General features: G+C 41.8%; 44 protein-coding genes and 4 tRNA genes (2 of these 48 running past the window's edge). 35 read left to right on the top strand and 13 right to left on the bottom strand.

Annotation, left to right across the window (positions count from 1 at the left end; translation table 11 throughout):
- The 6 genes in view from HXT25_RS03075 to pknB are tightly spaced (at most 4 nt apart) and all read left to right on the top strand, a layout consistent with a single transcriptional unit that may run on beyond the window.
- Positions 1 to 215: the final stretch of an FHA domain-containing protein FhaB/FipA gene (locus HXT25_RS03075; RefSeq protein WP_004114013.1), read on the top strand. 310 nt of this gene lie to the left of the window's left edge; the window shows 215 of its 525 coding nt (coding positions 311-525); the start codon falls outside the window, past its left edge; the stop codon is at positions 213 to 215.
- Positions 216 to 219: 4 nt separating this feature from the next.
- Positions 220 to 1,899: a PP2C family protein-serine/threonine phosphatase gene (locus HXT25_RS03080; protein ID WP_004114012.1), complete on the top strand. Its 1,680-nt coding sequence runs from the start codon at positions 220 to 222 to the stop codon at positions 1,897 to 1,899.
- Positions 1,896 to 3,320: an FtsW/RodA/SpoVE family cell cycle protein gene (locus HXT25_RS03085; protein WP_004573602.1), complete on the top strand. Its 1,425-nt coding sequence runs from the start codon at positions 1,896 to 1,898 to the stop codon at positions 3,318 to 3,320. The genes HXT25_RS03080 and HXT25_RS03085 overlap by 4 nt, the downstream gene beginning before the upstream one ends.
- Positions 3,313 to 4,779, top strand: coding sequence for a peptidoglycan D,D-transpeptidase FtsI family protein (locus HXT25_RS03090; protein WP_004114007.1), 1,467 nt, complete (start codon positions 3,313 to 3,315; stop codon positions 4,777 to 4,779). Before HXT25_RS03085 ends, HXT25_RS03090 begins: the two co-directional genes overlap by 8 nt.
- On the top strand, positions 4,776 to 5,741 hold the full coding sequence (locus HXT25_RS03095) for a serine/threonine-protein kinase (protein WP_048730955.1): 966 nt from the start codon (positions 4,776 to 4,778) through the stop codon (positions 5,739 to 5,741). The genes HXT25_RS03090 and HXT25_RS03095 overlap by 4 nt, the downstream gene beginning before the upstream one ends.
- Positions 5,738 to 7,822: a Stk1 family PASTA domain-containing Ser/Thr kinase gene (gene pknB, locus HXT25_RS03100; RefSeq protein ID WP_064623418.1), complete on the top strand. Its 2,085-nt coding sequence runs from the start codon at positions 5,738 to 5,740 to the stop codon at positions 7,820 to 7,822. Before HXT25_RS03095 ends, pknB begins: the two co-directional genes overlap by 4 nt.
- 233 nt (positions 7,823 to 8,055) lie before the next feature.
- Here the strand turns inward: pknB and HXT25_RS03105 are convergent, their stop codons facing one another.
- Together HXT25_RS03105 and HXT25_RS03110 are read right to left on the bottom strand one after the other, a co-directional pair.
- The gene (locus HXT25_RS03105) at positions 8,056 to 9,171 is read right to left on the bottom strand and encodes a class E sortase (protein WP_004114002.1); all 1,116 of its coding nucleotides are present in this window, start codon (positions 9,169 to 9,171) and stop codon (positions 8,056 to 8,058) included.
- A 9-nt stretch (positions 9,172 to 9,180) separates the two neighbouring features.
- Complete coding sequence (locus tag HXT25_RS03110) at positions 9,181 to 9,978, bottom strand: DUF881 domain-containing protein (protein WP_004113998.1); 798 nt, start codon at positions 9,976 to 9,978, stop codon at positions 9,181 to 9,183.
- 76 nt (positions 9,979 to 10,054) lie between these two features.
- Here HXT25_RS03110 and crgA point away from each other — a divergent pair, with 76 nt between their 5' ends.
- Positions 10,055 to 10,456: a cell division protein CrgA gene (crgA, locus tag HXT25_RS03115; RefSeq protein ID WP_004113997.1), complete on the top strand. Its 402-nt coding sequence runs from the start codon at positions 10,055 to 10,057 to the stop codon at positions 10,454 to 10,456.
- A 63-nt stretch (positions 10,457 to 10,519) separates the two neighbouring features.
- On the opposite strand, the gene HXT25_RS03120 is transcribed toward crgA, so the two are convergent.
- Positions 10,520 to 11,827, bottom strand: a complete 1,308-nt coding sequence (locus HXT25_RS03120; RefSeq protein ID WP_422118652.1) for a THUMP-like domain-containing protein — start codon at positions 11,825 to 11,827, stop codon at positions 10,520 to 10,522.
- A gap of 213 nt (positions 11,828 to 12,040) precedes the next feature.
- A complete protein-coding gene (locus HXT25_RS03125) occupies positions 12,041 to 12,742 on the bottom strand; it encodes a rhomboid family intramembrane serine protease (protein WP_009993795.1) in 702 nt (233 codons plus the stop codon).
- A 170-nt stretch (positions 12,743 to 12,912) separates the two neighbouring features.
- Here HXT25_RS03125 and HXT25_RS03130 point away from each other — a divergent pair, with 170 nt between their 5' ends.
- Positions 12,913 to 13,125, top strand: coding sequence for a hypothetical protein (locus HXT25_RS03130; protein ID WP_004113993.1), 213 nt, complete (start codon positions 12,913 to 12,915; stop codon positions 13,123 to 13,125).
- A 200-nt stretch (positions 13,126 to 13,325) separates the two neighbouring features.
- On the opposite strand, the gene HXT25_RS03135 is transcribed toward HXT25_RS03130, so the two are convergent.
- On the bottom strand, positions 13,326 to 15,809 hold the full coding sequence (locus HXT25_RS03135; RefSeq protein ID WP_116437977.1) for a glycogen/starch/alpha-glucan phosphorylase: 2,484 nt from the start codon (positions 15,807 to 15,809) through the stop codon (positions 13,326 to 13,328).
- Positions 15,810 to 16,085: 276 nt separating this feature from the next.
- Between HXT25_RS03135 and HXT25_RS03140 the strand changes: the two genes are divergently transcribed.
- A complete protein-coding gene (locus HXT25_RS03140; protein WP_004137770.1) occupies positions 16,086 to 16,535 on the top strand; it encodes a sterol carrier family protein in 450 nt (149 codons plus the stop codon).
- Between the two features lie 48 nt (positions 16,536 to 16,583).
- Here the strand turns inward: HXT25_RS03140 and HXT25_RS03145 are convergent, their stop codons facing one another.
- Positions 16,584 to 16,991 (bottom strand): DUF3073 domain-containing protein, encoded by a 408-nt coding sequence (locus HXT25_RS03145; protein ID WP_004113981.1) that lies wholly within the window; start codon positions 16,989 to 16,991, stop codon positions 16,584 to 16,586.
- A gap of 156 nt (positions 16,992 to 17,147) precedes the next feature.
- On the opposite strand from HXT25_RS03145, the gene trpS reads away from it, so the two are divergent.
- Positions 17,148 to 18,239 carry a tryptophan--tRNA ligase gene (gene trpS, locus HXT25_RS03150; protein WP_004116481.1) on the top strand — a complete coding sequence of 364 codons (1,092 nt, stop codon included), beginning with the start codon at positions 17,148 to 17,150 and terminating at the stop codon, positions 18,237 to 18,239.
- 134 nt (positions 18,240 to 18,373) lie between these two features.
- Here the strand turns inward: trpS and HXT25_RS03155 are convergent, their stop codons facing one another.
- Positions 18,374 to 20,146 (bottom strand): threonine/serine ThrE exporter family protein, encoded by a 1,773-nt coding sequence (locus HXT25_RS03155; protein WP_065189339.1) that lies wholly within the window; start codon positions 20,144 to 20,146, stop codon positions 18,374 to 18,376.
- A 204-nt stretch (positions 20,147 to 20,350) separates the two neighbouring features.
- On the opposite strand from HXT25_RS03155, the gene HXT25_RS03160 reads away from it, so the two are divergent.
- The 13 genes from HXT25_RS03160 (at position 20,351) to HXT25_RS03220 (ending at position 34,279) form a co-directional block, all read left to right on the top strand.
- Positions 20,351 to 23,107 carry a phosphoenolpyruvate carboxylase gene (locus HXT25_RS03160; RefSeq protein WP_004116485.1) on the top strand — a complete coding sequence of 919 codons (2,757 nt, stop codon included), beginning with the start codon at positions 20,351 to 20,353 and terminating at the stop codon, positions 23,105 to 23,107.
- 188 nt (positions 23,108 to 23,295) lie between these two features.
- Positions 23,296 to 23,955, top strand: coding sequence for a carbonic anhydrase (locus HXT25_RS03165; protein ID WP_422118653.1), 660 nt, complete (start codon positions 23,296 to 23,298; stop codon positions 23,953 to 23,955).
- Positions 23,949 to 25,043 (top strand): permease, encoded by a 1,095-nt coding sequence (locus HXT25_RS03170; RefSeq protein ID WP_422118654.1) that lies wholly within the window; start codon positions 23,949 to 23,951, stop codon positions 25,041 to 25,043. The genes HXT25_RS03165 and HXT25_RS03170 overlap by 7 nt, the downstream gene beginning before the upstream one ends.
- Positions 25,040 to 25,870 (top strand): TIGR03943 family putative permease subunit, encoded by an 831-nt coding sequence (locus HXT25_RS03175; protein WP_422118655.1) that lies wholly within the window; start codon positions 25,040 to 25,042, stop codon positions 25,868 to 25,870. Before HXT25_RS03170 ends, HXT25_RS03175 begins: the two co-directional genes overlap by 4 nt.
- A gap of 69 nt (positions 25,871 to 25,939) precedes the next feature.
- Positions 25,940 to 27,241, top strand: a complete 1,302-nt coding sequence (locus HXT25_RS03180) for a hemolysin family protein (RefSeq protein ID WP_004573593.1) — start codon at positions 25,940 to 25,942, stop codon at positions 27,239 to 27,241.
- Positions 27,242 to 27,291: 50 nt separating this feature from the next.
- A complete protein-coding gene (locus HXT25_RS03185) occupies positions 27,292 to 27,771 on the top strand; it encodes a Dps family protein (protein WP_004573592.1) in 480 nt (159 codons plus the stop codon).
- Between the two features lie 97 nt (positions 27,772 to 27,868).
- A tRNA-Ile gene (locus HXT25_RS03190) sits at positions 27,869 to 27,942 on the top strand.
- Positions 27,943 to 27,974: 32 nt separating this feature from the next.
- Positions 27,975 to 28,047: transfer RNA gene (locus HXT25_RS03195), tRNA-Ala, on the top strand.
- 273 nt (positions 28,048 to 28,320) lie between these two features.
- A complete protein-coding gene (locus HXT25_RS03200; protein WP_422118656.1) occupies positions 28,321 to 30,693 on the top strand; it encodes a heavy metal translocating P-type ATPase in 2,373 nt (790 codons plus the stop codon).
- 211 nt (positions 30,694 to 30,904) lie between these two features.
- The gene (locus HXT25_RS03205) at positions 30,905 to 32,386 is read left to right on the top strand and encodes an FAD-dependent oxidoreductase (protein ID WP_009993508.1); all 1,482 of its coding nucleotides are present in this window, start codon (positions 30,905 to 30,907) and stop codon (positions 32,384 to 32,386) included.
- A 176-nt stretch (positions 32,387 to 32,562) separates the two neighbouring features.
- Positions 32,563 to 33,636, top strand: coding sequence for a M48 family metalloprotease (locus tag HXT25_RS03210; RefSeq protein ID WP_174190729.1), 1,074 nt, complete (start codon positions 32,563 to 32,565; stop codon positions 33,634 to 33,636).
- A gap of 74 nt (positions 33,637 to 33,710) precedes the next feature.
- Positions 33,711 to 33,784, top strand: a tRNA-Gly gene (locus HXT25_RS03215).
- Positions 33,785 to 33,967: 183 nt separating this feature from the next.
- Complete coding sequence (locus HXT25_RS03220; RefSeq protein ID WP_004113951.1) at positions 33,968 to 34,279, top strand: peptidase A8; 312 nt, start codon at positions 33,968 to 33,970, stop codon at positions 34,277 to 34,279.
- A gap of 392 nt (positions 34,280 to 34,671) precedes the next feature.
- Here HXT25_RS03220 and HXT25_RS03225 read toward each other — a convergent pair whose 3' ends face one another.
- A complete protein-coding gene (locus HXT25_RS03225; RefSeq protein ID WP_422118657.1) occupies positions 34,672 to 35,562 on the bottom strand; it encodes a Fic family protein in 891 nt (296 codons plus the stop codon).
- Between the two features lie 397 nt (positions 35,563 to 35,959).
- Between HXT25_RS03225 and HXT25_RS03230 the strand changes: the two genes are divergently transcribed.
- A complete protein-coding gene (locus tag HXT25_RS03230; protein ID WP_004113947.1) occupies positions 35,960 to 37,216 on the top strand; it encodes an ATP-binding protein in 1,257 nt (418 codons plus the stop codon).
- A 438-nt stretch (positions 37,217 to 37,654) separates the two neighbouring features.
- Positions 37,655 to 38,311 (top strand): hypothetical protein, encoded by a 657-nt coding sequence (locus HXT25_RS03235; RefSeq protein ID WP_004113945.1) that lies wholly within the window; start codon positions 37,655 to 37,657, stop codon positions 38,309 to 38,311.
- A gap of 701 nt (positions 38,312 to 39,012) precedes the next feature.
- Here the strand turns inward: HXT25_RS03235 and HXT25_RS03240 are convergent.
- Positions 39,013 to 40,203, bottom strand: a complete 1,191-nt coding sequence (locus tag HXT25_RS03240) for a lipase family protein (RefSeq protein WP_048653110.1) — start codon at positions 40,201 to 40,203, stop codon at positions 39,013 to 39,015.
- Positions 40,204 to 40,785: 582 nt separating this feature from the next.
- On the opposite strand from HXT25_RS03240, the gene HXT25_RS03245 reads away from it, so the two are divergent.
- From HXT25_RS03245 to nagA, 10 genes are all read left to right on the top strand, one after another.
- Positions 40,786 to 41,718 carry a DUF4862 family protein gene (locus tag HXT25_RS03245; RefSeq protein ID WP_004113941.1) on the top strand — a complete coding sequence of 311 codons (933 nt, stop codon included), beginning with the start codon at positions 40,786 to 40,788 and terminating at the stop codon, positions 41,716 to 41,718.
- 43 nt (positions 41,719 to 41,761) lie between these two features.
- A complete protein-coding gene (locus HXT25_RS03250) occupies positions 41,762 to 42,763 on the top strand; it encodes an ROK family protein (protein ID WP_174142985.1) in 1,002 nt (333 codons plus the stop codon).
- A 24-nt stretch (positions 42,764 to 42,787) separates the two neighbouring features.
- Positions 42,788 to 43,456 (top strand): N-acetylmannosamine-6-phosphate 2-epimerase, encoded by a 669-nt coding sequence (locus HXT25_RS03255; protein ID WP_004113937.1) that lies wholly within the window; start codon positions 42,788 to 42,790, stop codon positions 43,454 to 43,456.
- A gap of 290 nt (positions 43,457 to 43,746) precedes the next feature.
- Positions 43,747 to 45,312 carry an ABC transporter substrate-binding protein gene (locus HXT25_RS03260; RefSeq protein WP_410311350.1) on the top strand — a complete coding sequence of 522 codons (1,566 nt, stop codon included), beginning with the start codon at positions 43,747 to 43,749 and terminating at the stop codon, positions 45,310 to 45,312.
- A 196-nt stretch (positions 45,313 to 45,508) separates the two neighbouring features.
- Positions 45,509 to 46,414 carry an ABC transporter permease gene (locus tag HXT25_RS03265; protein WP_004113928.1) on the top strand — a complete coding sequence of 302 codons (906 nt, stop codon included), beginning with the start codon at positions 45,509 to 45,511 and terminating at the stop codon, positions 46,412 to 46,414.
- Between the two features lies 1 nt (position 46,415).
- On the top strand, positions 46,416 to 48,440 hold the full coding sequence (locus HXT25_RS03270; protein WP_060785754.1) for a dipeptide/oligopeptide/nickel ABC transporter permease/ATP-binding protein: 2,025 nt from the start codon (positions 46,416 to 46,418) through the stop codon (positions 48,438 to 48,440).
- Complete coding sequence (locus HXT25_RS03275; protein ID WP_004116524.1) at positions 48,437 to 49,297, top strand: ABC transporter ATP-binding protein; 861 nt, start codon at positions 48,437 to 48,439, stop codon at positions 49,295 to 49,297. The genes HXT25_RS03270 and HXT25_RS03275 overlap by 4 nt, the downstream gene beginning before the upstream one ends.
- 178 nt (positions 49,298 to 49,475) lie before the next feature.
- Positions 49,476 to 50,435, top strand: coding sequence for a dihydrodipicolinate synthase family protein (locus HXT25_RS03280; protein WP_004113922.1), 960 nt, complete (start codon positions 49,476 to 49,478; stop codon positions 50,433 to 50,435).
- A 171-nt stretch (positions 50,436 to 50,606) separates the two neighbouring features.
- Positions 50,607 to 51,419: a glucosamine-6-phosphate deaminase gene (gene nagB, locus HXT25_RS03285; protein ID WP_004116530.1), complete on the top strand. Its 813-nt coding sequence runs from the start codon at positions 50,607 to 50,609 to the stop codon at positions 51,417 to 51,419.
- A 75-nt stretch (positions 51,420 to 51,494) separates the two neighbouring features.
- Entirely contained in the window at positions 51,495 to 52,754 is a 1,260-nt protein-coding gene (gene nagA / locus HXT25_RS03290; RefSeq protein ID WP_422118658.1) for an N-acetylglucosamine-6-phosphate deacetylase, read from the top strand.
- Between the two features lie 108 nt (positions 52,755 to 52,862).
- Here the strand turns inward: nagA and HXT25_RS03295 are convergent, their stop codons facing one another.
- The 4 genes from HXT25_RS03295 to tgt all read right to left on the bottom strand — a co-directional run.
- Entirely contained in the window at positions 52,863 to 53,660 is a 798-nt protein-coding gene (locus tag HXT25_RS03295; RefSeq protein ID WP_004573582.1) for a FadR/GntR family transcriptional regulator, read from the bottom strand.
- Complete coding sequence (locus HXT25_RS03300; RefSeq protein ID WP_422118659.1) at positions 53,644 to 56,349, bottom strand: exo-alpha-sialidase; 2,706 nt, start codon at positions 56,347 to 56,349, stop codon at positions 53,644 to 53,646. Before HXT25_RS03300 ends, HXT25_RS03295 begins: the two co-directional genes overlap by 17 nt.
- Positions 56,350 to 56,519: 170 nt before the next feature.
- A tRNA-Leu gene (locus HXT25_RS03305) sits at positions 56,520 to 56,602 on the bottom strand.
- Positions 56,603 to 56,851: 249 nt separating this feature from the next.
- Positions 56,852 to 57,671: the 3' portion of a tRNA guanosine(34) transglycosylase Tgt gene (gene tgt / locus HXT25_RS03310; RefSeq protein ID WP_174143107.1), read on the bottom strand. 506 nt of this gene lie beyond the right edge of the window; only the last 820 of its 1,326 coding nucleotides appear in the window; its start codon lies beyond the right edge, outside the window; the stop codon is at positions 56,852 to 56,854.

A 57,671-nucleotide genomic window follows, 5' to 3' on the forward strand; every position in this document is an offset into this window, starting at 1 on the left:
GAAGATCAGCAAACAATACTGTAGTTTTAAATGACGAATTTGTATCGTCTCATCATGCTCGTGTTTATTTTAATCAATCTGTAAAATCTTGGGTACTCGAAGATTTGGGCAGTACTAATGGAACTATGATTGGTCATAATAGAGTTAATGAACCAGTCGTTTTGCAACCACGCACTTCTGTGCGAATTGGCGCAACAATGTTTGAATTGAGGTGATTATATGACACAATTAGATTCAGACATTGATAGTAGAAATTCCGATACTGTATATAATTCTTTAAATAATAAAAACACTAATCGAGATAAAGAAAATAATTTTAATAAAGCTTCATTTATTGATAAAGCGTTGTTTATGTATTCCACGGCTGTTAGTGATGTTGGTACAGTTCGTAGTAATAATCAAGACTCAGCGTTCGCAGGAGAGCGTTTAGCATCTATTTGTGACGGTATGGGTGGCCATGCTGGTGGAGATACGGCGTCCACTATTGCAATAAGATCTTTAGCTCATATTGAGCAGGATTCAAGACCAAATGATGTAAAAGCTGTTTCTTCTATGATGGAAACGTCAATTATGGCAGCTCACGACGCGATTGTTGGAAAAGCTAAGCGTGAAAGACGTCTTGCTGGCATGGGAACGACAGTAACAGCTGTTTCTTTAGTAAACGGATACTGGGTTCTTGCGCATTTAGGTGATTCTAGAGCCTACTTGTTGCGAGATAATCATCTTATAAGAATGACTTGTGACCATAGTTATGTTCAACATTTAATTGATACTGGTCATATTACTCCAGAAGAAGCAAGAAATCATCCGCAACGCAATGTTGTTATGCGAGTATTGGGTGATTTTGATATTGATCCACGCCCAGATATGGCAATTCGATTAGCTCATCCTTCAGATCGCTGGTTGCTTTGTTCAGATGGAGTATGTGGAGTATTAGAAGATTCCACTATTCAAGAAGTTATGAGCAGTGTATCTAATCAAGAAGAATGTGCTCAAAAACTTGTTTCAATGGCTCTTAAAGCTGGAAGTACTGATAATGCCACAGCTGTTATTGCAGATGCGACTTTGGCACTAGACGCAGATGCTTTTGATTTACCTCACCAAACACCATTGATTGGCGGTGCTGCAAGTAAGGATTTGGAATCGATAGCAGATATTGTTAATAAGGCAGTATCTTCCACACCAGTGTTGCGAGAAGGTAAAAATTCACCTGCTCAAAGAGCCGCTGCTCTTATACAAGATGGTGAAAAGTCGAGTGAAAAAGATGTTGAAAAAGTTGAAACAACTCGTTTAGTTCAGCCTTCTCACTTAAGAAATGAAGAAGAACTTAGGTCTACAGATACAAATGAGATTCCTATTGTAAAAAAGAAGAATGGAAGAATCTCAACTGATCCTAGAGATCCAGATGTTGCTAGAGCTGTAAAAAGAGAACAAGCTGAAGCACATAAAGCAAATAAGATTAGAAAAAGATGGATGAGAATAGGAGTTGCTTTCGCAATACTTGTAATATGCTCTATTGTTGCTTCTGGGGCATATCTTGTATATTCGTGGACTCAAAAGCAGTATTACATTGGTAAAGGTAACGATAGAGTAGTTATTTACCAAGGTGTTCCTACAAATATTTTTGGTTTAGAACTTTCTCATCAGATCGAAGAAACAGATATTAGAGTAAAAAAACTAGATAAATCTTGGCAAGATCAACTCGATGAAGGAATAAGTTTTAGCAGTCTTAAAGAAGCTAGAGGACACGCAAAATTAATAAGACGTGAAATGCGTGCTAGAGAAATTGAAAAACACAGTAATAAACAAAAAAGCGCTAAATCTAGTTTAGACGATAAAGATGGCAATAATAGTGGAGTTGTAAATTCAGACTCTGATTCAGGGGGTAAAACCTCATGAATATGTTGAGTATTAGAATTAAACAAATTTCTCTACTTCTGTTTTCCATAATTATATCTTCATTAGCATTTTTGCAGATGTTTTTGAGGATTAATGGATATATTCCAGCAGATTATATTGGAATGCTTACTTTTACAACAGCCTTATACTTGGTTCTATGGGGAGTTTTAATAGTAAAAAAACCTTATTGTAGTCAAGTTATATTGCCATGTATGCTTCTGCTTACAACTATCGGCACAGTAATGATTGCTAGGATAGATAAACAGCACAATACAGATATTGCTATGAAACAGCTTATATGGGTTTGTGTTGCTCTTGTTTTGTCAATAATTTTTGTGCTTGTTCTTGAAGATTACAGAATACTTAGACGTTTTTCGTATGTAAGCATGATAATAGGTTTTATATTGTTACTATCTCCAATGCTTCCTATAGTTGGTAAGGAAATTGGCGGAGCAAGAATATGGATTGGTTTTGGTAACCACACTCTTCAACCTGGAGAATTTGCAAAGTTATTCTTAGCATTCTTCTTTGCAGCATATTTGTTTGACCATAGAGACAGGCTTGCTGTTGGCGGAAAAAAGATTTTAGGCGTGCATCTTCCGCGATTTAAAGACATGGGTCCTATTGCACTTGTTTGGGCTGCATCAATGTGCGTTCTTGTTGTACAACATGATTTAGGAACATCTTTAATGTTCTTCGCAATGTTTGTTTCTATGTTGTATGTTGCTACAGGCAGAAAAGGTTGGCTTGCAATTGGATTTATAGCATTCATGATTGGATGCTTTGTAGCTGTTAAATTATTTGCTCACGTGCAGTATAGAGTAGATGCTTGGCTTAATCCGTATGATCCAGTTATTTACAATAGATTCCCAGGTGGTTCTGCTCAGATTGTTACAGGATTATTTGGATTGGCAGCTGGTGGTGTTACAGGAACAGGATTAGGGCAAGGTCACCCATCTTTGACACCTCTTGCTAATTCTGATTTTATTTACGCTTCAGTGGGTGAAGAATTAGGATTGACTGGGTTGTTCATAGTATTAATGCTTTACTTGATTATTATTGCTTCTGGTATGATAACGGCAATGAAAATCAAGGATGGTTTTGGAAAACTCCTTGCATCTGGTTTAGTTTTTACAATGGCTTTCCAAGTTTTTACTGTTGTTGGAGGTATTACTCTTGTAATTCCTTTAACTGGTTTAACAATGCCATATATGGCTGCTGGAGGATCATCATTAGTGGCAAATTATTTGCTTGCTGCTATTTTGATTGTTATCTCTAATGCTGCAAATAAGCCTGAAACTGCTGTTATGTCTGATACTTTCCAATACGAAGCTTTAGCTGCATTAAGAGAACGAGAACTTAGGGAGAGAGAAAATAAAGCCTCTGATCTTAAAGAAGATGGAGGTGAAAGTTATGAATAAATGTTTAAAAGAGCTTTTTACTGCAGTAATAATATTATTCGTAATACTTTGTGTTTCTAGTACTTATATAACTTCTATAAAAGCAAACGAGTTAAATTCAGATCCTAGAAATAGACGAGCACTATACCATGAATTTGGGTCTCCTAGAGGAGCAATACTTGCGTCTGATGGAACAGTATTAGCAAAATCTGATCCATCTAAAGATGCTTTTGTTTATCAGCGCTCATATTTCAATGGTGAAGTTTATGCTCCGATTACAGGATATTATTCAATAAGTCAAAGAGCTGATAGAGGAATAGAAGCGTCAAGGAATGAGCTTTTAAGTGGACAGTCAGATGCTTTATTCCTTCAAAAGTTTAAGTCATTGTTTACTGGAGCAGAAAATAGGGGTGCTTCAATAGAAACATCTATTAACACTAAGCTTCAGACTCTTGCATATAATCTACTAAAAAATAAAGAAGGTGCTTTAGTTGCTATAGAGCCAAAAACTGGACGAATACTAGCAATGGTTAGCACTCCAAGTTACAATCCTTCCCTTCTTGCTTCTCACAATATTTCTTCTGTAAATAGGTCTTACAAGGATCTTATATCTAATATTTATAATCCGATGCTTAATCGTTCCATTTCTGAACTGTATGCACCGGGATCTACTTTAAAAACACTTATTGCTGCTGCAGCGTTAGAATCTGGAAAATATGATTTAAATACTCAGATTCCAGCTGGATCAAGCTACACTCTTCCTGGAACTCGAACACATTTAACAAATGTTGTTGTTCCCGCAAATGGAGTTAACGGACAAATATCATTTGAAGATGCCTTAGCTTATTCTTCAAATACTGCTTTTGCGCAGTTAGGAATATCGTTAGGGTCTGACGCAATAATAAAGCAAGCTAAGAAATTTGGATTCTTTAGCTCATTTACTTTAGATGGATCAGATTCAACTGGTTTCCCTATGAGAGTAGTAACATCATTACTTTCTACTAAACCATCTCAAGATAAATTAGCTCTAGAATCTATAGGTCAAGGAGATGCAAAGATTACTACGCTTCAAAATGCTATGATTGCGTCGGCTATAGCTAATAATGGAACTCTTATGAAACCAACTTTGGTTGATTGCGTAAGATCTAGTGATTTGTCTGTTATATCGCAAACAAGTCCTACTGTTATGAGCCAAGCTATTAGTGCACAGACAGCTGCAAAACTTAATAGTATGATGCAAAGTGTAGTAGTTAAAGAAAATTCAAATCTTTCTCTACCAAATATCCATGTTGCAGCAAAAACTGGAACAGCGCAGATTGGTGTAAAAAATCAGTCTGCAAATGGGTGGGTAATTGGATTTGCCCCAGCAGAAGACCCTAAAATAGCTATAGCAGTAGTAGTTCATAATGCGAACACATATGGAACTTATACTGCAGGACCTATTATGAAGCAGGTGATGAAGGAGGCTCTTAAGCAATGAAACTTGTTGAAGGACAGTTAGTTCATCATCGATATAGGTTAGATAGACGTCTTGCACAAGGCGGTATGGGCGAAGTATGGAAAGGTTTTGACATACAGCTTGGCAGAATTGTAGCAATTAAAGCTCTTAGAACAGACACTAACAATGTTGAAGCTAAATTGCGTAGACTTCGCGCAGAAGCACATAATTCAGCCAATTTAGCGCATCCTAATATTGCGGCATTATTTGATTATTATGAGCATGATGGTATTGGCTTCCTGATTATGGAGTATGTGCCTAGTAAATCTTTAGCAGATTTGTATCATAAAGAAAAAACTGTGGAACCAACTCGTTTGCTTCCTATTCTTATTCAAACAGCTAGAGGTCTTTTTGTAGCTCATTCTCATGGTGTTATACACAGAGACGTTAAACCAGCAAACATTATGGTTTCTGATACTGGAAGTGTAAAAATAACAGATTTTGGTGTTTCTTATTCTAGTGATCAAGAACAAATAACTCAGGATGGAATGGTAGTAGGAACGGCTCAATATATTTCTCCAGAACAAGCTCAAGGAGAACAAGCTACTGCTCAATCTGACATATATTCTCTCGGAATTGTTGCTTACGAAGGACTTTGTGGACACAGACCATTTACTGGAGCTACGCCTGTAGATATTGCAGCAGCTCATGTTAACGATCCTGTTCCACCTCTTCCAGATAGTGTTGATATCCAATTAAGACAGTTTGTAATGTCAATGCTTTCTAAAAATCCAAAAGACAGACCTAAAGATGCTCTAGTAGTGTCAAAAGTTCTTTCGAAAATAGAAAGAAGACTTTTAGATCAACAAACAGCATTTAATAATAAAAACTCAGTACCTTCTTCCGCTGTTCAGCGTCCTGCTCGTAGCGTGAGAAGTGTTCCAAAAACTCAAGTGAATATTATTAACATTTTAAACAATAACAACCGCAAGGAGCAGCAATGAGTAACACAATGCCTACCTCATTAGCGAATGGACGGTATCAATTAGGTGAATTAATTGGTCGTGGCGGAATGGCCGAGGTGAGAATCGCAGAAGATAAACGTCTTGGTCGTACTGTTGCGGTTAAAATTATGCGTTCTGATCTGGCAAATGATGAGATTTTCTTATCTAGATTCCGCAGAGAGGCACATTCAATTGCTCAGATGAACAATCCTAACATAGTTAATATTTATGATTCTGGAGAAGAATCTGTAGAAGATGACAATGGTGTAGAAGAGCATCTGCCATATCTTGTTATGGAATATGTTAAGGGTAAAACTTTACGCGATATTCTTAAAATGAATGGTGCTTTGAGTCAAAGAGATTCTGAACAAGTTATGCTCGGAGTTCTTAATGCTCTTGAGTATTCGCACAGAATGGGTGTGATTCATAGGGATATTAAGCCTGGAAATATTATGATTTCCGAGCAGGGCATCGTCAAAGTTATGGATTTTGGAATCGCTAGGGCATTGGACGATTCTGCAACAACAATGACACAATCACAGGGTGTGGTTGGAACTGCTCAATACTTGTCTCCTGAACAGGCTCGTGGAGAACAAGTAGATATGAGATCTGACTTATATTCTGCTGGCTGTGTTTTATATGAGATGCTAACTGGTAGACCTCCTTTTACAGGTGATTCAGCTGTTGCAATTGCGTATCAGCATGTGTCTGAGGTTGCAACGCCATTAAGTACGCTTGTTCCTGGTCTTCCTGTTATGTGGGATAAGATTTGTGCCAAAGCAATGGCGAAGGACCGCCAGAATAGGTATGCAACTGCCGCAGAATTTAAAAATGACATATTGGCTTTTATGAATGGTGGTGTTCCTGTTGCTGCAGCATTTAATCCTCTGACGGATTTGGCTAATATGCGTGCTAGAAAGCAGGCTGAGCAGAATGCTGCAACACAAGCAATGAACAATGCTGATACCGCATCAACCCAAAGCTTTGGTGCTATTACAGGTCAATTTGAGCCTTATACTCAAAATACTGGTTATAACACTAGAGCAGCGCAGCTTGCAGCTAATAGAGCAAAAAGAAGCAAGAGAATTGTTATTACTTCCGTTATATCTGCTGTAGTTTGCGCAATTATTGTTGCTGGAATTTTATTTGTTTTGAATCGCAGTAAACTTGCTGGAGAAGTTGTAGTTCCTACATTTACAGAAACAACAACGCAGGATGCCGCTCGCGAAAAGTTGCGAGCTCTTGGTCTTATCCCAGATATTTTGGAAGATGATAAATCTTCTCAACCAGAAGGAACTTTTACAAAACAGCTTCCTAAAGGTGGAGCTAAAGTTTCTTCAGGATCTAGAGTAAGCGTATGGTTCTCTGTAGGTCCACAGTCTACTAAGATTCCAGATGTTACTGGTAAATCGCAAGATGTAGCACGTAAAGCTCTTGAACGTGCTGGATTTAAGATATCTAATGTTCGTGTAGAAGATAGCACGGAAGTTAAGAAGAATCATGTTACTCGTACAGATCCTTCTGCAGATTCGTTTGCAGACAAGGGGTCTGTGGTTACCTTATACATTTCTTCTGGTCTTACAAAGATCCCTGATGGTTTAGTTGGACAATCTAAGGATGTTGTAACAAGCGAATTGCAAAATCTTGGTTTTACTGTAAATGTTGTTGAGGAAGAATCTGATACTGCATCTGAAGGAACTGTGACCAAGATGAACCCATCTTCTGGTGCTGCAGTAAAGCCTCATAGCTCTGTAACAGTATATGTTTCTAAAGGAAAGCCTAAAGTTGAAGTTCCTCGTTTGGCTGTTGGCACTGTAACTTTCAAGCAGGCTAAACAAGTATTGGAAGCAAAAGGCTTTAAGGTTGTTGCATCTGATGCATCAGCTAAAGATGATGACATAGTTACTGGAATGTCTGAAAAAGAAGGAACAAAGATTGACAAAGGTTCAACAATCACTTTGACTGTGAAATCTGCTACTCCTCCATCGGACCTTACAAAGCCAGGTACGGGATTAGATTTGAATAAACCTTCTACTGAAGCCCCATCTACATCTACTACAACAACAGATACAGGTTTGTAAAAAGCAAAGCATAAAGCCAGTAAGTTTAATAAGCTTACTGGCTTTTTATATTAATTAAATGCATATGTTAATTAAGTGCATGCTTAATGTCCACGTGTTTTAGTTAGTTTTTGTACATAAACCAAAAGTAGATTATCTAATCTTATACGAAAAAATCAGGGTTAAGAAATCATCCTAACCCTGATTTTTATTATTTATTAATCTTATCTACTTACTTATTATCTACTTACCCTTTAGTAAGGCGTTGCTGTGTATGCAGACATTTCTCTTAAGAATGGTATATTTGCCGAAACAAACGGGTATACCCATTGCATAAGTATCATAATGCATATTAGGTAGATAATTAAGGAGAGAATTAATCTCACTGGAAGAATTCCAGGCTGTAGCCTCATAAGTCCGCCAAAGATGCTGAATTCAGGCTTTGGCTTTAGACCTGCTTTAATCTCGCGTCTTAACGGCCACTGCCATGCAATAGCTCCAGCAGCAAAGATAATCAAATAAACTATTAGCGCGCCGATCATAAGCGGAACAAGCGAATCGAGATGAGAGATCAAAGATTGTTGCTCGTTATTAACAAACTTAACTTTTCCGTTTTCGTCTAAAGTAGAAAGCTCTTTTGGAATACCGTCAGAAACTTTAGCCCAATAATCAAGCTCGCCAAAGCTAACAAAGCGGAACTTAGGTGTAGAGAACTTAGGTTCGCATGTAATAATGGTGATCATGCGTTTCTTTGGCTCTTTACTATGGTTTATTGGATCTGGGTCAAGAACTTCAACCTGTTCTGGTCTAACAATCTTGTGAGTAATGTATTTGTAAACGAACCAATAATCTTTAGTTCGAAGAATAATAGAATCTCCTTTTTGGAACCTATCAACATCCGCAAGAGGTTGACCATAACCATTGCGGTGACCAATAATTGTAATGTTTCCGATTTCTCCAGGCAACTCAGTTTTAGGATAATGACCTAATCCTCGACGATTAAGTATCTCCATATCTACACCTTCAATAACATTACGCTCCCATTGATCACCGAAGCGTGGAATATAGATTCGTGCTAGAAGATCTCCGTGTTTGACGCCCTGTAATTTAGGAGGATTGTCTACTTGAGGAAGAGCAATTTTTGTTTTAGGACCAGCAGCAGGGTTTGTCCAAGAAACAGATTGACGTGTTTCAACTTGTATATGTTCAGCTTGTGCACCCGTCCACCACATCTGCCAGACAATATACAGTGCACAAATAACAGCGAAAGAAATAAGAAGTTCTCCTACAACACCAACTGCTTGCCAGATAATACTGGTTTTGCCGTGTTTAGTTTCGCTACGTTCGTGCATATTGTTAGAACGCTTCATGTTACTCCTTTATTGCCTGTTGGAATGGTGTTGTGGCGAAATATTACTACTAATAAAATCGGCATCTTTTGGAACCGAAGCATATCGTAGCGGCTGTAAAAGTGCAGAAGATTCTGCGAATTTTAGATTACTCTTTTTTTCCACTTTCCATCCCAACCCAAAACCGCTGACATAGTCTTTATATGTTCGAATTGCTGGAGAGTCATCCAGCGCATCTACCATGTCTTCGATTGAGCCAATAGCAGATATTCTATACGGTGGCGAGTACTGATGACCTTGTAGCATAAGCACATTTCCGATACAAACAACAGCAGAATTGAATAGTATGCGTTGGTCTTGGATTGTTATTGCCTCTGCTCCACCTCTCCAAAGGGCATTTACCACCGCTTCTATGTCTTGTTGGTGTATTACGTAGTCATTTATGTTTGCGGAGCTTCCAGACCCGTTTACGGCTGTTTTCCACAGTGGTGAATCGTTTAGTGTAACACTAATTCCAGGTCCCTGTATTGCTGGGAGTATTGTGCTAGCACCAGTGTCGTCGGAAGAATCTGCATCATTTGTATTATTCGTTAAAGTTTTGTTTAGAAGATTTACCTGTGAATCTAGCTCTTTAACATCTTCTCTTAAGCTTTTTGCTCTTTGAGAATTTCTTTCTACCATCTGACCGGTGTCTGATGTAACAAACGCTGTACGATTAATACGCAAGTTAGTAATAAATAAATATCCTGTAAAAGAGATAGCTAATGCCACAGCAATGCTTCCCAACAGCGATTTTTTAGCGCTGTGTTTACCTGTTTGTCTAGCCATAGCATCCAGTCTTCTTATTGCGTTCGAGTGTAACTATTATTATAGCGTGTAGCCGATTGATTGGAGAGTTACTGTTATGGCTGACGAAGAATTAAACACATTGAATGCTGCTTCATCTGCCGATGCTGGCGAAGCAAAAGAATCTTCTAAAGAAGATTTGTATGGCGTGCCTATGGAGCAGGTTGAAGCTGTGCTGAATGCGACTGCGGACAAAGATTCTTTGTCTCCGCAGATACAGCGAATGATGAAGCGTCAAGAAGAAAATACTCGTAGAGTTGAAGAGTCAATTAAAGGAACAAAGGCTAATGCTGGTTGGTTTGTTCCGCTTTTCTGCACGCTTATGATTGTTGGTTTGTTCTGGGCGGTTGTTTACTACCTGAATCCTTCTCTACCAATTCCTGGAATTGGAGCATTTAATCTTTTGATTGCAGCATGCTTGGTTATGGCTGGATTCTTAATGACAATGTGCTGGAGATAAAAAGTTAATAGAACTTTTTAAATCTTGATTAATGGCTGCGTGCATGAGTGCGCAGCCATTAATTTATTTATTGTATATTATCTGTTTATCTGTTACTTGACTTGCTCTAATAATTACGTGCTGGTTTTTACTATCCGTAGTAGACAGAATTCTAGTTGTACCACCATCTTTTAATTTAAGTTTTTTCTTCAAATCATTAACACTAATTGGAAAATTGTACGTGGCTATATTCGCGTACTCTAAGTCTGAAATAATTTGCTTGATTTCTTTTTTATTCATGCTGCAGACTCCTTCTATTTTCCAAATTTTTCCAGGAAAATCAGAGTTACAATTTTCTGAAATAAAAATGTGGCTGTTGCTTGCGATTTGATAAACACCATATTTTTGTACTAAGAGATTGAAACATCCTGCTTTCATAATAGATGCGTTTGGCTCATAAACATATTTAGCTAAATTTCTCCAATTTTCCATAACATTTGTGACATTATTTGAAATCTCGTAAGATTCTTCAACCTTGTGTAAAGACGAATCATATTTTGCGCAAAAAACAGTAATATTTTCATTGTTAACGCAATGAATCTCAATAATGTTATGTAAATTTGCGTCCAATACTAAAAGTAATTCTTTGCATTCATTGTTGTGAGAAATTATGTGTACCTGACTAACGTTTCCGTTAAAATCACATATAGCTTTTCTCCAATCAAGCATTGGGGATAGTTTTATAATCACAAATTTTGAAGCATCTAGCATCTGTGACTTTAGGTTTATAACATTCGGAGTGCAATCTTCTATAGCGTATGTTCTGGATCCTTTTTGGTCGCGTCTTGCGGGATCAATGTAAATAATGGTAGCTGAATTTACGTTATTTAATACTTCAGAGCTTGTGCAATTTACGCAATGAACATTTTTTAATCCCATTACAATCATATTGTGCTGGCTAATAGCAGATAATTCTTCTTGTTTTTCTGCGCAAATAGATTCACTGAATTCTTTGCTCATTATTGCGCAATCTACGCCAAATCCGCCAGTTAAATCAATTAGTGTAGTGTTAGACTTGTTTAAGTTATTATCTTTTATAAGATTATGAACTATCTGCGCCTTATATTGCGCGGTTGCTTGCGATGAACATTGTTCCATCGAAATGTGAGCTGGATATATTACTTTTTTATTCATATACCAATTAGGCAGTTTTGTTTTTGCAATCTGTTTTCCGCTTATTTGATTAACGGCAAATAAAACATTGATTTTGGGATTATTAGATGCTTTTAAAGCAGCATCTTTAGGGTTAGCATCTTGATTTTCCTTAATAAAATCAAGTGTTTCTTGGCTTTGTGGATTTAGATGTTTTGGATGATTGAATTTAGATTGCATAATTTTATTTCTTATTAAGATTGGAGAAAATCACAATTTATAAAAAATGTGGATAACTTTTATGCACTTGTTAACAGGTTTTAAAAGACTGAGTTATCAACGTTTGTGTACAACATTGTGGATAACGTGAGCAGATATTCCCATGTTATACCCAAGTTATCCACTTTTGTGTCCACAATTGTGGAGAACTACATACGTGTAATTTAAAGTTGATTAGCATATACATAACATGCAAATAGATAGGAGCACAATAAGAATCAGTAAAGAATATATAGCAAAACGTTCATTAAAAGATGCTTTTTTAAGAATCGGATTATTAACTCCAAGCAAAGTAGCCAAAATTGTTCCAGTGATAAGACCACCAACATGAGCCTGCCAAGCAATATTTGGAATAATAATAGGCATAGCTAGAGTTAAAGCAATCCATATCAAAGTTCCTCGAGTATTTTCACCGAGTCTCCATTGAGCTACAAGAAGTGCCCCTATAAGCCCCATAATTGCACCTGATGCACCATAAGCCGACAAGAACCAGTTTCCTGTAATTTTGCAGTAAAGTAGGGTTGCAACGCATCCTCCTAGTCCTGAAATGGCATATAGGAAGAAGAACTTCCACCTGCCAAAGAATTTCTCTAATTCTATTCCGAGAGAATATAAGCAGAGCATGTTGAAAAATATGTGGCTAAATCCAGGAGAATGGACAAACATAGATGTAAACCAAGTCCAAATAGATTTTTTAATCAAAAATGGAGAAAATGCTGTATTCTCAATAAGTACTTGATACAAGTTTGGCGAAAAAGTATGAAGAATAATTTCAACAAGCCAAACAAACACACAAATATAAATGAGTGAATATGTAGCGCTTTTGCAATTAATCTTAAAACGCCTAATAATATTTTTTACATCAAAATTGTTCATAAAATAACATTATCTAATCGCATACACAAAGTTTAAATATTTGTAACCAATCTATATGATAAAAAAGATGCGAGTATTGAAAAAAATCACTATGATAGTGAGTACGCGAGTGAAACTCGATATAAATTGTTGACTTGGACGAGCAGGTCAGCTTGACGAAAGGAGCCATCATGGAGAACAGGTCCTCTGGCGGTTGGAAGTTCTTTGCACTGCTCTTTGGAGCACTGCTCGCAGGTATTGCAGCATTGTATGTATACAAGCAGCATAATCCTGATTATGATCCATGGGAGCAGCCATGGGAGAACAGCTCTTCACCAATCGATTTAGGTGCTGAAAAAACAGATAAGGAAGAATCTGAAGTAGCTAAGCCAGTTGAGGCTTAGATAGAATTAAAATTCTTATACTCAGATTTTTAGCTATATAAGGTGTGAAGTTCTGCACTTATAGTGCATAGTTTCACACCTTATTTTTTTTTATTTTGATATTTATTTTTAATTATTTTTATAAATAAAAAAGGCTGTGACCAACAAACGCTAGTCACAGCCTTTTTTATTAAAGCAATTTTTAAAATGCTTTTACATAATTATTCAGCAGTTGGAAGAGCGCCAGTGTGCCAAATGCGATCGAGGTAATCTTCGATAGAGCGATCAGAAGAGAAGTAACCAGAGTTGGCTACGTTCAAAACTGCCATGCGAGCCCACTTCATAGGATCGCGGTAAGTTTCCTCAATTTGAGCTTGAATATCCATGTAAGAGCTAAAGTCAGCCATTGCCATGAAGTAATCGTGAGTAAGCCAATCATTAACGAGTGGCTCATACGCGCTCTTGTCACCATTGGAGAATGTGCCGTCAGCAACCATGTCTACAGCAGTCTTCAATCGAGGATCAGACTCGTAGTACTTGCGGGAGTCGCCGTGATCGTAGCCTTCAGCATAGAGCTTCTCAACCTCGTCAACGGTCATGCCGAAGAGGAAGAAGTTCTCAGCGCCAACGCGTTCACGAATCTCAACGTTTGCACCGTCGAGAGTACCAACAGTCAAAGCACCGTTCAAAGCGAACTTCATGTTACCAGTACCGGAAGCTTCCTTACCGGCCTGAGAAATCTGCTCATCCAAATCAGTTGCAGGAATCAAGTTCATAGCAAGTTCAATGTTGTAGTTCTCTGGGAAGAACACTGCGAGCTTGCCCTTGCATGCTGGATCGTTGTTCACAACGCGAGCAACATTGTTGATGAGCTGAATCGTAAGCTTTGCCATAGCATAGCCTGGAGCGGACTTAGCGCCGAAGAACACGGTGCGTGGAAGCATCTTGTCTACGTCGATTGTGCCATTCTTGATTCCAGCATATGTGGAGATAACCTGGAGGATCTTCATGGACTGGCGCTTGTACTCGTGCAAACGCTTAACAATGGTGTTAAACATAGTATCTGGGTTGATTTCAAAGCCATACTTGTGCTTTGCAAAATCAACGAAGGCAAGCTTATTCTGCTTCTTAACTTCAGCAAACTTCTTAACGAATGCTGGATCATCAGCCAATGGCTTCAAACCTTCAAGAAGCTCCAAATCACCCTGCCATGCGTCGGTGCCCAAGCCCTCAGTAATAAGGGCAGACATGCGTGGGTTGCTCAAGCGCACGAAGCGACGAGGAGTTACGCCGTTAGTAACGTTCTTGAACTTATCTGGGTAAACGTTGGAGAAGTCCTTCAAAGTGACATCCTTCAACAACTCAGAGTGAAGCTCAGCAACACCGTTAACATAAGAACCACCGTAGGTAGCCAAGTAAGCCATGCGAACTACAGCACCTTCGCCATTTTCGTCGGCGTCGGTAGCGATACGCATGCGCTCAACCTGATCCTCAGCAACGCCTTTACCGCGAAGCTCATTGCGGAACTGCTCGCTAATACCTTGAATAATCTCAAGGTGGCGTGGCAAAAGTTCGCCAATAAGCTTTGCTGACCAAACTTCCAAAGCTTCTGGAAGAAGCGTGTGGCAAGTGTAGTTGAAGGTCTTGGTGGTAATGCCCCAAGCGGTGTTCCAATCGTAGCCGTACTCGTCCATAAGAACGCGCATAAGCTCTGGAATACCGATAACTGGGTGAGTATCGTTCAACTGGAAGTTGATCTTGCTTGGGAAGGTGGTGAGATCCGGCTTATCCTGACCTGGATAGAATACGCGGATAGCATCATGAATAGAAGCAGCTACGAAGAAGTACTGCTGCTCAAGACGCAAAGCCTTGCCTTCTGGAGTGGAATCTTCTGGGTAAAGAATCTTAGAAATGTTTTCTGCTGCAACCTGTGGCTTAACAGCATCCAAGTACTCAGACTTGTTGAAGGTGAGCAAATCAAATTCGTCGTAAGACTTTGCAGTCCACAAGCGAAGAGTGTTTACGCGACCAGAGTTGTAGCCTGGAACCATGTAATCAACTGGAACTGCGCGAACAGACCAAGCTGGTTTCCAAACGCGCTTACCGTTTTCTTCAACAACTTCGCCGCCGAAGTTAACGCGCTGATCTCGACCGTAATCGATATGACCCCATGGCTCTTCGTTGCTAAGCCAGTAATCAGGGGTTTCTACCTGCTTACCATCTTCGTCGAAGCGCTGCTTAAAAATTCCGTAACGATACTGGATGCCGTAGCCAAATGCTGGCACGCCGATAGAGGCGAGCGAATCGATGAAGCAGGCTGCGAGACGACCCAAACCGCCGTTACCTAAACCTGGCTCATACTCAGCATCGATAACAGCTTTTGGATCGAAACCAAGCTTAGTTACAGCCTTGTTGAACTGGTCAGTAAGACCAGCGTTAAGCAAAGCGTTCTCAAGCTGCTTGCCCATCAAGAACTCTGCGCTCAAATAGCCCACAGCCTTGGTGTTGCCGTTAATCATGTCATGCTGGGTCTGCATCCAAGAGTCCATCAAGTGGCGACGGACCGCGGTAGCAGCGGCAACATACACATCAGCCGTAGTGGCCTGTTCTGGCGTGACACCTTGAGTGTACTTCAGATGTTCTTGAAGTTCTTTGGCAAATGTCGCCGCAGTTGTCTTGGCTTTCGGCGCGACGTGTTTAGTCATATTTGACTCCTTGTGCCGTGAATAATATATTTACCTAAAATGTGCGAATAGCAACCCTTGATTATGTTGGTTGTAGCCGCGCCAAATTGCACTTAACAAGACGGTACGCGGCAATGCACACGTTTTCATTGTTGATGATATCACAACCCCAAACACTTATTAAGAATTATTCACAATATGACTTTTATTAAACTTTTATCTAGCTTTGATTTAGCTTTAATAAAACGCTACTAAAAATACAGATAATAGTCATGTAATTCATGAGATAATTCAAATATGACAGTTATAAGAGAAAAAGATATAAATCGCGCTAAAGAATCATTTAAATTATGGGAAAATAAGGCGAAGGCGTATGTGAAATCTCTGCAAGATAAGGAAAATTTCACATGTATTAACAGCAAAATTCTTGAAGTTAGTAGAGATGATGAAGCAATGGCTGTTAGGTATTCTCTTTATGTCTTGGAATCAATAGCGCCTGGATTTGCTGTAGAGGTAAGAGTAGCGCCCTGGGGAGCTGTAAAAATCCTAGAAGGTCCACAATCAGATCCACACAATCTAACGCCGCCTGATGTTATAGAACTTGATCCAGATGTTTGGTTGCGGCTTTCCTGTGGAATAACAAAATGGAATTACGAGCAGCAAATTGGCAATATAAGTGCAATTGGAGAGCGAGATAACCTAAGCAATCTGCTGCCCGAACTCACAAAATCTCTTGCACGAGAATAATTTAATTCAACAATTTAATTCAACAATTACTTGTTTATTATTTTTAAATTACTTCTTATGCATAAAATTCGGCATAGGCATAGGAATATGGTGGTGGACCGTGCCAGAATTGCCGGACGATTTATCTTTATTAGCTGCAGACGCAGCTGCTTCAGCAGCCCACTTAGCGTAATCGTCTAAATCGTCATCGTTGCAAGGAACAGAATCGCACGAGTCTTGCTCTTCATTAGCGTCTTTAGAATCGCTATCATCAGCAAAATCAGACGAATCTTCTTCCTTATCAAGATAATCTTTAGATTCATCATAATTATCAGATTCAAACGGATCGAAGGATCCCTGACCAGGCTCGTGAGTATTAAGCTCCTTAGCAAGCTCGTCATAATCCGTATCGGTCGTCAGGTATTTGAGCTTACGGGCAATTTTCTGTTGCTTTGCCTTCTGTCGTCCGCGGCCCATCTGACCCCCTCTAATTTACCGAAACAATCAATTCATCACACAAGAGCGTACCACTGTGCCGCAACCGAGTATATTGTCTGAGTGGACTTTTACGATAAAAGCCATATTTTTAGGCTTAAAAATCGCAAGAAAAATCGCGTGCGTAAGGAGTTAGAAATGTCAGAAGAAGCACAAGTTACGGCTGCTGGAAATGAAATAAGTGCAAGCTTTGTAGCAGCTCAAAAACGTTCAGACGCAACGCTTGAGAAGCTAAAAGCAAATCCTAGCTCCTTTACTATGCTTACAGGAGATAGACCGACAGGAAGACTTCATTTAGGACACTACTTCGGTTCGATTCGTGAGCGTGTCGCAATGCAAAATCTTGGCGTAAACACAAACGTGATTATTGCGGACTATCAGGTGATTACAGATAGAGACACTGTTGAACACGTAGAAGATAATGTACTAAATCTTGTTCTTGATTATATGGCTGCTGGAATTGATCCTAAGAAAACAATGATTTTTACACACTCCGCTGTTCCTGCAGAAAATCAGCTTATGCTGCCATTTTTGTCTCTAGTTACAGAAGCAGAATTGCATAGAAATCCTACTGTTAAAGCAGAAATGGAGGCTTCGGGTCATGCTTTAACAGGACTTTTGCTTACGTACCCAGTGCATCAAGCTTGCGATATTTTGTTCTGCAAAGCAAATGTTGTGCCAATTGGAAAAGATAATTTGCCACACATTGAGATTACGCGCACGATTGCTCGCAGATTTAACGAGCGTTATGCAAAGAAGAATCCTGTTTTCCCAGAGCCAGCTGCGATTCTTTCGGATACGCCAGAAATCCCAGGATTAGACGGACGCAAAATGAGTAAGTCTTACGGAAACTCGATTATGCTAGGCGCAACCGCAGAAGACACAGCGAAGCTGATTAAGAAAAGCCCAACTGATTCTGAGCGCACAATTACATTCGACCCAGTGGCTCGCCCACAGGTTTCTGCTCTTTTGACTACTGCTGGATTGGTTACTGGCAGAGATCCAAAAGATATTGCGCAAGAAATTGGTGACGCAGGTGCAGGAGCACTAAAAGCGTACGTTATTGAATCTGTAAACAACTTCCTTGCTCCACACCGCGAGCGTCGTGCGGAATTGGCAAAAGATATGGACGCTGTGAGAGATATTTTGCACGATGGAAATGCAAGAGCTGCTGCGATTGCGCAAGAAACACTTGATCAAGTACGCGAAGCAATGAACATGAAGTATTGATTAACAATGTTGATTAGCAATAATTAAATCTGATTAATTCTTGCTTGATTGCATATAAATAAAACGCCCAGTGGTCGCTGGGCGTTTTTGTTTAGGTTTATACTATTCGTTTTATCTTTTTATTTTCGATATAACTAAATGTCGTATCGCCAGCTTTTATCTGTTATAACTCGCGCAACAGCAAGTCCTAATGGCAAGCAAATAATCACCATAAAAGCGCGGAAAGTCCAATCTAAAGCAGGAAGAGTATTAAACTGTCCAAGATAAAACATTGCACGATACATATAAAGTCCAGGAACCATAATCACAATAGATGGAACAGTAAGACCAATACGCGGATAGCCCAAATATTGAGGCGCCCAACCCCTATGAACTACAGATCGCCAAGCGGAAGCCAAAAGACCAGCAAGCAAAGCGCCAGTAAATGCTGCGATTTCTGCAGCAATACCAAAATCAGCCATAGTTAAGCGCAAAGTATCGGTAATCGCGCCGATTATTCCAGCAACGAAACACATTCTTTGAGGAGAATTAAACAGAACGGAGAATCCCCACACGCCTGCAAACGCTGTAATCATTCTAAGAACAGCATTAAGCCAAGGATTTAAGCCCAGTGGAGTAAAGCCTTGGGGATTAAGTTGAACAAGGCTTGCAACCATCCAGCCAGCAAGAGTACCCATTAGAATAATCGCCATTGTGTAGCAAAGTCGCTGAATGCCAGAAGGAAAATCAATCTTAGCAATATCTAAGCCGCCTGTAATAAGAGGAAAACCTGGAATTACAAACAAAACAGAACCGATATAAGCTGTATTGTGGTGTAAGGCAGCAGGATCAAAACATCCAACAAGTCGAAGAGAAGCAATGCAACTCAAAGCGCCAACAGCAACAGCAATAAACGTTACAACAAATTGGTTTAGATGATGCATAAACATGCGTCTTCTAACATAATGACCAATGCCAGCTCCAATAAAAGCACCAAGCATATCGTAAGCGCCGCCGCCGAGCAAAAATGCGAAGGACGCGCACGCCACAGCAGACGCAAGACCCGCAAACCAAGGTTTATAAAGAGGCTTACGATTTTTAATTAAATCGAGACGGTCGTGAACTTGACGAACAGTAAGCGGCGCGGAAGAATCGCAAGCGGGATTTTGATTAGATAAAGCGGCGGAATTGTTTTTAAGATCTAAATTCAAATTATTTTGAGAATTTTGAACATTTTTGACATTTTGAACGTGAGAAAAATGCTCAGCATACGTTCTTTCTGGTTGAAGCGCAAAAATTCCACGAGGTTTTTCTTTGCGAATCGCCTCTTGAATTGCCATTTTTTCTTCGACTTTTGCAGCGTGCTCCTCCGACTGCTTAGCTGTTTGAACAATCGCATTCTCATTGCTGCTAGCTTGAAGAGTGTCCACCAACTCCTTAGAAACAGCTGCCTTTGAATGGTATAAGGAATCGTTTCCAAGTTTAACATTAAACCAATCTGCAAAATGTTCGAGAAGCCAAATTCTCTCCGTATTTACGCCAGTAGTAGGCAGATCAACAACTTCGGTAATGCGCTCATGCTTATCTGTGCAAGTAGCCTCAATATCGGTTAAATTAACGTCTGCACGAACATTTACACCCATAGGTTCGCCAACGCGGTGCATAAGCTCGCGAACGCGGTAGCTTCCAGTTCCTGCGCCTAAACCTAAAGCGCCAACTCGAATAATAATGCTGGATTTTGCTGCAATCCCAGCTTCCGTAACTGGTTTATCCCAATCGCGCTCAACATCTTCCATATCTAGCGGAATCGCGTGCGTTTGAAAGCGCCCAGAAGGCTTTCCTACTATATGACCAGTAGAAAGTATTTGTGGAGTATTGCCTATATTACTGTTTGAATTACTATCAGCGTTATTCTCTTCTATGCTCACAATTTTTAGTATACGCAGCGCGTAGCCTATAAAATTTATATAAGAAATTTATAGAAAAAATCAGTCCTAAGGTCGGTTCACAATTATTTTGGAATCTCGCTGGGAACAAAGGCTGTGGGCTTGCAACTTTTGACCTAAATAACCGCGGAGGAGCCGCGGAAGTCAAACGACCAAGCAACCTTATGACTAGCACAAGGAGGTCTGATGACAACTCAAAATCAACAGGTGACTCCAGCAGACGCAACAATAGTTACGTCTGGACTAGGACGAAAAGGACCTGAAGAGCGCGAACTGCCAGCATCGCTTAAGCAAGACATGGATTTATGCTTACATATTCTGCGCGATGTATTAGGCGAATTTGATGAAAAACTATTAACCGTATTCGACGAAGTGCGATTAAACGCAGTAAACGCAAGCACAGCACACTTCGCACAAATGGTTGATGCACAAGGAACAGAAGACGACGGGCTAAACAAAGCTGTAGAAAAAATCAACGGCATGGATTTGCCAGATATGCAGCTTCTTGCGCGTGCGTTTGCTACATACTTCCACTTAGCAAACCTGTGCGAAGAAAACTACAGGGTCTCCGTACTGCACCAACGCGAATGCGAAGTAGAAGAATCTAATCCCGTAGACCCAGTTAATGAGCTAACATGCGCATACCACAAGTTGCTTACGGAAATGAGCCCTGCGCAAGCTAAGGAACTGCTAAATAAGCTTGAATTCCATCCAGTTTTCACAGCGCATCCAACCGAAGCAAGACGAAAAGCTGTAGCTGGTAAAATCCGCAGAATATCAAAGCTTCTAAGCAAACACAATAGGCTAGGAGGATCAGACAAGCGCGAAAACTACAGGCGTCTATACAACGAGATAGACGCATTGCTCCGCACCTCGCCTATTGCTCTTAAAAAACCAACACCAGTTGAAGAAGCAGACACAATACTCGATATATTCGACGCAACATTATTCAACACAATTCCGTTGGTTTATCGCAGATTTGACGATTGGCTTTTGGGCAAAAAAGCTGGATTAGTGCCACCGCGATGCCCAGCATTCTTCCACCCAGGAAGCTGGATTGGATCCGATAGAGACGGAAATCCAAACGTTACAGCAAAGGTAAGTAGGCAGGTTGCGAGCAAGTTTAGCAACCACGTTTTGAAAGCGCTGGAAGAACGCACGCGCGAAGTTGGCAAATGCCTGACTATGGAAACACGCACAACGCCTCCAAGCGTTGAACTGCTGGAACTTTGGAACCGCCAGAGGGAAATGAGCGAGCAGCTCACTGAAAACGCGTCCGACGTATCTAACAGCGAGCCGCATAGAGCCGTTATGCTTGTGATGGCAGATCGACTACACCACACGATTAGCCGCAATACAGACTTGATGTATCATTCTTGCGAAGAGTTCATTGAAGATTTGCGGATAGTGCAACGTTCGCTTGCTGAGGCTGGAGATGCTCGAGCAGCATATGGACCATTGCAGGATTTGATCTGGCAGGCGCAAACCTTTGGATTCCACATGGTGGAGATGGAGTTCCGTCAGCATTCGCTCGTGCATTCGCGCGCATTGGAAGATATTCGCGAACATGGTTTGCACGGGGAGCGTGGACCGCTTCAGCCAATGACTCGCGAAGTTCTAGACACATTCCGCGCGCTTGGAGCAATTCAAAAGCGCAACGGTATGCGTGCAGCTCGCCGCTACATTATTTCGTTTGCAAAGTCTGCTCAGCATGTTCGCGATGTATTTGAGCTTAATCGCCTTGCGTTTGCGCATCCACAGGATGCTCCAACAATTGACGTAATACCACTTTTTGAGCAGCTAGAAGATTTGCAGAATTCGGTTAATGTTCTTGAGGAAATCATTAAGATTCCAGAAGTTCAGGCTAGACTGAAGGCTACTGGTCGCAAGATGGAAGTTATGCTTGGCTACTCCGATTCTTCCAAAGACGCAGGTCCTACTTCTGCAACACTTGCATTACATTCTGCTCAAGAACGTATTGCACAGTGGGCTAAAGATCATGACATTGATTTGACACTATTCCACGGCAGAGGAGGAGCTGTTGGACGAGGCGGTGGTCCTGCAAACCGTGCTGTTCTTGCTCAACCAGTTGGTTCAGTAAATTGCCGATTTAAGCTTACTGAACAAGGTGAGGTTATTTTTGCTCGCTACGGAAACCCAATTCTTGCCATTCGTCACTTGGAATCAGTAGCTGCAGCAACTTTGCTTCAATCTGCTCCAAGCGTTGAGAAAACCAACACGGAAATGACTCATAAGTATGCGGATATGGCTCAAAAGCTTGATGTTGCAGCGCATAATCGTTTTATTGATTTGCTTCAAACAGATGACTTTACGCCTTGGTTCTCAACCGTTACTCCGCTTAGTGAGATTGGTTTGCTCCCAATCGGATCTCGCCCTGCAAAGCGCGGTCTTGGTGCAAAGTCTTTGGACGATTTGCGCACAATCCCGTGGGTTTTCTCTTGGGCGCAAGCTCGAATCAACTTGGCAGCGTGGTACGGCTTGGGTACAGCTTGCGAAAAGTTTGGCGACTTGGAAACTTTGCGCAGAGCTTACGAAGAATGGCCGCTGTTTAGTACTTTTATTGACAATATTGAGATGTCTTTGGCTAAAACAGACGAGCGAATTGCTCGCATGTATCTAAGCCTTGGAGATCGCGAAGATTTAAGCGATAAAGTGCTTTCGGAAATGCAACTTACTCGCAAGTGGGTTTTGCAAATTGTTGGTGACAAGTGGCCGTTGCAACATCGCCATGTGCTTGGCCAGGCGATTCGCGTGCGCTCGCCTTACGTGGACGCGCTTTCTGTAATTCAGTCACTTGCTTTGCATAAGCTTCGCAACAAGGTGGATAAGGAAGAATTGAGCGAAAGCCAGCAGGCAGAGTTCATCTACCTGATTCTCTGCACTGTTTCCGGTGTTGCTGCAGGCTTGCAAAACACTGGATGATTTTAATAAATTACTGAATCAAGAAGGCTCTCGTATTTGCGAATTGCAATACGGGAGCTTTTTTGATAATAGGCTTATATTCTTAAACAAAATTCTTATTTACTACGAAAGATACAATATATTCTAAGTCAAAAATTTTAAACTTTAAGCAACTGAAAATATTGCCAATGCCAGTGTAGGAGATAATAATGCAAGAAGAAGTCAGCGAAGATTTTGCTAATGAAGATTCAGTTTTAGCTACATCGGTATTAAGCGCAATGCTTGCAGGGAATCGCAAATTTGCAGACGGCAATTCAGCGCATGCAGGCGTAAATTCAGAATCGCGCATGAAACTTATTGACGGTCAGCATCCTGGAGCTGTTGTGCTTTCGTGCGCAGATTCGCGAGTTGCTCCAGAATTTATATTCGACGCCGGTTTGGGCGATATTTTTTCTGTTCGCACAGCTGGAGAAGTGTTGGATGATGCCGTAATAGCTTCGCTAGAATACGCTGTAAGTGATTTGGGAGTAAAAGTGTTGGTTGTGCTTGGGCATGAGCATTGCGGCGCCGTAAAGGTTGTTTTGCCGAACGTGCAAAAGCTGGTTTCTGAATACGGCGAAGATAAAACAAGCGAAATAATTGAGTCGAGCGAGTTAATATTGCTGCGTTCTTTAGGGCCTGCTGTGCTCGCAGGTGTTGAGGAAAATTTAGATACAGATGATATTGAACGTATTCACGTGTCTAATATTTTGGCTGAAATTTGTGAAAAATCACAAATAATTCGCGAAGCTGTTTTCAAAGACGCTTTGATGCTTGTTGGAGCAAGGTATCGAATGAGTGACGGCTTGGTGGAAGTGTTGTCATGCTAAAAACAGAAACCGAAGCAAAAACAACGAGCCAAGTAGAAAAAGCAAGTAAAGCAGAACAAGCAAATTCTGCAAACTATCTATATTTGATTATAGGGATTCCTTTTATTTCTTTGATTATTGCAATGTTTCCAGCGTTGCAAGCGCGCAACCCTTGGATGCCTGTAAACACTATTATTATGGGTGTTGCTGGGCTGCTTTTACAAGCTGTTCCTTTTACGCTAATTGGCGTGCTTGTTTCTGCTGCTGTAGAAACGTGGATTACGGCAGATTTTATTGAAAAACACGCTCCAAAGTCTATTGCAAACGGCTTTTTGGCTGCAATTCTTGCTGGAGTCTGTGTGCCAGTATGTGATTGTGTTGTTGTTCCAACGTTTTCTCGTCTTGTTGCGCGAAAGCTGCCATTGCCTTGTGCTGTGACATTTCTATGCGCTGTGCCAGTGGTAAATCCTGTTTCTATTTGGGCTACTTGGTACGCATTTGCGGACGTTCCAGCAGTTGCTGTGACTCGAGTGGCTTTGGGTGTTGGTGTGGCTCTTTTAGTGGGAATTAGTTTTGTGATTTTTCCTGTAAAATCACAAGTTTTAAGGGAAAAATTTTTCATAAAATCATGTGGATCAACATGTGATTCATGTGATTTTGACAATAATGATGGGCCTTTAATAAGTTTTAAAGATCATTTAAAAATTTATGCTCATCATGTCTATGCGGATTTTATGCGATTAATGCCAATAATATTGTTTGGAACAACTGTAGCTTCGATTATTCGCGTTTGGCTTGGCGCAGATCCTGCATCAAAAATAAACACAACAACAGTTTTTGTGGCGATTCCAGCAATGATGCTAATAGCATACGCAAGCTCCTTATGTTCAAGCTCCGACGCAGTAATTGCGCGCTCTTTGGCTGCTTCTCTTCCAATGAGTTCAGTAATTGTTTTTCTGCTTTTTGGGCCAATGCTAGACATAAAAAACACTCTTATGCTTATTGAAGATTTTAAAGGGAAATTTGTGATACGTCTAACAGCAACTATTGCTGTTATTTGCTTACTCGCAGCGCTTCTTGTTCACCTTGCATGGGGTGTGATGCTATGAGTAATGTAAATGTTGTATGCAATGTTGATTGTAATAATGCAGATTGCAAGCAAACTAAGCATAAAATTACTTTTGCTCATATTGCGCAATCGTTGTGTTTGATTTGCTTTTCAGCCACACTAATGTGGAGCGCATTAAGCGGATGCTACACAATCCTTACCACTCCGCGCGCATTCGTATACCTTATTTTTGCTGCGATTTTGCTTTTTGTTTTGGGAATTTGCTCGCTTTTTGGTATTATTTCAGTTTTTGCAAAAGATTCTAAACGCATTCTTGTTTCCCTAATAATTCCAATGCTCGTGATTTTAATTCCACTTCAAATGTCAAAATCAGCATTAGATCAAGGTTTTACAAAGTCTGCAGGTTTTGACGAGTACGCTTCTGGGCGCGCAATAGCAATATCGTCTAATCGTAAAAATAATAAAAAAACTTTAAGAGGACTAGACGTAGCTAATAAAAAAATTATTATTTCAGACGATGATTTTGGAAATTGGTATGACGAAATTGACCATAATTTAGAGAAATATCAGGGATATGAAATTGTGGTAAAAGGTTTTATAAGTCGAGAAAACACGCTTTCTAAAAATCAGGTTCGCATATCTAGACAATTTATGTCTTGCTGCATTCTAGATATGTCTCCATTTGGGTTTGTTGCAGATTTTTCTAAAAACTTACGATTTAAAAATCACCAATGGGTGATTGTAAAAGCTAATATTTCATTAGGGAATATTGGTGTTAGTGGATATTCACACAAAGGTGTGGTTCTTAAAGTTGAATCCATTAAAGAGATAAGTAAAGCTCCATCCGGTTATTTTTATAGAACCTGATTGTGTATATTATTCCGATATTAAGCACAAAGCTTTTTATATATGTTAAATTCAACTAAGATAGCAAGTATGTCGTTGGGTTTTAACATTGCACTCATTGTTGTGTTCCTTTTGTTTGGTTCCATATTTGCAGCAACCGAACTTGCGCTTGTTAATTTGCGATCGTCGCAATTAGACCGCATGGAAACGCAGGATGCTCGTGGGAAAAGAGTTGCAAAAATAGCTCGAGATCCAAACACTTTTCTTTCCACTCTTCAAATCGGAGTTACGCTTTCGGGATTTCTTTCGGCGTCTTTTGGCGAATCTGCAATCGCGCCTCATATTGTGCCAATTGTAAAGTCTTGGGGAGTTCCAGATCATGTTGCTGGACCATTAACGACTATTGTTTTAACGCTTATAATATCGTATTTTTCAATAGTAATTTCTGAACTTGTGCCAAAGAGAATAGCAATGCAGCGCTCTGAGCAAATCGCTCGAGCAGTTGTTCCAGCAGTAGATATATTCTCCAAAATATGCAAGCCTTTAATATGGTTGATTGCTAAGAACACCAACGGTTTTGTGAGACTTCTTGGATTCGATCCAAACGAAAAGGAAAGTGAAGTTTCCGACGAAGAGCTACGTGTTTTAGTTAACTCGAATAAAAAGCTTAGCCAAGATGAGCGAACAATTTTAGACGATGTTTTTGATGCTTCTGAAACGATTGTTGCCGAAGTTATGCGTCCTCGTGCAGACGTTGAGTTTTTGGACGGATCTTTAAGTCTTGAAGAAGCTGCTGCAAAAATTAGAGAATTGCCATATTCTAGATATCCTGTAACAGGCAAAGATTTTGACGATGTTATTGGATTTGTGCATGTACGCGATTTGTTAGATGTTAGAGATCCTAATGCTAAAACAGTTGCAGATGTAACTCGAGAAGGAATAAGTCTTCCTGGAACGTCTAAATTGCTTCCAAGCTTGGAGATGCTTAGAAAACGCGGAATACATCTTGCTGTTGTTATTGACGAGTATGGCGGAACGGATGGCATCGTAACTCTTGAAGACATGACCGAGGAATTGGTTGGAGATATTAGAGATGAATACGATTTGCCAGACGAGTCAGATTTGAAGCGTGATAGTAAAGCTACTGTGTTTGTAAACGGGGTTGCTACGGTTGACGGTGGAATGACTATAGAAGATTTCGCAGATGTGACTGGAATTGAGCTAGAGGATGGACCTTATGAAACTGTTGCAGGCTATTTCCTTGCTCACACTGGCTCAATGGGCAAGGTTGGAGCTATTTTGCACGATGCGGATGGCTACGATATGACAGTTACGGAGGTTGATGGGCGTAGAATAGCTACGATTGAAGTCAGAAAAACCGAAGTAAATTAAAGATTTGAATAAAATTAAACAAAAATAAACAAAAAATGGAGGATACTAATATGGCTTTAACTCATATTGTGCCAGGTCTTGACGAATCGGCTAGTGAGAAAGCAATCGATATTTTGCAGAATCGCTTAAGCCATGAGCAGGAAGCTGCTTTAGTCTTAAAGCATGCACATTGGAATGTTACGGGTCCAGACTTTATTGCGGTTCATGAAATGCTTGATCCTCAGGTTGCAGAAGTTTTAGCTCAAGCCGATGAAACAGCTGAGCGAATTGCAACGCTTGGTGGATCCCCACTTGGTCGCGCAGACGATGTTGTAGCTTCGCGCACTTGGAAGCGTTTTGCTCTTAGTGGTAGAAAGTCCACCAAAGAGTATTTGCAAGCATTAATTGAGTATTACAACGATATGATTGCAGATGATCGTAAGGCAATTTCTCAGCTTGATGATCTTGATATTGTTAGCTCTAATATTATTCAAGATCATGTTCAGCAGCTTGAAAAGTTCCAGTGGTTTATGCGCAGTCATTTAGAATAATTTTGTAGAATAATTTTGCGACACGCTTAGATTTGCTATTTGACATTTTTGTTTCATGTGCTAATCTAACTACTTGTATGTTTTCGACATACAAGTTGGGCCCGTAGCTCAGGTGGTTAGAGCGCATCCCTGATAAGGATGAGGTCGGAGGTTCAAGTCCTCCCGGGCCCACGAAATTGAGCATTTTGTTCTTTTTCTCCAATGGGGCTATGGCGCAGCTGGTAGCGCATCTGCTTTGCAAGCAGAGGGTCAGGAGTTCGAGTCTCCTTAGCTCCACAAATAGGGTTTCTAGCCGATCGCTAGAAACCTTTTTTCATATATTCGTATTATCGTCTTCTTTCGCGTGTTTCTTGTTCTTGCGCGCATTTTGTTATATGAGAATGTTTCTCATCAAGGTGTTTTGCTAAACTGAATACCAATAAATGAATATAGATATCTTTACGCCGTGTATTGCGCATGCTTAAGTGGATGCTCAATGGGTTAACAAGGCGTGAAATCGTGTGTTAGCAGCGTCTTAAGCGGTTAGCCTGATCAGCGTAAGGAAAGTGTATGCGTAAACTTTTATCGTATTGCCGTCGTGCTCCTCAATTAGTAATAGTTTTAGTTTTGTTCCCGTTTATTGCGGCGTTTTATTCTAGAAATCTGACTTTTATACTCGATTTTTGCAAAGCTATAAGCAAGACGTTTACTTTCTTACTTTCGTTAATAAACGTTGATTTTAATGTGCAAATAAGCCTTACAATCGGGCAAAGTATAATAACATGTTTAGTTTTATACACATGTGTTAAGTCGCTTTTAAGTATGATTGATGATTTAATGCATGGCACACTTGGAATTGACTTGCTTGCGTTTGTTGCATTGCTTGCAACGCTTTGTATAGGCGAATTTTGGGCAAGTTATTTGATTGTTGTAATGGTGTTTACAGGCGAAGCAATCGAAGACTTTGCGCAAGATGCAGCGCAAAAAAATCTATCTCTTTTAGTAAACGCATCTCCGCAAACCGCGCATTTAATGACACTTCCTGGAATAGTGTGTGGTGAATCTTGTGAGCAATGTGCTTTGCTCGATCATAGTCATTTTAGAAAAGTAAGCAATGAATCTTCGCTAGAGGCATTGCAAGAACATAAAGATTTTACTAGTTGCGAATCGTGTAAAAAATGTAACAATAACTCTAAAGAATGCCCAATATTGCAAGATGTAAAGTCTTCTAGCCAATTACAAAGATACAAAACAGTTCCAGTTGAAGATCTAAAAATCGGCAATGTAATAGTTGTTCTTCCAGGAGAAACAGTTCCTGTAGACGGTGAGCTTTTAAGCGGTTCCGCTGTTCTAGACACAAGCGCAATAAATGGCGAGTCGCTTCCGCGTGAAGTGTTTGCTGGCGCGCAAGTGTTGTCTGGATGCGTAAATGGCGGTGTTGTGTTGATTATGCGCGTAACTAAGCTATCGCAAAATTCGCAATATCAAAAAATCATGAAGTTGGTTGAATCTGCAAGATCTTCTAAAGCTGCAGTAGTGCGATTTGCGGATATGCTTTCTGTGCCTTTTACTGTGCTTTCATTTGTTATTGCAGGCGTTGCTTGGGCTGCATCTGGTCAGGCTTTAAGATTTGCGCAAGTTTTGGTGCTAGCTACTCCTTGCCCGCTCTTGATAGCTGTTCCAGTGGCGTTTATGGCAGGAACAGGAAGACTTGCAAAACTTGGTATTGTGGTAAAAAGCCAAGATGTTTTAGAGCAGCTAAGCCGAGTAACAGATGTGTTCTTTGACAAAACGGGAACGCTTACTGTTAAACAGCCTCAAGTTGTTAGAGTGGATTTAGCGAATCATCAAGATAGCGAAAATCAGGAAAATCAAGAAAATAGTGGGTTGCAAAATAGGATACTAATGTTTGCTGGTGTCCTGGAAACATACTCACAGCACATTCTTGCAGGAGGAATTGCAAAAGCTGGATCGGATCTTTGGCAAAACACGCATCCATCTGCCGTTCCGCAACTTCCAAGCGTGCGTGAATACCCAGTTATAAGCGGTGTTAAAGAAACTGCTGGTCAAGGTATATGCGCAAGTGTGGATGGCGTAAACGTTAGAGTAGGTCGCAAAAAATACGTTTTGCAGGCGTCAGCTGGCAATCCCGAGGATGAGTCGCCAGCAACCGAAGATAAAGCCAAACGTGCAAATGTAGAAAATATATCAAAAATAGAAAGCAATTTTGAAGAGCTTTCTGCCGACGAAATGGCAACATACGTTTCTTTTGATGGCAAACTTGTTGGGCGAATTGTTCTAAAAGACGTGCCTCGAGAAAATGCAAAATCTACGATTCAAAAACTAAAGGAGCTTGGTGTTCGTTCAATAAGCATGCTTACTGGAGATGGTCTGCAAGCGGCTCAAACAATAGCAAAAAGCGTTGGAATCGAGCATGTTAAAGCGAATTTGCTTCCAGAAGACAAGCTTGAGTGCGTAAAACAGCACTATAAGAATACGGATAGTGTTAATGCAGATAATAAGTATTCGGAAGGTAGCACAAGCTTACTGAGCACGGATGCTTTCGACTTTTCTGGCGGAAAAACACAAAAATGTAGCATAACGATGATGGTTGGAGATGGCGTAAACGATGCACCAGTTTTGGCTGCAGCAAACATTGGTGTGGCTTTGACTGATGGCACCGATACAGCGGCTTCGGAGTGCGCGCAAGTTGTGATTATGAACAACAACATTTATGCTGTAGCAAACGCTGTAAGTGTTGCAAAACACACGAAGCGTGTTATGGTTCAAGCTGTTATGTTGGGAATTGGATTAGCTGTTATAAGCATGATTGCGGCGGCTTTTGGGCTGATTCCTGCGGTTCTTGGAGCTATGATGCAAGAGATGATTGATGTTGTGTCAATTTTATGGGCGCTTACAGCGTTGAAAGGAAAGCGCGCGTAAGAGTAAATGTGCATATGTGCATAAGTCACAAGTTACAAGCACGCATAAGCAAAATGTATATAAGTGACAATATTCACTTTGGTCTTTTCTTGAATGAGTCAAGGCGCTAGTCTAAGTAGTGGAGCATTTAAGGAAGCGACTTATAAAACAGTTTACAAAAGAGTTCAAAAATGCTTAAGAATGCTTGAAATACTCAATATGGGGAAATTTTATGGAAACGAATTATAATGCGGATGCGAGCGAATTGCGAATCGCAGTTATTGGCGCGGGGCCTGCTGGAATATACTCGTCAGATATTTTTCTTCGTCAGCTTAAAAAATTGGGTGACGAAATGGGATTAGGTACGAGCGCTAGAATCGATTTATTTGAAAAACTACCAGTTCCATTCGGGCTGGTTCGATATGGAGTTGCGCCAGACCATCCGAGCATAAAATTCATTGCAGATGCTTTGGCTAAAACGCTTGATAATCCAAATATTCACTTGTATGCGAATGTTGAATTTGGCAAAGATATTACGCTAGAAGATTTATTGCCTCGCTACGATGCAATTCTGTTTGCTACGGGCGCTGTAGAAGATAAGCCGCTTAGTATTCCAGGAGCATCGTTAAACGGCGTGTATGGCGCTGCAAAATTTGTGGAATGGTACGACGGATATCCTACCAGTGAGTGCACGTGGCCGCTTGATGCAAGCGAAGTGGCTGTTATTGGTGGCGGAAACGTTGCTATGGATGTTGCGCGCGAGCTTTTGCGAGACGCGAATTATCTTAGAGAACACACGGACATTTCCGACGACGTTTACAATGGTTTGCTTAAAAACCAGGCTAAAACATTGCACTTGTTTATTCGACGAGGCGTTGCTCAAGCTAAATTCTCTGTGCAAGAATTGCGCGAGATGGAAAAGCTTTCTGGCGTGCAAATAGTTGTAAATGAAAACGATTTTGACTTGGATGACGAAACGATTGATGTTGCTGGAAAAGACAAATTGACTCGTCAAATGGTAGAAGAACTTTTTGCTATACGCGATTTGAGCGAAGATATGGAAGATAGTGGAAACGTTGACTTTGAAGGCAATCCTGCAAATCGACGCTATATTATTCACTTCAATTCTGATCCAGTTGAAATTCTGGGAGAAGATGGGCGAGTGTGCGCTATTCGAGTAGAGCGTACAGTTACAAGCGCGGACGGGAAAATGACTCGTACTGGAGAGTTTGAAGAATACCCTGTTCAAGCGGTTTACCATGCGATTGGATATAAGCCTGCTAAGGTTTCTGGCGTTGCTTACGATGAGAACAAAACTCTTCTTGCGAATAAAGATGGTCGCATAGTAACTGATCCAGATGGTGATGTTGTGCGTCCACGCTTGTATGCAACTGGCTGGGCTAAGCGAGGACCTGTTGGATTAATTGGTTCCACAAAGTCAGACGCTTTGCAAATAGTGGCAAATATGTTGGAAGATTTATCAAAAAGCTCGCTCGAAGAATGTGAATCCGCACTTCCTGGCAGATTGGCAATAGATAGAGAGCCTAAATCTATCGAAAATCTTCTCGCTTCCAGAGGCGTGGATGTAGTTGATTTTGATGGGTGGAAAAGAGTTGACGATTTTGAAGTTGAATCTGGTATGGCAGAAAATCGCGCTCGCAAAAAAGTTGTATCTAAGCAAATGCTTATAGATATAGCGAATCATCAACAATAGTTTGTTAATTTTTAGTGGTCGCTTACGTTATGCACATTTGCAAAACGTTTAGTGACCACTTGTTAACAGATTATAAATCTTAAATACACTAATTAGCATTAATCTTAAACATATTAATTATAAATATACAGTTTTCATTCAGCAAAATTACAGTTCCGATTATTAGAATCGTAAACATGTTCAGCAATATAGGAATGCGATGCCGCAATTATCTGAAAACAGCAGCACTGTTCTCAGTAATCTGGTTGATTCTTGCCTTAATTTGGGCTGCCTGTGGATTGCGCTTGCCTATGCTGATTTGGTTTGTAGTTTTAGGAATAATTCTCAGTGTGTGCGCGTATTGGCTTTCTAGCAAGCTCGCAATTCGCATGGTGAATGCTATAGAAGTCAGTGAAGATGAAGAGCCAGTCTTGTATGGTATTGTTCGCGAGATTTCTGCGAGAATCGAAAGACCGATGCCGCATCTTTACGTTGCTCCAATGGATAGTCCTAATGTTTTTGCAATTGGTCGCAGTGAAAGACATGCTGTTATTTGTTGTACGCGTGGACTCTTAAACATTCTGAACGAGCGTGAGTTGCGTGGAGTTGTAAGTCATGAGCTGATTCATATTTATAATCATGATATTTTGAATTCCACTATTGCTTCAGCTATTGCGACAATTATGACTTATGTTGGCTATGTTCTTACGTATTCCAAAAAGAAGCATACTGCTGATAGTGAGTTTGCTGTTAGATCAGAATCTTCTAAAAGCCGTTGCCCAGTGTTAAAGATTGTTGGTCAAGTTTTAAATGTGATTTTTGTGCCAGTTGGAGCATTGATGATTAAGCTGGTGGTTTCTAGAAGCCGCGAATTGGACGCAGATAAAAGCGCTGGAATGCTTACGGGAGATCCTGCAGCTTTGGCTTCTGCTCTAAATAAAATTTCTTACGGTGCAAAAATACATGAGATGAGTAGAGCCGATGGATTGCAGGCAATGTCTTCGCTGATGATTGTAAATCCATTTGAAGATGATAAATCAAAATTATTGAAGATGTTTTCTCATCAGTCAGCTGTTAAAGAGCGAGTTAACTTCTTGAGACTAATGGCTAAGTCGCAAGAGGATAATGCTGAGTATTCTGGGTATGCGGAAATGTCTTATGAAAATGAAGCTGCTGCAAAATCAGATGAATTTGATAAGTCTGAATCTGTATTCAACATCCGATATGGGAGAAGATTCCCTAGTGGAGTTGTAGCCGTAAGCGGAGCATGATATCCTTATATGGTTTGTTGTCTAGATTGATTAATCGAGTCATTTGAAGGTATTAATCGCCAGCAGCAGAACATGCGGACATAGTTCATCGGTAGAATGGAAGCTTCCCAAGCTTCAGAGGCGGGTTCGATTCCCGTTGTCCGCTCCATGTGGGGAGATCTGATATATCAACGTTCTTCGCCTGTTATTGCACCTTAAAAATAGTCTAAATGTGAAAATAATGTGCGAAATTCTGTAATTTTTTTTTTTAATATTGACACGAAAATCTTAGTTAAATTAAAATTATATTGAATCCGCTATGGAAGAGGATTTAATTGGTCAGGAGGGTTTTATGTTAGATATGTTGTTTGCATTTGTTGCTGTTGCATCAATGTTAATAGGTTTGGTTTTGTCTGTAATGCTTTGGGTTAAAAGCAGCAAGTCAGTTAAAGAATTGTATAAAAACGCATATGCGTATGCAATTATTGATGTTGTATTAGGCGTATTGTCGTATATATCTTATGCTGCGACTATCAATTCTGTAGACATTGATGTGCGTGAGTTCTACACAAATTATTTCACGGCGCCATTGATTGTTCTTGCTGTTCTTGTTGTAAGTATTGCTGCTATAGCTATTTTTAAGAGTAAAAAAATAGCTATGTAAAATAACTAGATTAAACAGTTTATCAAATAATAATAGCCTCCTGAGTTTAATTAAAATTCAGAAGGCTATGTTTGTTATATGTTGTGTTTGGTTTGATTGTGATTTGTTGATTTCAGTCTGAAGTGTGTGTGATATTAGACAAAAGATGCATAAATCGTATTTTTTGTACATTGGATGTATAAAAAATTGTACATTGAATGTACAAAAAATATGTTTTTTGTGTATACAAATTTTATAATCGCGCGCTTACAACGCAATGCATTTGAGTTATAGGTCAAACAGAATCTGTGACCAAGTCGGAGATTCGACCACAGTACTGTCAATAATTCAGTCAACTATCTGAGAGAATAACAGTAAAGACAATTGCGCGTAGCTTTAATTAAAAATGACCATTACTCTAAAATAGACAAATACAAATCAAGTCTTTGATTTAAATATCTTGCAAACAAGTTTGCCATGGCAGACACGTTATGTTTTGCGTGATACTCATCAAAAGATTCATAATATTTCAAGCGATCAGTAAATTTTATATCTATTGGTGGGTACCCGGCTTTCATCAACTCCAAATTGACCAGCAATCTTCCTGTTCTTCCATTTCCATCAATAAAAGGGTGAATGCTTTCGAATTCTATATGAAAACGAGCAAGTTTAGTAACAATATCTTCATCGCTGTTTTTGTATTTTTTCAATAATTCTTCCATTTTTGAAGCGATTAAATATGGTTGTGCTGGCTCATGTGCAGCTCCCATAATTCGAACGGGAACTCTTCTATAAACGCCTCTATCTTCTCTCTTGTTGGCTAAAACTAAATAATGTATGTCTTTTATAACTTTTTCATTTATCTGCTTATTTTCGCTAACAAGCTGCTTTACATAATCAAAGGCTTCTTTGTGCCCAATAACTTCTAGGTGCTCTTTTAATGACTTTTGATCAACAGTAAGTCCTCTAAGAACCATGTCTGTTTCGCGCAGTGTTAAAGTGTTTCCCTCAATTGCGTTTGAGTTGTATGTATATTCTATTAGAAATTCTTCATTAAGTCTTTCTAATTCTCCTTCAGTTAAGGGTCTTCTTGTTTTAAGGGTTTCTAATTTAGTTTTTATGATTGGAATTAGAGATTCACTAATTTTATATCTTCCGTCGGTTGGCTTTGATGCGTCATGTGGTATTTTCCAGGATCTTCCTTCCCGATATGCTCCTGGAATTTTTCCTTCGGAGCATAGAATTCTTACTCTTCTATCTGATATGCCCCATTTTTCAGCAGCTTGGTTTACTGTTATATACATAAAATACCCTTAATCATTGTTGCATTTTATTATATTTTAACGTTTTATCGGAATAACATAAACAGTAGCGGAATAACATATTTAATTTATCGGAACAATAGTGATTGATAAAACCAGTAACGTGAAGCTGTGTTAAATATTGGGATATCTTTGTTTAGAATGATTTTGCAAGTAAAGAATAAGCACATTTGATACGCTATAAGCCTCACTGCAACAAGGGCTATGAGTTTATTTTTTTTTTACACACTTTTGGCGTTTTGGACCCTTGATTTCAGTCTGAATTCTGTGTGTGATATTTAGACAAAAGATGTGTAAGTCGTAGTTTTTGTACATTGGATGTATAAAAAATTGTACATTGAATGTACAAAAAATACGTTTTTTGTGTATACTTATATTTATGAGCGCTTATTTTCCTAGACCAATTGCTGATTCTATTCTTCAATCAAAACGAAAAGTCGTGATTCTTGAAGGCGCAAGAGCTGTGGGAAAAACTATGATGTCAAAGCGTCAGCTTGTGTCTAAAGGATTCTCATACGTGAGCCTTGCGGATGAAAATACGTTTGCGCTTGCTTCAACAGATTTATATGGTTGGTTAAAAAATCTTAGTACTCCAGTTGTTATTGACGAAGCGCAAAGACTGCCAAATTTGCCTCTTGCAATAAAAGAAATAGTCGATAATTCAACGGAAAACAGTTTGCAATATGTTTTAACAGGTAGTGCACTTATAAATCGCAATGGACTAGATGGTCAAGATCCTCTTGCTAGACGCGCTCAGCACTTTACAATGAGTCCTCTTACGCAGTGTGAAATTACTCAAAATAGTAGAAATATTGTAGATAGTCTTATAGAAAGTAATCCAAATCTTAAATATGAAAAAGAAATAAGCAGAGAAGAAGTATATAAAATTATGGCTGCAGGAGGATTCCCAGAATATCAGCAATCGTATGATTCTTACGAGGCTTGGGAGCGAGAAAAGCTTGTTTCAAACGATATTCTTGCAGTGTTGGGAGATACCATTCTTCCAGGAGAACGATTAGACAGAAGCATGGCTGTTAGCATACTTAATAAGTTGTTATGTATGCCTGGCGGGATTCTTAATACGAGTTCAATAGGTCAAGATCTTGCTTTAGATAGGCGAACCATTGAGCGTTACGTTAGTGTATTCTTGCGTAGATTCTTAATAAATTATCTACCGAATATAAAAACTGCGCCCAATCGCCAGACTTTTACTAGAGCCAAAATACACCCAGTCGATACGTCTTTAAGCATTCAAACAATGATTAGTAAGGGTCATAATCCTTTGGAAGATCCCGTTATGTATGGGAATCTGCTAGAAAGTTTTGTTGTAAATCAGATTATGCCTGCTGTGCAATGGTCTAAAACGCATCCAGATTGCTTCTACTGGCGTGAACCTGGTAGCAGCCCTAAAGAGGTTGACCTTGTGCTAAGCTTCCGTGGAAATCTGGTTGGAGTGGAAGTAAAAAGCTCTAGCATGGTGAATCGTAACGATTTTAAGGGACTTGTAGCTCTTTCGCAAAAACCTGAATTTAAGCGCGGATATGTTGTTTACATGGGTCAAAAAATTATGCAGTGGGAGGATAATTTGTGGGCAATACCGTTAAGCGCTCTGTGGGAATGCGATGCGTTTGAGTGATATTGCATAAGTCTTGGGGAATAATCCGCGTTGGCTCCTTCAAAGCGTGATTTTCATCACCGAGATTCTCGATTTTGCGCAACCTTGTAGTGCGTTTGTTGTGCGACACGCGCGAAAAGCCTTTCCTTAAAAAAACCTGGGAAAATTCTTCAAAAACCTTGAAATGCGTATTTTTACGGTTTAAGTGTTGTTTATCCACAAATTTTACGATGAGTGTTGCTTAATTGTGGATTAGTTTGTGTGTAACATTATTTTTTTCTGTTTGTTTTGTGTGGTTGCCTCTTGACTTTTTTAAACGGGGGGGGGGTATGTTAATAAGCAAACGCTGGCTGCTCCTAGTTTTGGCTGGTGTTTAAACCACTATCCATATGTTGTGGATTGTGGAGCAAATTTTTCTCTGCGCCCCTAACGCAGAGGAGAAGAAGAAAGGAAATTAAAATGATGAATAAGAAGGCTATCGCCGCTTTCGCTGCTGGCGCAACTTTGCTCGCTGGCTTTGCAATGGCAACCCCAGCAATGGCATTTGATTTTAATGTTGGATTGAATGATGACGGTTCTTGGGGTACTACTCAGAAGAAGGCTGCTAAGACTTATACTAAAGCTGAGATCTTGAAGCTCGAGGCTGCTGTTGCAGAAGCTGAGGCTACTGTTGCAGAGAAGACAAAGGCAGCAAATGATGCTCAGACAGCTGCCTATGCTGATGATACTGATGGTGCAAAGAAGAAGGCTGCTGTAGAGAAAGCTCAGAAGGAATTGAGCGAAGCTCAGGAGAAGCTTGAGAAAGCTCAGAAGGAATTGAATGACGCTAAGCCTGCTCCATCTGAAGCTGATCCAAAGAATCCTCAGGGCACAAAGCCAGTTGAGGCTTCTAAGGATGCAACAGTTCAGCCAGGCAAGCCAGGTGCTAAGCTAGGTCAGGCTGCTGGCCAGGCTGGCGCTAATGGTGCTGCTGCTGGTGCTAAGACCACTGTGGTTGAGAAGAAGAAGGATGGCGGTAAGAAGTTGCCTACTACTGGTGTTGGTGTTGCTTTGACTGCTTTGGCTGCTTCTATGCTTGCTGGTATGGGTGCTGTTGTTCGCAAGGCTCGTCACTAAGCATTGCGCGCGCACTGGTGTTCGCTGGTGCGCGTGTAAAAAATAGGCTTGCGTTAGGCGGCGGCGCGTGTTTTGTGCTGCAGCTTGCACGCGGGGTTTAGAGTTTGCTCGGTTTGCCGAAATTTCCTTTTCTTACCGTGTAGGTTCTTTATTCTGCTTGCGAGTGCTTAATGCTTGTTGCTAGAGATGGTTTTCCGCTAGGGACGGGATTCTGTTCTTTAGTTTTAAAGGCTTGTTAGGTTTCTAACAAGCCTTTTTCTTTTCTGTGTTTTGTTGCTCAATGCGCTAAGTATTTGGATATTTTTGTTTTAGAGTGATTGTGCAAGTAAAGACTAGCCTAGATTTGATTGCTGCAAAACGCTTGTATTGCAATGCGTGAGACATGATTTTTTGCACACTTTTATCCTATAGCCAAGAGAATGCTTTAGTCTAATCTGGATGCTGGAATACTAGACAATAGTTCAGCTCGCCTGAGTCTTCTCGGTGTGGGATGATTTTCCTTCTCCACTAGGATGTTCTTGTGCCAGATAAAATCTTTGTGAAATAACCCAGAATAGTTGGATTAATCAATATAAAAAGCGCTGACTTATTTATGCGTTAATACACATTTTGTAAGTCAGCGCTTAGTTTATTGTTAGTAAATTACACGCACCAGTTGCCTATTGCTAATTACAAATCACTAATTAACAATTAGCAATAAATTAGAACGTGCGAACATTGTAGAAATTATTAAGCTCTTCCATCCAACGCCCAGTACCAGATATATCTCCTCTAGTTCCTACGGTAAACCCTGGGAAATTGTTCATTCGTGGTTCAAAGTAGCTTCGAGAGCCATGCCCTTCTGCAGAATTGCCAACACTTATAGCTCCTGCAAAATTGCCGACAGAACGAATAACTCTGTCGTTGTCTACTTTGTAATGAACAGCATAACCTTCGCGAGTCAGACGATTCCCTGCGTTTGCTGCAGTGCGAAGCCAACGGTTGAAGATATTTCCCCAAATTTGAGGAGCATTGAAAGTGTAGATTTTCTTAAGCCAAGAATATCCTTTACCGTCTGCACGAATCAAAGCTCGTTGAGCCAAATAGCCTCCAAGAGAATGACCAGTAATATATAGATTATTTACAGTGTGTTCTCTGCCATAACGCTCAATAAGTTGTTCAACATCGTAAGCCTGATCTGGATTGCGACCTACAGCTATTGCAAGATCATCGTCATAATCATTGAATTGAGAAGTTCCACGAATTGCAAGAACTTGAACAGTTCCTTGCTCTAAGAACGGATAAGGACTTACATTTTCAAACAAGACAGCGTCAAAACCACCCCTATTGTGGTAGGTTTCTTTAACTTTCCAGAACGGGGCTATCTCATTGTGCATAAGACGATATTCATTGCGGTTCTTATAAATGTCATGAAGTGGTTTAGTGTAATCAAGAACCTTGTTTATATAACTATCATCGCGATAAGAAAGTTCAGAAAATAGCGTCATATCTCGTGGGCTTATATCCCATCTGCGAGGATTGCTGTCTTGATTATCTGGAATACCATCGCCATCGGTGTCATTCATCATAGGGTGAGAATTGTACCCATAATAAGTTTTACCGTTTTTAGTATAAGTGTAAATTTCTTGTCTATTAGTTAAGCCGTCGCCATCTAAATCAGCATTTGGGTCTAAAGGCTTTTTATGATACAAAGCCATGTCTAAAGCTCCGGGAAGCTCCAGCTTTATATCTCCATTTGAAATCTGTTTAGCTGTTTTCTCTGTAAGAGGAGTGTGTCTTTCTGTAAGCTGCTCGTTTTGAGTATATGCCATCGCTGGTGTAGTGATGCTTAACATGCTTAGCATAAGACACAGGCTTGCAGATAAGCCTATTAGTTTGAAGCTTTTCTTCATGATTCCTCCTACTTTTGTCATTTATTTTGGGAATTAACCCGAATTAACTCGTTTTGGGAATTAATCCTTTGTTTTTTACTATCTTGTTAGCGCGTTTTACGCTTAAAAGCTACAAATAGCAAGTTATGTAAACTGCACCTTCGCTTAATTACAATTACAGTAATGCTTAATTTTCTTCAATAACTCTCTGCAATCAACTTTGACGATATGAGTTCGATTAAGAAAATCCTAGATGCTGCTAAGTGTTCTTATATGCTCAAATCCGCGCTTGATGTGCACAAATCTACGCTTGTATTGGTGTAGCTTATATGACCATGCTACAGCATTAATCAATTAAATACATCATTAATTAGCATAAAATAAGTGAAAATTGTTGTGTTAATGACATTATGACTTTATGACATTAATCTGCTTTAGTTTGAAAACAATTTAGTCGCAAGTACAAAGATTTATCAGACGTCTGACGAATTGTAGTGATATTGGTGTAATCTACAAATCAAAAGACGAATCAAAAGACGAGTTGAGATACAAGTCGAAAGATAAGTCAAAAGATAAATCAGCTACGATTTCAAGGAGGATATCATGCTGAAAGCTAAATTTGTTGTAGGCGCATACGCATCGTTACCAAAAACTCGCGAAGATCAAGAAAAATACTACGATTTGCTGGGTAAACAAAGCTGGATTGCTGGAACAGAGATTCCGTACCCAGGAGATTTGGCAGATTCACAAAATCGCACGTGGCTAGCGTCGGCAATACCAGCGCATTGGCATGCAAACACTATAACCGCAATACCTGGGACAATGAGGCACATAAACTTTGACCCAGATCCAGAATTTGGACTAGCAAGCCCAAGCGAAGAGGGCAGACATCGTGCGCTCGCATTCTTTAAGGATATTCGCGAAGCCATAGCTGATGTTGCAGATAAACGAGATAGTTGTGATATATCGCACGTGGAAATACACACAGCGCCAACTCGAATAGCACAAGCAGACGCAATGAAAAAGTCGTTGGAAGAACTAGCACAACTAGATTGGTGTGGAGCAAAACTGGTTATAGAACACTGCGATCGATATATCGAAGGACAGAATCCGGAAAAAGGATTCCTACCTCTAGAAGAAGAGATTCAAATTGCTAAAGATGCTGGGGTTGGAATCACAATAAACTGGGGAAGAAGCGTTGTAGAAGAGCGAAATGCTCAAGCTGCTATAGAACATGTGCGCGAAGCAAGGCAAGCAGGAGTATTGCAGGGATTAATGTTTTCGGGAGCTGGACCAGAAGCAACGCAATACGGATATGAGTGGATTGATGGTCATTTGCCAATGAACCCAGATGAGCCAACGTCATTAATGACGTCTAAAGAAATTCAAGAAACTACTCGCGAGGCACTAAAAGACGATTATGCAATCGACTATTTGGGTGCAAAAGTGTGCGTTCCTCAAGACGCTAGCGTTGAAGAGCGCTTGGGATACCTATCGCGTATTCATGACGCTGTGAGCGCTGCGCAGGGCGAGTAAATAGGCAAAGTCGCAAACGCAAGAAAGAAAACGGAAACTACTTATGAATGAAACAAAAGATTCTCGCCCTACATATCTTGCTTTTGACATAGGTGGAACAAAAATCGCCTATGGATTGGTGACTTTGCCAGATTCTAATATTCGCCAAGAAAATGCAGATTACGTATCTCCAACAGTGCAAGAGCATGGTTCAATGCCAACAGAAGCTGCAAAAGGTGGAGAAAATATAAAGAATCGCCTAGTGGAAAAAGTGTCGCAAATCATAGAAGAAGCGCAGAAAAATGGCAAAACTATTAGCGGAATTGGAATAGCGGCTGCGGGAGTGCCAAATAGTAAAACTGGCGAAATTGTAGCTGCTACAGACATTCTGCCAGGTTGGCGAGGACAGCGAATTTATGACGCATTTAAGAGCGTAACTGACTTGCCAGTTTATATGATTGGCGATGTTGGTGGACATGGTTTAGGCGAAGCAATTTACGGCGCGGGTCGCGGAAAGTCGATTGTATTTTCTGTTGGCATAGGCACTGGAATTGGTGGGGCGATTATTATAAATGGTAAGCTGTTTACAGGAGCGCACGGAGTTGCTGGGCATGCGGGTCACGTTGTTAGTGACTTGGGAGTAGGTTTTGACTGCTCGTGCGGAGCGCGTGCGGGCCACATTGAGCCAGTGGCTTCTGGAACGGGGCTTGCCACTCTTTACAATAGCAATCTTCCAGCTGGTACTCAAGAAGCCCAAAATGGTTATGATGTTTGCGTAAGAGCAAATTCTGGTGAGGAATATGCAAAAGAAATTCTTGCTAGAAGCGGTAAGGCTTTGGGTGAGTGCGTAGCTGGAATGGCTAATCTTATAGATCCAGATGTGATTGTGCTTTCTGGGTCTGTTGTAGAAGCTGGTGATATTTGGTGGAATGCTATGCGAAGTGGATTTGAAGATTCTGCTTTGACATTGATTAAGAACACCCCAATTTTAAAGGGTCAACTTGGAGGATCTGCTCCTCTGATTGGCGCTGCTTGGGCTGTTCATTTAAGTTTGAACCATTTTTAATCATTTTAAAAAGGAGGAATCTATATGAATCCTGTAATTGAAAAAATTAAAGGTGGCTTAGTCGTTAGCTGCCAAGCTTATCCTGGAGAGCCGCTAAGACACCCAGAAACAATGGCACAAATGGCAATGGCTGCCGTAGAAGGTGGTGCTGTTGGCATTAGATGCCAAGGATTGTCGGATATTTCAGCGATTAAAGGGCAGGTAGATGTGCCTGTAATCGGAATCTGGAAAGACGGTCATGAAGGAGTTTATATTACGCCAACTTTGCGCCATGCACGCTGCTGTGCTGCTGCTGGGGCAGATATTATTGCGATTGATGCTACGGATAGACCGCGTCCAGATGGTTTGACTTACGAGCAAACTGTTCGCGCTTTGCATGACGAAGGCATAGTGGTTATGGCTGATTGCGGAAACTTTGATGACGCTAAGCGCGCGGCGGATTGTGGAACAGATATTATATCTACCACTTTGGCTGGCACTTCTCCCGGAAGGCCAAAGACTGATGGTCCTGATTTTGAGCTTTTAGGTCAGATTTTGCAAGCTTTCCCAAACTATCCGATTATTTGCGAAGGTCGTATCCACACTCCTGATCAGTTGCATAAGGTTATGCAAATGGGAGCTTGGGCTGCGGTGGTTGGAACTGCAATTACACATCCAACGTCGATTACGCGCTGGTTTGCGGCAAAGTTGTAGGCGGTGCATTGTAGGCGGATTGGTCGCCAGTAACCGTACTGGATAAAGTAAACAAATAAATAAAAGTATTGATTATATGTGTGTTGATTTTGTGCGATTTTGTGCTAATTTAATGACTTCAAAAATTAAATCAAAATTTTCACAAATTCGACACACGTATAACTTGACATCAGACATCAGACCTCTTATGTTTAAAGTAACGCGAAAATAACGCACGCGCTATAATTTAAAACGTTTTCGCATTCGAGGATGAAATGCGAAGAAAACAAACTCAATGGTGAGGAGAAAATATGGCACGAATTAACTCAAAGCTAACCGCGGTAATCGCCGCAGGTGTAGCCGCATTGATGATGCTTTCTGGCTGTGGTGGAGCAAAATCCCACAAGGCAGCAAAAGCAAAGACTGCTGTTAAAGATACGATCACAGCTCAAGTTGCATACGCAAGCCGCGACTTTGCGCCATCAACAACCTCTGGCGCGTTGCCAATGGCAGCAAACTGGCACGTTACAGAGCCACTTTACGCTCTTGATTACAGCAACTTTAAGGTTTTCAACGCTCTTGCAAAAGGTGAGCCAAAGAAGATTTCCGACACCGAATATGAGGTAACAATTCGCGATGCTGCAAAGTTCTCGGACGGAACCGAAGTGACAGCAGGAGACGTTGTATCTTCCTTCAAGCGCACAACTGCAAAAGGCAGCCTTTACATCTCTATGCTCGACTTTATTGATTCGGTTGAAGCAAAAGATAATCGTCACGTAATCTTTAAGCTAAAGAAAGCATTCCCACTGTTCAAGCAGCGTCTTGCTTTAATCCAGATTGTTCCAACTGCAAAGTCTGATGCAGATCTTAAGAATATGCCAATCGGCTCTGGTCCGTGGAAGTACGTTTCGATTACCGATAACCAAGTAAAGTTTGAACGCAATGATCTTTACAACGGCAAGTACAAGGCACAATCCAAGAATATGGTTTGGAACGTAACCGTTGACGATACTGCTCGCGTAACCGCAATGCAAGGCGGTAAGACAGACGTAATGGAAATGGTTCCAGCGCAAGCATTCAACACTCTGAAGGCATCTGGTTCTGAGCTTAAGACTGCACAGGGCTTCACTCTTCCATTTGTTATGTTCAACACAAAGCAGAAGCCATTTGACGATAAGCGAGTTCGCCAAGCAGCTCTCTACGCGATTGATGTAAACAAGCTCATCTCTAACCAAATGAGCGGCCAAGGCGAGCCAGCAACAAGCTTCTTGCCAAAGAACTACGCAAACTACCACAAGGCAAAGAACGTTTACACCAAGAACATTGCTAAGGCAAAGAGCTTGCTTAAGGAAGCTGGCGTAAGCGGTCCACTAAAGTTCACTCTTTACACAACAGACCACACTTGGATTACTCAGCTTGCTCCACAAATCAAGAACGATCTTGCGGAGATTGGTATGGATGTAGAAATCAAGTCCATGAAGTCTTCTGCACTTTACCCACAGATTACCGACCGTGACGATGCAAACTACTCCATGGTTTTGGCTCCAGGCGATCCATCCGTGTTCGGCAACGATCCAGACTTGCTTATGAGCTGGTGGTACGGCGACAATGCTTGGACTCGTCAGCGCACGTTCTGGAAGAACTCCGAAGGATACGCAAAGCTCCACAAGCTTATGGACGAAGCTCTTGAAGCGTCCAAGCCAGCAGATCGCCAGAAGTATTGGAACCAGTGCTTCGATTTAATTAGCGACGAAGTTCCTCTGTACCCACTCTTCCATCGTAAGACTACGACTGCTGTAAAGAAGGGCGCATTGGCTGAGTGGAACGCAATCGGCTCCACTGGCATCAACCTTGTAAAAGCAAAGCTAACAAAGTAGGTGCAAGTCAAAGTAACAAACTTCATTTTCCCTAACCTCTAACCGCAAAACCGGCCCAACTGTTTACCTTTCTCGCCTTTGTGCAGATGGGCCGGTTTTGTTATGCCTTAATAACAAATTTCTTCAATGGATGTGTGGATGTCTTATGAGTAATTTTCTTAGACTTTTAGGTAGGCGATTAATCGCCTTGCCGTTCATGGCATTCGGTGTTACGTTCCTCGTATTCTTCCTTATGTCATTTTCAAAATATGATCCAGCAGTTGCAGCATTAGGTGAAAACTCGTCGCCAGCAGCTCTGGCAGCCTTCCGCCACGAAATGGGCTACGATAGGCCATGGTGGGAGCAGTTTGGGTCCTACATAGTTGGACTCTTCCAAGGAAACATGGGTGTTTATGGCGTAAACAAGGATTCTGTAGCTCAACGAGTGGCGGATGCCTTCCCTATCACCTTGCAATTAACCTTCATTGGTTTGTTGATCGCAATAATCTTTGCAGTAATCTTCGGCGTTTTTGCAGCGCTTTACCGCGATACTTGGGTTGACCAAACAGTCCGCGTGCTTTCGATTATTGCAATCGCAACCCCATCCTTCTGGCTCGGCGTTCTTTTGATTTACGTCTTGCAAATCAAGCTTGCATGGCTCCCAGGATCTGGCGATTTTGTGCCGTTCTTTGAAGATCCAGAAGCTTACATCGCTAGAATGGCAATGCCTTGCTTTGCATTAGGTCTTCCAGTAGCAGGTCAGCTTACGCGAATCATACGAACCTCGATGGTAGAAGAATTGGATAAGGATTATGTGCGAACTGCAATCGGCGCAGGTATTCCAAAGAGTGTGGTGGTTGCTAGAAACGTGTTCCGCAACGCTCTGATTACACCAATCACGACTCTTGGTATGAAGATCGGTTACCTTATGGGTGGTGCAATCGTTATCGAAGTTATTTTTGCACTCCCAGGAATGGGCACTGCAATGTTCGACGGCATTAATGGCAACCAACCAATGCTTGTTCAAGGTGTTGTTTTGGTTGTTGCAATTGCATTCATCTTCATAAACATTATTGTTGATTTGCTTTACGTGTTAATCAACCCAAGAATTAGGACGGTGTGACATGCTATTCGGAAAGAATCAGGTAGTAGATGCCGCATCTAAGCCAGGCATCAAATTTAACAGATTTAAAAGCATGAGCTTAGGTTCTAAAATATCGCTTATTGTGATTGCAATACTGGCATTCTGCGCAGTATTCGCGCGATTCCTAGCTCCATGCGACCCAGTAAAGATTACGCAAAACTATCAGCCTCCAACAGGAGCGCACTGGTTTGGTACCGATAACCTTGGTAGAGACGTGTTCTCGCGCGTTATGTACGGCGCTCGCTACTCGTTGGTAATCGGCTTGTCGTCTGTGCTCTTTGCATTAGTGATGGGCGCAATAATCGGCGCAATCGCAGCTGTAAGCCGCACTTGGATATCTGAGCTTATAATGCGACTGATTGATATAGTAATGTCAATCCCAGGAATCGCATTAGCGGCTGTGTGCCTTGCAATTCTTGGACAATCCATGATTGGTATCATCATTTCCATCGGCGTGCTTTACGTTCCACAAATCGCAAGAATTGTGCGAGCAAACATAATAAGCGAATATGGAAAAGACTACGTTCGTGCAGTAATCGTTTCTGGTGCTCGCGCACCTTGGATTTTACTCAAGCACGTAACGCGTAATATTGCAGCTCCAGTTATGGTGTTCACAACGCTTTCTGTTGCAGACGCAATCGTGTTCGAAGCTTCTCTTAGCTTCATCAACGCTGGTATTCCAGAGCCAACGCCAACATGGGGCAACATTTTGTCTTCCGCTAAAGCAGGCGTTATCTTCGGATACTGGTGGCAGGCATTGTTCCCAGGCTTAGCAATCATGATTACTGTTTTGTGCCTAAACATTCTTTCTGAAGGCATTACGGACGCAATGGTTGCTGCTCCAACTGCTCCAGTAGCTAAGAGCGTTGCAGATGCGGATGCAGCTCGCAAGGAAGATAGGATTCTCACCGACCCAGTGGCAGCTTACAAGGAGCAGCACGACGCTTTGGTTGAGTCTTTGGCAAAGCTTCGCGAGGCTGAGTTAAAGCGCACGGATCGCTTGCAGCCAACGTCTACGGAGCCTCCAGTTATTGAAGTTAAAGACTTGTGCATTCAGTTCCCACGCTACGGCAGCGTAAATGTTGTAGATCACTTGAGCTTCTCTGTTCGTCCAGGCGAAACGATGGGCTTGGTTGGCGAATCTGGTTGCGGTAAGTCAATCACTTCGCTTGCGATTATGGGCTTGCTCGATCCAAAAGCTAAGATTAGCGGACAAATCCTCTTTAATGGCAAGGATCTTGTAAAGCTTAGCCCAAAGGAGCACAATGCTTTGCGCGGACACGAAATCGCAATGGTATACCAAGACGCGTTGTCTTCCTTAAACCCATCAATGCTGATTAAAGCGCAGATGAAGCAGCTAACTTCTAGAGGTGGAACTCGTAGCGCCGAAGAGTTATTGGAGCTTGTAGGCTTGGATCCAAAGCGCACGCTTGAATCCTACCCACACGAGCTTTCTGGTGGTCAGCGTCAACGCGTGTTGATTGCAATGGCACTTACGCGAGATCCAAAGTTGATAATCGCAGATGAGCCAACAACCGCTTTGGATGTTACTGTTCAAAAGCAAGTGATTGACCTTCTTAACGAATTGCGCGAAAAGCTTGGATTCGCAATGGTGTTTGTAAGCCACGATTTGGCTCTTGTTGCAAAGGTTGCACACTCGATTACCGTAATGTACGCAGGCCAGGTTGTTGAGCAAGGCTCCACTAAGGAAATCCTCACTGATCCGCATCATGAGTACACGCGTGGCTTGCTTGGCTCCGTAACTTCCATTGAGGCTGGTGCTCCAAGATTGCATCAGGTTCCAGGAACTGTTCCAAGCCCATCCGACTTCCCTAAGGGAGATCGATTCGCACCGCGTTCTTCTCATCCAGATCAAGGACTTGACGTGCGCCCAGTAATGAAGCGCATTCCAGGAACGTGGCACTTCTACGCTGCGCCTCCAGAGCCAGAATCGGATGTGCCTTCCGCAATTTTGACCAACTCCGATAAAGGAGATGTGCGATGAACATGAATGTTAACGAAACAAACAAAACTCAAAGCGAAAATGGCGATGTTCCAATCATCGAGCTGCGCGACGCCGAAGTGGTGTTCACTACTCGAGCAGGATCTGGCTTATTCCACAAGAACAAGATTACAGCCGTAAACAAGGTGAATCTTAAGCTTATGCCAGGCAAGACGATTGGTATTGTCGGCGAATCTGGTTGCGGAAAGTCTACTACTGCAAACATTATGTGCGGTCTTCAGCAAGTAACAAGCGGCAAGGTTTTGTTCAAAGGTCAAGACGTTACGCATAGAACTGCAAAAGAGCGCATGGATATTGGACGCGTGGTTTCCGTTGTGTTCCAGGATCCAGCAATGGCTTTGAATGCGCGCATGAGTGTGATTGACCAGTTGATTGACCCGCTTGTTGTGCACAAGATTGGAAGCAAAGCTGAGCGCGATGCTAGAGCCAAGGAACTAATACGAATGGTTGGTTTGCCTCACTCTGTTCTTGGCGCTTTGCCAGGTCAGCTTTCTGGCGGCCAGCGTCAGCGCGTGGCAATCGCTCGTGCGCTTTCGCTTAACCCAGATGCAATAATCGCAGATGAGCCAACTTCCGCTTTGGATGTTTCTGTGCGTGCTCAGATTTTGAATCTTCTTTCCGACTTAAAGAAGAAGCTGAATCTTTCCATGGTGTTTATTAGTCACGATATTCAAACAATTAGATACATATCCGACGAGGTTGTTGTTATGAATCACGGAACGATTGTTGAGCGCGGCGAAACTCACCAGGTGATTAACAATCCGCAAGATGAGTACACAAAGATTTTGATGGGCGCGGCGCCTTCGCTGTTGCACCCAACGGAAGAAGAGTGCAAGTAGTGCAAGCAGTGCGAGCAAGCGCTAGTTGTTAGTTGTTGGTCGCTAGCTTAAATGCGCGGGCGGTCTGTTAAGACCTTGCAGTAAATCCATGCAGGCCGCCCATTAATTCCAAAATCTAAAGTCATAAATCATAAATCAATAAGTCATAAATAATAAAAAATACGAAAGAAGTTTAATCATGGCAGAAAAATTCCACGGCGTTATTCCACCAGTAGTTACGCCATTAACGGCAGACGGCGAAGTAGACGTTGTTAGCTTTGAGCGTTCGCTTAACCGAATGATTGAAGCAGGCGTAGACGGCCTGTTTACGCTTGGATCTTCTGGCGAAGTTGCGTTTAGCACAGATAAGCGCCGTCGTGAAATCATTGAAACCGTAATGCGAATTGTTGACGGCCGCGTGCCAGTGCTGGTTGGGTGCATCGATACGGAAACAAACCGCGTTATTGAGCATGCAAAGGAAGCTAAGGAGCTTGGAGCGGCTGCGATTGTTGCAACAGCGCCATTCTACGCACTCGGCGGCATGGCAGAAGTTGAGCGCCACTTCCGTCTTATTCACGAAGCTGTTCCAGATTTGCCACTGTTCGCTTACGATATTCCAGTTTGCGTGCACACAAAGCTTCCAGGTGCTTTGCTTGTAAAGCTTGGTAAAGATGGCGTACTTGCAGGCGTTAAGGATTCTTCCAACGATGACGTGTCGTTCAGGTTCCTTGTAGACGACAACAATAAGGCTGGCCACCCATTGACTTTGCTTACGGGCCAAGAGGTTGTTGTTGACGGCGCATACATGGCTGGCGCGGACGGTTCTGTTCCAGGACTTGCAAACGTTGAGGCAACTGGCTACGTGCGCATGTGGAAGGCTGCTCAGGCTGGCGATTGGGCAACAGTTAAGAAGGAGCAGGATTGGCTTGCTGCTTTGATGCGAATCGTTACTGTTCCTAGCGGAGTGGCAGGCTTCGGCGCTGGCGTTGGAGCATTTAAGACCGCAATGGCGTTGCTTGGCGTGTTTGACACAAATCAGATGCCAGACCCAGTTTGCCCACTTAAGGGAGAAAATGTTGAAGCCGTGGCTCGCGTTCTTAAGGAAGTTGGCTTGACTTTGGCAAAGACCCCAGAAGAAGTAAGCGATTCTACTAAGTGAGTATTTTTATCAGATAATTTAAGCAAATAATTTAAACAAAATCGTTTATTCATGGTGCATAGTAAATAAATGGTATTGCGGCGTACGCTTAAACGTATGCCGCAATGCTAATATTTGCTTGGAGTATTTGCAGAATCAAAAATCACCAAAGCTTTAAAGGAGAAGCTAAAGATGGCTGAAGTTATTATTGTAAAAGATCAGGATGAGGCAGGCGAGCTATACGCCGAATCTGTTGTAGATTTGATTAGTCGCAAGCCAGATGCAGTACTAGGGTTGGCAACAGGATCAAGCCCATTAAAAGCCTACGAGCATCTTGCAAAGCTTGTAAAAGACAAGAATGTTGACGTGAGCCGCGTACGTGGATTTGCGCTTGACGAATACATTGGATTGCCATTAGAGCACGAACAATCTTACCACAGCACAATCCGCAGAACTGTAACAGATCTAATAGGCCTAAACCCAGATTTAGTTCATGTTCCAGGAGATGTTCTTAATGGAGCGCCATTAAGCGAAGGTGATAAGATTGCGCACGCTGGAGCAGACTACGACGCTGCTATTGCTGCCGCTGGCGGAATCGACGTGCAAATCTTGGGAATCGGCTCCGACGGTCACGTTGGATTCAACGAGCCAGGATCTTCTCTTGCATCTGGTACTCGCGTTAAAACACTAACCGAGCAGACTCGCGTAGACAACCGCAGATTCTTTGACGGTGATATTAACCAAGTTCCAACTCACTGCATAACACAAGGAATTGGAACGATTTTGCGCGCTCGTCATCTCGTGCTTCTTGCGTTTGGTGAAAATAAGGCAGATGCGGTAGCTGCAACAGTAGAAGGTGGAGTAAGCTCGCTATGCCCGGCTTCTGCGCTTCAAATGCATCCTCATGCAACAGTGATTATAGATGAGGCTGCTGCAAGCAAACTTAAGCTTGCTGACTACTATCGTTGGGTGTATGCAAATAAGCCATCTTGGCAGGGGATCTGATACACAAGTCTGAAATTTAAGATAATAAATTTAAGATAATAAGATATCAAATAAGCACAAGCATAGGTGAATGAAATGTCAAAAGATGTGTATTTAGATGCCGTAAAGAAGATTGATGATTCACTAAAATCAAACGAAGAGCGCAATTTTGTAGTGCGCAACGTGAACGTTGTAGACGCTCGAGGAATTGTACCCAATTCGTGGATTTTGGTTAGTGACGGCGTAATTCTAGAGACTGGCATTTTAGACGAAGACCTTGCTTTAGCTATTAGCACTCGCGGCTTAAGCGCATCTGATTTAAGTGTTGTGGATGGGTGTGGCTGTTTTGCTACGCCAGGGTATATTGATCTGCACGCTCATGGAGCCTGGGAGCATTCGTTTGACGATGGTGCCGAAGGTATTGCTATAGCGCGCGCGTATCACATGCTTCATGGAACAACTAGGCAAGTTCTTAGCTTGATTACAAACCCTCTTGACGTAATGCAAGAGAATTTGCGTACTGTTAAGCGTGTTATGCAAACGCGTCCAGATGTGCTTGGGTCGCATTTAGAGGGTCCGTTCTTGGCGTTGTCTAGAAAAGGCGCGCACGACCCTAATTGCCTAGTGGACCCTACTCCAGAGCGCGTTGAGGCGTTGCTTGAGGCGGCAGATGGAACTTTGCGCCAAATTACTTTGGCTCCAGAGCGAGAACACGGCATGGAAGCGATTAAGCGTTTTGTAGAAGCTGGCGTGATCCCAGCAGTGGGGCATTGTGATGCAGATTATAAAACCGCGCGCGCGGCTTTTAATGCTGGCTCTACGCTTATGACTCACATGTTTAACGCCATGAACGGCATTCATCACCGTAAGCCAGGTCCAATCCCTGCAGCCTTGGAGGATTCACGCGTAACTATTGAGCTTATTAACGATGGTTTCCACGTTGAAAATCCAGTTTTGAGAATGGCTTTTGATGCTGCTCCTAATCGCATTGCGTTTGTAACAGATGCTATGGCGGCAACAGGTTGTGCGGATGGCGCTTATAAGCTTGGCGCTCTAGACGTTACGGTTACGGGCGGCCATGCAAGGCTTGTTTCTAATAGTGCTATTGCGGGATCTACCCTGATCTTGGAAGTGGCAGTTGAGCGCGCTGTTAAGGAACTTGGCATTGGTTTGCCGGCAGCTATTGCGGCTGCAACTCTTATTCCTGCCCGCGCACTTGGAGTAGATAAGCCGAATGCTATAACTAGCGCTCCTTTGGGCTTAGTTGAAAAGGGGTACGCAGCCGATTTGCTTTTGCTTAATCCAGGAACTTTGGCAGTTGAGCACATTTGGTGCGACGGTCATAAAATTTCGTAACGTAAATCGTATCGTTGCGATTAATCGTGATGCTGTAGTACTCAGGCATCACCATTGAAGATGAAAGAACCGCTCTCGTTTAGTTAGGGAGCGGTTCCTTCATTTTATTTAGTGTTCTTGCAGTCTATTAAGCAAAATCGACTGAATTGGCTCGTAATGGTCGTTTACCGCCTGTCTATATCCATCTGCGTCTCCCGCAATAGCCGTTTTTAGCATAAGCTCGTGCGCTCTAGCGGTTTTTTCAAGCTCGTCCGAAACTTCCAACCCCAATTGTGGCAAAACCGCCATATGCACAAGCCACAAGCATCGCACGAATTGCTCTGCAATCGTATTGTTTACCGCGCGCAAAATACCAGTGTGGAAAGCAATGTCTTGTTCCAAGAACGTTTTTCCAGCATGTGCTTCTTTAGTCATTATTTCCGAAAGCGCCTCCAATTCTGGCTGCTGTGTTCCTTTAAGTGACTCAACCACCTTATCCGCGCATCCAAGGTCTAGGAATTTTCGCATTTCTACAACATCGCTTAAATCTTCAAAATTCTTATTTATTGAGATTAAAGAGCGGAATGCAAGTGTTTCCACCATTGGGTCAAGCGATAATGAGCCAACAAACATGCCTTTCCCTTGCTTAACTTCCACAATATTAAGCGCTTCCAGCTTGCGAATCGCCTCGCGCACAGATGACCTTGATGCACCAATCAAGTTGCAAAGCATTGGTTCTGTTGGCAGCATATCTTTTGGCTGCAAGCGTTCTCTTAAGATAAGCGACCTGATTGCATCCATTGTTTCATCGCAGCGTTTTCTGGCTGTGATTGGAGCGGAGTTTGAGTTTGAGCTTGCCTGTAAGAAAGATAAACGATCTAGTGTTGTCATCTCGTCGTCTTCATGGCTGCTAAATGTCTCTTCCATGTTGGCTCCTTTCAGTTCGCGTAAGGCTTCCTTCTTCTAAATCTTTCATTTTTTCACTTGTGTTTATTTTATTTTTTATACAATCTAAGTCTGTATTGTTTAAACTTTTTGCATTGCTTTTAAAATCTATTTGTAAATTATCCTGCTTCCAAAGATTGGAATCTATTGCCGTTATATAAATTCCAGTAGTCTCTCTTTCCCACAGTAGTTGCAAAGTTCGTTTATTGCTAGAGCTAAGGCATTGATAAACGTGGTGGAATGGGTTTATGCACACGTTTTTTGCCCATGTTTTTCCGCCGTCGTAGCTAAATCTCACAACTCCGCGACCGCGATAAGGCATCATTTGGCTTGCGTTTGCAAACGCTATACAGTCTGCGTTTTCTGCATTTTCGCTGTTAAAACAGGTTGCGCTCGGCTGGCTGAATATCTCTGGCAAACTTGTGTCAAAAATTAGCTCGCTCCAAGTTTCTCCGCAATCATGACTAATGGCTTTGCCTACACATCCCGAGCGATTTTGATTGCGGAAGAAAGCCAGAATATCGCCATTTTTGCGCTCAACAAACACGGTTTCGGAGCTTGTTGCATCGTCGTCTTGCATTGTTATAGGATCTACGATTTTTCCGTTGATTAATCGCCCTTCGTTAATCATTTTGCCTCGGCTCCATGTTTTTCCGTCGTCGTCCGAAATAAGCGCTCCCGAAGAATAGTGTGATTTGCTTTGACCACTGCAATAGAATGGCACGAGTATTCTGCCGTAATGTTTCTCGCTTTGTCTAATAACTATTCCGTTCCCTGGGCATACTCCAGCGAAGCTCATCCATGGCTCCTTAACCATGTGATCGATTAAGCGTGGCGCACTCCATGTTTTGCCGTCGTCGTCCGAGTAGATTTGAGCTATATAACACGTTTTTTCGGCAAATAATGGCTGACTTTCGCTCGCAATTTCTTGCGATTTCCATATGTTCCACGTGGAACTGTCGCAAGTTTGATTACTGTGCGAGTTATTGCGTAAGTCATTGTGCGAATCGCAATTTTTTATGCTTCCGTCTGGGAAAACTAGCCACTTTGTTGCGCATTCTTTTTCGCTAGAATCGCATGGCAATTTTACGGCCGCGCTTGCGTCCATTGCCGCCGCGTAGTTGCCGCCTAAGCGGTCTATTAGCTTGATCCTTCCGCACGCGTCTACGCCTACAGCGGTTTTGCAATTTGTTAGCCCAATTCCGCCAGGATTAAGGTCTATTAATACGTTAATTCTTTCGCTTTTTCCCGCTGGATCTAAAATGGGGCAGGAGTCGATTGCGCTCGCGCCCAGTTTTCCAAGGTTTTTGCCAGGCATGTTGATTACGGTTTGTAAAGGCTTCCACGTTTTTCCGCCATCTGTGGATCTGCGAATCACAAAGTTTATGTGGTTTGGAGCGTCGTTTGAAACGCTTGTTCGCTGGTCTGCTCCTGCGATTAGCGTTCCCATGCGCGTTTTTACAAGAGACGGTATTCTGTAGCTGCGAGAGCCCGCATATCCCGTGTCAAATAGTGCAGTTGTTACAAGCGGCTTTACTCTTGATATTCTTTGGATTTGTCCTTCGGTTAGCGCGCTAAAGTAGATTCCGCCTGTTCTAGCTTCGCCCATTAATCGCACTCCGCGCAAGTCTTCGCCTATACTCACTGCGTTTAATTCTGGTATGTTTGCAAACCAGAATTGTCCTATGTTGTGCGACTGGCTGTATCCGTCTACGTAAATGTCGGTTGCTCCGCGACTTGCGCGAATAATCAAGTCGTGCCATTCGCCGTCGTCAACGCTTGCGGCTGTTTCGATTACGCTTTTTACGCACGTTTCGCTGTCGATTAGCGTGATTTTTATGCCTTCTGGTCCTGCGTACACGCTTATTTTTTCGCTAGATTCTAGATTAGTGTTTGCTCCAACAGTTCCAGCAGCAAAAAGCACTCCATGTTGGCCAGGGCCTCGCAATCTAAATTGAATGTGCAAAGTTCCGCTTGACTTGCAAGATACGCGTTTTATGTCTCTTGCGCAAATCGTAGGTCCTGCAAACCATATGTCTGGCTGTGCTTGAGTGGACGAATTTGCGATTTCTTCTGGATTTGGCAAGTGGTTTGAGTAGTAAAAGTCGTAGATTTGCGAAGATTCTGCCTGCGCTGCACACACTTCGGCCGCTTTTTCGCTCACTCTTTGCGGCCCAAGATTCGTTGCGCTCGCAAAGCATTGGTATCCGTCTAAATAGAATCGGCTTCCAAAACTTCCGTACGTTATTGCAAAATCGTGTTCGCGCCCGTCGCATGCGCCTAGCGCATCTTCCATTTGTAGTGCAATTTCTTTCGCACCGTTTGCGTCGGCGCTATCTTCTAAAAGATTTTGTGCACTAAGCAGGGGAGCGTCTTCTTTAATACTTATTTTTATTATTGGAGTTGTGTGCTCTTGTTGTGCAGAAGCTTCCGACTTTTGCGCGGGCTTAATATCTAATAAATCACAATCCGAATTTGCTACAAATTTAAACCCTATTATTCCTTCGTTCTGATTTATTTCCTCGTTTTTATCTTTACGATTGATGCTCGATGCGTTTTCGCTAGATGGCGTAATTTTTATTGTGGCATGGCTGAATCGCGTCTGCTTCGAACCTTTGATATCCGCGATATCTTCAATAAGGCTCGTCGTCTTCGTTGAACGACGTTCCATTTTTAGTCCTCCATGACCGTAAAAATTAAAACCACTATGTTTTAACACGTCTGACGTCTTACGACATCTACTCATTTAGTCTATCACATATTTTTAAGCAAACGCGCAACTGTTGTAAGATGATGTCGCAAAATAAAAAAGAACGTTGAAAAATCAACGTTCTTAAAGAGTGCGAACGGCGGGACTTGAACCCGCACGAGTATACACTCACTGCCACCTGAAGACAGCGCGTCTACCATTCCGCCACGTTCGCATACAGACCACAAAGCTACCATATTTGCAGACGTTTAGCAAATATACACCTAGTGTGTTGCGCGACGACCTGCCTTCGAGCTTAGAGCGTAGCGCGAGAAGGCAATTCGGAGCGCTGAGCTTGCTCAAAGTTGAAAGCACAGTGTGCTTTCAACGCAAGCGAAGGCGTGAGCGCGCTTAGACCGCGCGAACGCAGAAACACCCAGCCCTCTCGCAACGTTAAGTAGGAAACCGTGTAACTCCAGAGAAATTATCCGCGCGAGCCATTTTCGTAGTAGTGCGCAAGCGATTCATCGCGGAACTCTTCAAAATATCCGCCGTCAATCGACGCGCGAATGTCGTCTAGAAGCTTAACAAAGAATCGCTCGTTGTGAATCGTAGCAAGCGTGTATCCGTTCATCTCTTTAGCGCGCAGTAAATGGCTAACATACATGCGCGAATAATGCGTGCAAGTGTAGCAATCGCATCCAGCTTCAAGCGGTCCCTGATCGTGCTTAAATTCGGCGCGCTTTACGTTGTATCGTCCGTGGCGAGTAAAAATCGCGCCGTTTCGGCCGCATCGCGCAGGGGCAACGCAATCAAACGTATCTCCGCCGTTTTCTACGCAAGCAAAAATGTCGTCAACTGCAGCAATTCCAAGCACGTGGCGAGGGCGATTTTCTGGCATAGCATCGCAGATCCAAGCGCAAGTGTCTCCAATAATGCGCTTTTCAATTGCTCCACCAATTCCGACGCCATCAAAGTCGAGCGAAGCAATCTGCTCTGCCGCGTGCCTACGCAAATCCTCGTAATTCGCTCCCTGAACAACGCCATACAACGCCTGATACGGCTTTCCTAATCGCGCCTCGGTTAATCGCTTGTGTTCGGCAACACAACGCTTAGCCCAGCGGAAAGTGCGCTCAACCGACTCTTCTTGATATCGACGAGTATTCATCAAAGTTGTAAGCTCATCGAAAGCAAACATAATATCCGCGCCAAGCTTGTGTTGAATACCCATTGAGATTTCTGCGCTAAATCGGTGAATTGAGCCGTTTAGAGGGGACTTAAACGTTACGCCATCCTCGTCAACG

Source organism: Gardnerella sp. DNF00476 (genome assembly GCF_049262735.1).
In the GTDB taxonomy this organism is placed as follows: Bacteria; Actinomycetota; Actinomycetes; order Actinomycetales; family Bifidobacteriaceae; genus Bifidobacterium; species Bifidobacterium vaginale.

Bases quoted from the DNA above. Each gene is read 5' to 3' on its own strand.
- HXT25_RS03085 (WP_004573602.1), top strand. From the start codon at position 1,896: ATGAATATGTTGAGTATTAGAATTAAACAAATTTCTCTACTTCTGTTT.
- HXT25_RS03095 (WP_048730955.1), top strand. From the start codon at position 4,776: ATGAAACTTGTTGAAGGACAGTTAGTTCATCATCGATATAGGTTAGAT.
- HXT25_RS03220 (WP_004113951.1), top strand. From the start codon at position 33,968: ATGTTAGATATGTTGTTTGCATTTGTTGCTGTTGCATCAATGTTAATA.
- HXT25_RS03260 (WP_410311350.1), top strand. From the start codon at position 43,747: ATGGCACGAATTAACTCAAAGCTAACCGCGGTAATCGCCGCAGGTGTA.
- HXT25_RS03200 (WP_422118656.1), top strand. From the start codon at position 28,321: ATGCGTAAACTTTTATCGTATTGCCGTCGTGCTCCTCAATTAGTAATA.
- HXT25_RS03265 (WP_004113928.1), top strand. From the start codon at position 45,509: ATGGCATTCGGTGTTACGTTCCTCGTATTCTTCCTTATGTCATTTTCA.
- HXT25_RS03235 (WP_004113945.1), top strand. From the start codon at position 37,655: ATGATGAATAAGAAGGCTATCGCCGCTTTCGCTGCTGGCGCAACTTTG.
- HXT25_RS03080 (WP_004114012.1), top strand. From the start codon at position 220: ATGACACAATTAGATTCAGACATTGATAGTAGAAATTCCGATACTGTA.
- trpS (WP_004116481.1), top strand. From the start codon at position 17,148: ATGTCAGAAGAAGCACAAGTTACGGCTGCTGGAAATGAAATAAGTGCA.
- HXT25_RS03185 (WP_004573592.1), top strand. From the start codon at position 27,292: ATGGCTTTAACTCATATTGTGCCAGGTCTTGACGAATCGGCTAGTGAG.
- HXT25_RS03250 (WP_174142985.1), top strand. From the start codon at position 41,762: ATGAATGAAACAAAAGATTCTCGCCCTACATATCTTGCTTTTGACATA.
- HXT25_RS03230 (WP_004113947.1), top strand. From the start codon at position 35,960: ATGAGCGCTTATTTTCCTAGACCAATTGCTGATTCTATTCTTCAATCA.
- HXT25_RS03255 (WP_004113937.1), top strand. From the start codon at position 42,788: ATGAATCCTGTAATTGAAAAAATTAAAGGTGGCTTAGTCGTTAGCTGC.
- nagB (WP_004116530.1), top strand. From the start codon at position 50,607: ATGGCTGAAGTTATTATTGTAAAAGATCAGGATGAGGCAGGCGAGCTA.
- HXT25_RS03280 (WP_004113922.1), top strand. From the start codon at position 49,476: ATGGCAGAAAAATTCCACGGCGTTATTCCACCAGTAGTTACGCCATTA.
- HXT25_RS03130 (WP_004113993.1), top strand. From the start codon at position 12,913: ATGGAGAACAGGTCCTCTGGCGGTTGGAAGTTCTTTGCACTGCTCTTT.
- HXT25_RS03245 (WP_004113941.1), top strand. From the start codon at position 40,786: ATGCTGAAAGCTAAATTTGTTGTAGGCGCATACGCATCGTTACCAAAA.
- HXT25_RS03180 (WP_004573593.1), top strand. From the start codon at position 25,940: ATGTCGTTGGGTTTTAACATTGCACTCATTGTTGTGTTCCTTTTGTTT.
- HXT25_RS03300 (WP_422118659.1), bottom strand. From the start codon at position 56,349: ATGGAACGTCGTTCAACGAAGACGACGAGCCTTATTGAAGATATCGCG.
- HXT25_RS03135 (WP_116437977.1), bottom strand. From the start codon at position 15,809: ATGACTAAACACGTCGCGCCGAAAGCCAAGACAACTGCGGCGACATTT.
- HXT25_RS03275 (WP_004116524.1), top strand. From the start codon at position 48,437: ATGAACATGAATGTTAACGAAACAAACAAAACTCAAAGCGAAAATGGC.
- pknB (WP_064623418.1), top strand. From the start codon at position 5,738: ATGAGTAACACAATGCCTACCTCATTAGCGAATGGACGGTATCAATTA.
- HXT25_RS03105 (WP_004114002.1), bottom strand. From the start codon at position 9,171: ATGAAGCGTTCTAACAATATGCACGAACGTAGCGAAACTAAACACGGC.
- HXT25_RS03110 (WP_004113998.1), bottom strand. From the start codon at position 9,978: ATGGCTAGACAAACAGGTAAACACAGCGCTAAAAAATCGCTGTTGGGA.
- HXT25_RS03140 (WP_004137770.1), top strand. From the start codon at position 16,086: ATGACAGTTATAAGAGAAAAAGATATAAATCGCGCTAAAGAATCATTT.
- HXT25_RS03160 (WP_004116485.1), top strand. From the start codon at position 20,351: ATGACAACTCAAAATCAACAGGTGACTCCAGCAGACGCAACAATAGTT.
- HXT25_RS03240 (WP_048653110.1), bottom strand. From the start codon at position 40,203: ATGAAGAAAAGCTTCAAACTAATAGGCTTATCTGCAAGCCTGTGTCTT.
- HXT25_RS03170 (WP_422118654.1), top strand. From the start codon at position 23,949: ATGCTAAAAACAGAAACCGAAGCAAAAACAACGAGCCAAGTAGAAAAA.
- HXT25_RS03165 (WP_422118653.1), top strand. From the start codon at position 23,296: ATGCAAGAAGAAGTCAGCGAAGATTTTGCTAATGAAGATTCAGTTTTA.
- HXT25_RS03125 (WP_009993795.1), bottom strand. From the start codon at position 12,742: ATGAACAATTTTGATGTAAAAAATATTATTAGGCGTTTTAAGATTAAT.
- HXT25_RS03295 (WP_004573582.1), bottom strand. From the start codon at position 53,660: ATGGAAGAGACATTTAGCAGCCATGAAGACGACGAGATGACAACACTA.
- HXT25_RS03210 (WP_174190729.1), top strand. From the start codon at position 32,563: ATGTTCAGCAATATAGGAATGCGATGCCGCAATTATCTGAAAACAGCA.
- HXT25_RS03120 (WP_422118652.1), bottom strand. From the start codon at position 11,827: ATGCAATCTAAATTCAATCATCCAAAACATCTAAATCCACAAAGCCAA.
- HXT25_RS03225 (WP_422118657.1), bottom strand. From the start codon at position 35,562: ATGTATATAACAGTAAACCAAGCTGCTGAAAAATGGGGCATATCAGAT.
- HXT25_RS03145 (WP_004113981.1), bottom strand. From the start codon at position 16,991: ATGGGCCGCGGACGACAGAAGGCAAAGCAACAGAAAATTGCCCGTAAG.
- HXT25_RS03090 (WP_004114007.1), top strand. From the start codon at position 3,313: ATGAATAAATGTTTAAAAGAGCTTTTTACTGCAGTAATAATATTATTC.
- HXT25_RS03175 (WP_422118655.1), top strand. From the start codon at position 25,040: ATGAGTAATGTAAATGTTGTATGCAATGTTGATTGTAATAATGCAGAT.
- nagA (WP_422118658.1), top strand. From the start codon at position 51,495: ATGTCAAAAGATGTGTATTTAGATGCCGTAAAGAAGATTGATGATTCA.
- crgA (WP_004113997.1), top strand. From the start codon at position 10,055: ATGGCTGACGAAGAATTAAACACATTGAATGCTGCTTCATCTGCCGAT.
- HXT25_RS03205 (WP_009993508.1), top strand. From the start codon at position 30,905: ATGGAAACGAATTATAATGCGGATGCGAGCGAATTGCGAATCGCAGTT.
- HXT25_RS03270 (WP_060785754.1), top strand. From the start codon at position 46,416: ATGCTATTCGGAAAGAATCAGGTAGTAGATGCCGCATCTAAGCCAGGC.